This window comes from Collinsella sp. AM20-15AC (genome assembly GCF_003471405.1).
Lineage (GTDB): Bacteria > Actinomycetota > Coriobacteriia > Coriobacteriales > Coriobacteriaceae > Collinsella.
The window spans coordinates 1-57,260 of record NZ_QRJA01000002.1 but is presented as its reverse complement, the minus strand read 5'-3'; the positions used below and the strand labels follow the sequence as shown (position 1 = coordinate 57,260).

The 57,260-nt window shown below is 61.3% G+C and carries 55 protein-coding genes, 1 pseudogene and 1 riboswitch (1 of these 57 running past the window's edge); of the genes and pseudogenes, 43 read left to right on the top strand and 13 right to left on the bottom strand.

What is annotated here, in order from left to right:
- The 3 genes and pseudogenes from DW233_RS01105 to DW233_RS01095 form a co-directional block, all read left to right on the top strand.
- Positions 1-551, top strand: partial view of a Gfo/Idh/MocA family protein gene (locus DW233_RS01105; protein ID WP_118266282.1) — the 3' portion only. 529 nt of this gene lie to the left of the window's left edge; 551 of the gene's 1,080 nt are visible here — the last part of the coding sequence; its start codon lies off the left edge, out of view; its stop codon occupies positions 549-551.
- A 3-nt stretch (positions 552-554) separates the two neighbouring features.
- Positions 555-1,301 carry a DeoR/GlpR family DNA-binding transcription regulator gene (locus tag DW233_RS01100; RefSeq protein WP_118266280.1) on the top strand — a complete coding sequence of 249 codons (747 nt, stop codon included), beginning with the start codon at positions 555-557 and terminating at the stop codon, positions 1,299-1,301.
- Positions 1,302-1,853: 552 nt separating this feature from the next.
- A pseudogene (locus tag DW233_RS01095) lies at positions 1,854-2,834 on the top strand (IS110 family transposase); the annotation flags it as partial.
- A gap of 177 nt (positions 2,835-3,011) precedes the next feature.
- Here DW233_RS01095 and istB read toward each other — a convergent pair.
- Together istB and istA are read right to left on the bottom strand one after the other, a co-directional pair.
- Positions 3,012-3,683, bottom strand: coding sequence for an IS21-like element helper ATPase IstB (gene istB, locus DW233_RS01090; RefSeq protein WP_233547896.1), 672 nt, complete (start codon positions 3,681-3,683; stop codon positions 3,012-3,014).
- A gap of 101 nt (positions 3,684-3,784) precedes the next feature.
- Positions 3,785-5,017: an IS21 family transposase gene (istA, locus tag DW233_RS01085; RefSeq protein WP_118266279.1), complete on the bottom strand. Its 1,233-nt coding sequence runs from the start codon at positions 5,015-5,017 to the stop codon at positions 3,785-3,787.
- A gap of 827 nt (positions 5,018-5,844) precedes the next feature.
- Between istA and DW233_RS10410 the strand changes: the two genes are divergently transcribed.
- Positions 5,845-6,090 (top strand): helix-turn-helix domain-containing protein, encoded by a 246-nt coding sequence (locus tag DW233_RS10410; RefSeq protein WP_233547894.1) that lies wholly within the window; start codon positions 5,845-5,847, stop codon positions 6,088-6,090.
- Positions 6,033-6,938, top strand: coding sequence for an IS3 family transposase (locus DW233_RS01075; RefSeq protein WP_118266336.1), 906 nt, complete (start codon positions 6,033-6,035; stop codon positions 6,936-6,938). The genes DW233_RS10410 and DW233_RS01075 overlap by 58 nt, the downstream gene beginning before the upstream one ends.
- 71 nt (positions 6,939-7,009) lie before the next feature.
- On the opposite strand, the gene DW233_RS01070 is transcribed toward DW233_RS01075, so the two are convergent.
- A complete protein-coding gene (locus DW233_RS01070) occupies positions 7,010-7,669 on the bottom strand; it encodes an RluA family pseudouridine synthase (RefSeq protein ID WP_231501551.1) in 660 nt (219 codons plus the stop codon).
- 15 nt (positions 7,670-7,684) lie between these two features.
- The gene (locus DW233_RS01065) at positions 7,685-10,180 is read right to left on the bottom strand and encodes a U32 family peptidase (protein WP_118266277.1); all 2,496 of its coding nucleotides are present in this window, start codon (positions 10,178-10,180) and stop codon (positions 7,685-7,687) included.
- Between the two features lie 298 nt (positions 10,181-10,478).
- Between DW233_RS01065 and DW233_RS01060 the strand changes: the two genes are divergently transcribed.
- Positions 10,479-10,856 (top strand): RidA family protein, encoded by a 378-nt coding sequence (locus DW233_RS01060; RefSeq protein WP_117583058.1) that lies wholly within the window; start codon positions 10,479-10,481, stop codon positions 10,854-10,856.
- A 112-nt stretch (positions 10,857-10,968) separates the two neighbouring features.
- On the opposite strand, the gene DW233_RS01055 is transcribed toward DW233_RS01060, so the two are convergent.
- Positions 10,969-11,625: a transcriptional regulator gene (locus DW233_RS01055; RefSeq protein WP_233547893.1), complete on the bottom strand. Its 657-nt coding sequence runs from the start codon at positions 11,623-11,625 to the stop codon at positions 10,969-10,971.
- Positions 11,626-11,977: 352 nt separating this feature from the next.
- On the opposite strand from DW233_RS01055, the gene DW233_RS01050 reads away from it, so the two are divergent.
- From DW233_RS01050 to xdh, 5 genes are all read left to right on the top strand, one after another.
- Positions 11,978-13,372, top strand: a complete 1,395-nt coding sequence (locus DW233_RS01050) for a uracil-xanthine permease family protein (RefSeq protein ID WP_118266275.1) — start codon at positions 11,978-11,980, stop codon at positions 13,370-13,372.
- A 196-nt stretch (positions 13,373-13,568) separates the two neighbouring features.
- A complete protein-coding gene (gene ssnA / locus DW233_RS01045; RefSeq protein ID WP_118266273.1) occupies positions 13,569-14,924 on the top strand; it encodes a putative aminohydrolase SsnA in 1,356 nt (451 codons plus the stop codon).
- 149 nt (positions 14,925-15,073) lie between these two features.
- A complete protein-coding gene (ygfK, locus tag DW233_RS01040) occupies positions 15,074-18,073 on the top strand; it encodes a putative selenate reductase subunit YgfK (protein ID WP_118266271.1) in 3,000 nt (999 codons plus the stop codon).
- Between the two features lie 11 nt (positions 18,074-18,084).
- On the top strand, positions 18,085-18,564 hold the full coding sequence (locus tag DW233_RS01035) for a 4Fe-4S binding protein (RefSeq protein ID WP_055252516.1): 480 nt from the start codon (positions 18,085-18,087) through the stop codon (positions 18,562-18,564).
- Positions 18,565-18,576: 12 nt separating this feature from the next.
- Complete coding sequence (gene xdh / locus DW233_RS01030) at positions 18,577-21,354, top strand: selenium-dependent xanthine dehydrogenase (RefSeq protein WP_118266269.1); 2,778 nt, start codon at positions 18,577-18,579, stop codon at positions 21,352-21,354.
- Positions 21,355-21,890: 536 nt separating this feature from the next.
- On the opposite strand, the gene DW233_RS01025 is transcribed toward xdh, so the two are convergent.
- The 4 genes from DW233_RS01025 to DW233_RS01010 form a co-directional block, all read right to left on the bottom strand.
- Positions 21,891-22,109 (bottom strand): hypothetical protein, encoded by a 219-nt coding sequence (locus DW233_RS01025; protein WP_117564167.1) that lies wholly within the window; start codon positions 22,107-22,109, stop codon positions 21,891-21,893.
- Between the two features lie 51 nt (positions 22,110-22,160).
- Positions 22,161-22,643, bottom strand: a complete 483-nt coding sequence (locus DW233_RS01020; RefSeq protein WP_117635331.1) for a hypothetical protein — start codon at positions 22,641-22,643, stop codon at positions 22,161-22,163.
- Positions 22,644-22,700: 57 nt separating this feature from the next.
- The gene (locus DW233_RS01015; RefSeq protein WP_118266267.1) at positions 22,701-23,156 is read right to left on the bottom strand and encodes a helix-turn-helix transcriptional regulator; all 456 of its coding nucleotides are present in this window, start codon (positions 23,154-23,156) and stop codon (positions 22,701-22,703) included.
- 572 nt (positions 23,157-23,728) lie between these two features.
- Positions 23,729-24,151 carry a hypothetical protein gene (locus tag DW233_RS01010; RefSeq protein WP_117564170.1) on the bottom strand — a complete coding sequence of 141 codons (423 nt, stop codon included), beginning with the start codon at positions 24,149-24,151 and terminating at the stop codon, positions 23,729-23,731.
- Between the two features lie 8 nt (positions 24,152-24,159).
- Positions 24,160-24,250: riboswitch (SAM riboswitch) on the bottom strand.
- A gap of 269 nt (positions 24,251-24,519) precedes the next feature.
- Here DW233_RS01010 and DW233_RS01005 point away from each other — a divergent pair.
- A complete protein-coding gene (locus DW233_RS01005) occupies positions 24,520-25,842 on the top strand; it encodes an ATP-binding protein (protein ID WP_118266265.1) in 1,323 nt (440 codons plus the stop codon).
- A gap of 37 nt (positions 25,843-25,879) precedes the next feature.
- Here the strand turns inward: DW233_RS01005 and DW233_RS10565 are convergent, their stop codons facing one another.
- Together DW233_RS10565 and DW233_RS00995 are read right to left on the bottom strand one after the other, a co-directional pair.
- A complete protein-coding gene (locus tag DW233_RS10565; protein ID WP_118266264.1) occupies positions 25,880-26,866 on the bottom strand; it encodes a hypothetical protein in 987 nt (328 codons plus the stop codon).
- A gap of 123 nt (positions 26,867-26,989) precedes the next feature.
- The gene (locus DW233_RS00995; RefSeq protein ID WP_118266262.1) at positions 26,990-27,643 is read right to left on the bottom strand and encodes a transcriptional regulator; all 654 of its coding nucleotides are present in this window, start codon (positions 27,641-27,643) and stop codon (positions 26,990-26,992) included.
- A gap of 277 nt (positions 27,644-27,920) precedes the next feature.
- On the opposite strand from DW233_RS00995, the gene dpaL reads away from it, so the two are divergent.
- From dpaL to hydA, 5 genes are all read left to right on the top strand, one after another.
- Positions 27,921-29,135: a diaminopropionate ammonia-lyase gene (dpaL, locus tag DW233_RS00990; RefSeq protein ID WP_118266260.1), complete on the top strand. Its 1,215-nt coding sequence runs from the start codon at positions 27,921-27,923 to the stop codon at positions 29,133-29,135.
- 232 nt (positions 29,136-29,367) lie between these two features.
- Positions 29,368-30,753 carry a YgeY family selenium metabolism-linked hydrolase gene (locus DW233_RS00985; RefSeq protein ID WP_055252228.1) on the top strand — a complete coding sequence of 462 codons (1,386 nt, stop codon included), beginning with the start codon at positions 29,368-29,370 and terminating at the stop codon, positions 30,751-30,753.
- 201 nt (positions 30,754-30,954) lie between these two features.
- A complete protein-coding gene (gene ygeW, locus DW233_RS00980; RefSeq protein WP_118266258.1) occupies positions 30,955-32,157 on the top strand; it encodes a knotted carbamoyltransferase YgeW in 1,203 nt (400 codons plus the stop codon).
- A 149-nt stretch (positions 32,158-32,306) separates the two neighbouring features.
- The gene (locus DW233_RS00975) at positions 32,307-32,918 is read left to right on the top strand and encodes a nucleotidyltransferase family protein (RefSeq protein ID WP_118266256.1); all 612 of its coding nucleotides are present in this window, start codon (positions 32,307-32,309) and stop codon (positions 32,916-32,918) included.
- Positions 32,919-32,930: 12 nt separating this feature from the next.
- Positions 32,931-34,298 (top strand): dihydropyrimidinase, encoded by a 1,368-nt coding sequence (gene hydA, locus DW233_RS00970; protein WP_118266254.1) that lies wholly within the window; start codon positions 32,931-32,933, stop codon positions 34,296-34,298.
- A gap of 79 nt (positions 34,299-34,377) precedes the next feature.
- Here hydA and yqeC read toward each other — a convergent pair whose 3' ends face one another.
- On the bottom strand, positions 34,378-35,115 hold the full coding sequence (gene yqeC / locus DW233_RS00965) for a selenium cofactor biosynthesis protein YqeC (protein ID WP_118266252.1): 738 nt from the start codon (positions 35,113-35,115) through the stop codon (positions 34,378-34,380).
- A gap of 102 nt (positions 35,116-35,217) precedes the next feature.
- Between yqeC and yqeB the strand changes: the two genes are divergently transcribed.
- The 24 genes from yqeB to DW233_RS00845 all read left to right on the top strand — a co-directional run bounded on the left by yqeB (position 35,218) and on the right by DW233_RS00845 (position 51,324).
- The gene (gene yqeB / locus DW233_RS00960) at positions 35,218-36,012 is read left to right on the top strand and encodes a selenium-dependent molybdenum cofactor biosynthesis protein YqeB (RefSeq protein ID WP_089573559.1); all 795 of its coding nucleotides are present in this window, start codon (positions 35,218-35,220) and stop codon (positions 36,010-36,012) included.
- Positions 36,013-36,021: 9 nt separating this feature from the next.
- Entirely contained in the window at positions 36,022-37,065 is a 1,044-nt protein-coding gene (locus DW233_RS00955; RefSeq protein WP_118266250.1) for an XdhC family protein, read from the top strand.
- A 201-nt stretch (positions 37,066-37,266) separates the two neighbouring features.
- Positions 37,267-38,580 (top strand): uracil-xanthine permease family protein, encoded by a 1,314-nt coding sequence (locus DW233_RS00950; protein WP_158567776.1) that lies wholly within the window; start codon positions 37,267-37,269, stop codon positions 38,578-38,580.
- A gap of 330 nt (positions 38,581-38,910) precedes the next feature.
- Complete coding sequence (gene rplE, locus DW233_RS00945; RefSeq protein WP_006235260.1) at positions 38,911-39,468, top strand: 50S ribosomal protein L5; 558 nt, start codon at positions 38,911-38,913, stop codon at positions 39,466-39,468.
- A gap of 79 nt (positions 39,469-39,547) precedes the next feature.
- Positions 39,548-39,733: a type Z 30S ribosomal protein S14 gene (locus tag DW233_RS00940; RefSeq protein WP_022094280.1), complete on the top strand. Its 186-nt coding sequence runs from the start codon at positions 39,548-39,550 to the stop codon at positions 39,731-39,733.
- 119 nt (positions 39,734-39,852) lie between these two features.
- The gene (gene rpsH / locus DW233_RS00935) at positions 39,853-40,251 is read left to right on the top strand and encodes a 30S ribosomal protein S8 (protein WP_118266247.1); all 399 of its coding nucleotides are present in this window, start codon (positions 39,853-39,855) and stop codon (positions 40,249-40,251) included.
- A 33-nt stretch (positions 40,252-40,284) separates the two neighbouring features.
- Positions 40,285-40,821 carry a 50S ribosomal protein L6 gene (rplF, locus tag DW233_RS00930; protein ID WP_118266245.1) on the top strand — a complete coding sequence of 179 codons (537 nt, stop codon included), beginning with the start codon at positions 40,285-40,287 and terminating at the stop codon, positions 40,819-40,821.
- 75 nt (positions 40,822-40,896) lie between these two features.
- Positions 40,897-41,265 carry a 50S ribosomal protein L18 gene (gene rplR, locus DW233_RS00925; protein WP_006235264.1) on the top strand — a complete coding sequence of 123 codons (369 nt, stop codon included), beginning with the start codon at positions 40,897-40,899 and terminating at the stop codon, positions 41,263-41,265.
- Between the two features lie 14 nt (positions 41,266-41,279).
- Positions 41,280-41,804 (top strand): 30S ribosomal protein S5, encoded by a 525-nt coding sequence (rpsE, locus tag DW233_RS00920; RefSeq protein ID WP_055252236.1) that lies wholly within the window; start codon positions 41,280-41,282, stop codon positions 41,802-41,804.
- A 2-nt stretch (positions 41,805-41,806) separates the two neighbouring features.
- Positions 41,807-41,989, top strand: coding sequence for a 50S ribosomal protein L30 (rpmD, locus tag DW233_RS00915; protein WP_006235266.1), 183 nt, complete (start codon positions 41,807-41,809; stop codon positions 41,987-41,989).
- Between the two features lie 3 nt (positions 41,990-41,992).
- A complete protein-coding gene (gene rplO / locus DW233_RS00910; protein ID WP_006235267.1) occupies positions 41,993-42,442 on the top strand; it encodes a 50S ribosomal protein L15 in 450 nt (149 codons plus the stop codon).
- Positions 42,436-43,722, top strand: coding sequence for a preprotein translocase subunit SecY (secY, locus tag DW233_RS00905; protein WP_089573561.1), 1,287 nt, complete (start codon positions 42,436-42,438; stop codon positions 43,720-43,722). Before rplO ends, secY begins: the two co-directional genes overlap by 7 nt.
- A gap of 18 nt (positions 43,723-43,740) precedes the next feature.
- Positions 43,741-44,367 (top strand): adenylate kinase, encoded by a 627-nt coding sequence (locus DW233_RS00900; protein WP_055252238.1) that lies wholly within the window; start codon positions 43,741-43,743, stop codon positions 44,365-44,367.
- Positions 44,364-45,152, top strand: coding sequence for a type I methionyl aminopeptidase (gene map / locus DW233_RS00895; RefSeq protein WP_117564184.1), 789 nt, complete (start codon positions 44,364-44,366; stop codon positions 45,150-45,152). Before DW233_RS00900 ends, map begins: the two co-directional genes overlap by 4 nt.
- A gap of 104 nt (positions 45,153-45,256) precedes the next feature.
- On the top strand, positions 45,257-45,475 hold the full coding sequence (gene infA / locus DW233_RS00890) for a translation initiation factor IF-1 (protein ID WP_035137443.1): 219 nt from the start codon (positions 45,257-45,259) through the stop codon (positions 45,473-45,475).
- A gap of 150 nt (positions 45,476-45,625) precedes the next feature.
- On the top strand, positions 45,626-45,739 hold the full coding sequence (gene rpmJ, locus DW233_RS00885; protein ID WP_006363204.1) for a 50S ribosomal protein L36: 114 nt from the start codon (positions 45,626-45,628) through the stop codon (positions 45,737-45,739).
- A gap of 14 nt (positions 45,740-45,753) precedes the next feature.
- Positions 45,754-46,128, top strand: coding sequence for a 30S ribosomal protein S13 (gene rpsM, locus DW233_RS00880; protein ID WP_022094275.1), 375 nt, complete (start codon positions 45,754-45,756; stop codon positions 46,126-46,128).
- A gap of 14 nt (positions 46,129-46,142) precedes the next feature.
- A complete protein-coding gene (rpsK, locus tag DW233_RS00875) occupies positions 46,143-46,547 on the top strand; it encodes a 30S ribosomal protein S11 (protein WP_006235274.1) in 405 nt (134 codons plus the stop codon).
- Positions 46,548-46,566: 19 nt separating this feature from the next.
- Positions 46,567-47,163, top strand: coding sequence for a 30S ribosomal protein S4 (gene rpsD / locus DW233_RS00870; protein WP_006235275.1), 597 nt, complete (start codon positions 46,567-46,569; stop codon positions 47,161-47,163).
- Between the two features lie 32 nt (positions 47,164-47,195).
- Complete coding sequence (locus tag DW233_RS00865; protein ID WP_118266243.1) at positions 47,196-48,137, top strand: DNA-directed RNA polymerase subunit alpha; 942 nt, start codon at positions 47,196-47,198, stop codon at positions 48,135-48,137.
- A gap of 30 nt (positions 48,138-48,167) precedes the next feature.
- On the top strand, positions 48,168-48,635 hold the full coding sequence (rplQ, locus tag DW233_RS00860) for a 50S ribosomal protein L17 (protein WP_006235277.1): 468 nt from the start codon (positions 48,168-48,170) through the stop codon (positions 48,633-48,635).
- A gap of 92 nt (positions 48,636-48,727) precedes the next feature.
- Entirely contained in the window at positions 48,728-49,552 is an 825-nt protein-coding gene (gene truA / locus DW233_RS00855; protein ID WP_118266241.1) for a tRNA pseudouridine(38-40) synthase TruA, read from the top strand.
- A 203-nt stretch (positions 49,553-49,755) separates the two neighbouring features.
- A complete protein-coding gene (locus DW233_RS00850) occupies positions 49,756-50,754 on the top strand; it encodes a glycosyltransferase (RefSeq protein WP_147357107.1) in 999 nt (332 codons plus the stop codon).
- A 132-nt stretch (positions 50,755-50,886) separates the two neighbouring features.
- A complete protein-coding gene (locus tag DW233_RS00845) occupies positions 50,887-51,324 on the top strand; it encodes an arginine repressor (RefSeq protein WP_006235280.1) in 438 nt (145 codons plus the stop codon).
- Positions 51,325-51,508: 184 nt separating this feature from the next.
- Here the strand turns inward: DW233_RS00845 and DW233_RS00840 are convergent, their stop codons facing one another.
- Positions 51,509-53,719: a transglycosylase domain-containing protein gene (locus tag DW233_RS00840; RefSeq protein WP_117839676.1), complete on the bottom strand. Its 2,211-nt coding sequence runs from the start codon at positions 53,717-53,719 to the stop codon at positions 51,509-51,511.
- A 162-nt stretch (positions 53,720-53,881) separates the two neighbouring features.
- On the opposite strand from DW233_RS00840, the gene DW233_RS00835 reads away from it, so the two are divergent.
- Positions 53,882-55,840 (top strand): U32 family peptidase, encoded by a 1,959-nt coding sequence (locus DW233_RS00835; protein WP_158567775.1) that lies wholly within the window; start codon positions 53,882-53,884, stop codon positions 55,838-55,840.
- A gap of 96 nt (positions 55,841-55,936) precedes the next feature.
- Complete coding sequence (gene tyrS / locus DW233_RS00830; protein ID WP_089573569.1) at positions 55,937-57,148, top strand: tyrosine--tRNA ligase; 1,212 nt, start codon at positions 55,937-55,939, stop codon at positions 57,146-57,148.
- Positions 57,149-57,260: the final 112 nt, after the last annotated feature.

Genomic DNA, 57,260 nt, shown 5'->3' with positions numbered 1-57,260 from the left:
ACATGAACCTCGTCCAGCTCAACTTTGGCAGCTATAAGGAGTACGGCGACCTGACTAACCGCTTCTACAACCGTAGTCTTGCCGGCGGCGCCATGCTCGATATCGGCGTGTATGCCCTGTCCGTCATGCGCCTGTTTATGGCCAGCCAACCCGCCGAGGTCGTGTCTCTGGGCAATACCTGCGAGACTGGCGTTGACGTCGCGGGTGGCATTGTCTGCCGTAATGCCGAGCAACAGCTGGGCGTCGTGAGCCTTACGCTCCACTCCAAGCAGCCCAAACGCTCGGTCATCAGCTTCGATAAGTGCTATATCGAGGTCAACGAGTATCCGCGTGCAGACCATGCGACCGTCGTGTGGACTGCGGACGGTCACCGTGAGGAGGTCCACGCTGGCACCGAGGCCTACGCGCTGTGCTACGAGATGGCCGACCTGGAGAAGGCCGTTGCTGGCGATGATTCGAAGCGCGAACTTCTGGGCTATGCTTCTGATGTTATGGAGCTGATGACCAAGCTCCGCGTCGATTGGGGAGTCGTGTACCCCGAGGAGGAGTAAGCGATGCTTGCGGAAGATAGGCTCAACGCGATCGTGTCGATGGTGCAGCAGACCGGCTCGGTTACCGTGCCGGAGCTTGCCGAGGCCCTGGGCGTGACACCGTCCACCATTCGCCGTGATCTGCAGACGCTCGACCGCGCGCACCGTATCGCCAAGGTGCACGGAGGCGCGACGAGTCTGGAGCGCGCGCACGTGACGCGCGACCTGACGATCAGCGAGCGCAGTGATCTCCATAACGATGACAAGGAGCGCATCTGCGCCCGCGCCGCGGCCCTGGTGGAGCCCGATAGCTTTGTGTATATCGATTCGGGCTCCACGACCCTCAAGCTCATCGAGCATCTTCCGCATCTCGACGGCGTCACCTATGTGACCGATTCTGTGCTCCATGCCCAGCATCTCGCCCTGCGCGGTATGCGCACCGTTGTGCTGGGTGGCGAGCTCAAGCCCGAGACTGAGGCGCTCGTTGGCCCCGATGCCTTGGCAACTCTAGACCGCTACAACTTCAACTGCGGCTTTTGGGGTTCCAACGGCATTGCTGCCGAGCAGGGCTTTACGACGCCCGATATCGAGGAGGCACAGGTCAAGCGCATCTCGATGCGCCATACGGCCAAACGCTTCGTAATCTCGGATGCCAGCAAATTTGGCATGGTGGCGCCCGTCAAGTTCGCGGACTTCCGTGACGCAACGATTATTACCGCAGGCGATGTCCCTGCCAAGTACCGGGCAATGGACAACGTCATCACGGTCTAGCGGCGGGGCAAGGCCAAAACCACCACAAAGGTGCCTGTCCCCATTGTGGTGGTTAGTAACGAAAACCGAGTAGTTTTCTCAATAGAAAAGCGGCAACGTCCATCACGGGCGTCGCCGCTTTCGTTGTCTGCCGGTTTGTCTAAGTCTGTAACAACTGGACCGTTAAAAGTGGGCTAGGTGTTACAGATCGAGATACTTACGAACCGCGCCGTCCCTTTGTCTCAATCTGTAACATCTGGGACTGATTTTGCCGAGTTACTGTTACAGATTGAGATTATTCCCTTGAGGGGATTCGAATGTCTCGATCTGTAACAGATAGACCGCAAAATGGGCTTTAGCTGTTACAGATCGAGATGTTTGGGAATCCGGCAGAGCCATCGCGGCAAAACCACCACAAATGAACTGCATCCCATTTCTTGGACTTTGAAATTAAGGTTCGAGAGACGATATGAGCAGGACATAAAACATTGAGAGCCCCTGCTGCATGAAGGACCGCGGATTAGGCCGACAATGGTGAGTGTCTAATTCAGCCGCGGCGGCCACGCCGCATTCATGGAAGGGGCTCCCATGCTCGATACTACCACCTTCGTCGGCCTCGACGTCCACGCCCGCTCGATAAAGGCCGTCTCCCTCGACGTCATGACCGGGGAGGTGCGCGCCGCGACCTTCGGCTACGACGCCGGCGCCGTCGCGGAGTGGGTCCGCTCCGTGGACCCCGGGGCCAGGTGCGTGTACGAGTCCGGGGTCACGGGCTTCGACCTGCAGAAGAGGCTCTCCGGCCTGGGGGTCGACTGCGTGGTCGGCGCCGTCTCGAAGATGATCAAGCCCAGCGCGGACAGGCGCAGGAAGAACGACCGCAACGACGCCGAGTTCCTCGCCCGCATGCTGTCGGTCGGCAACGTGGTCGAGGTGTGGGTCCCCGACGACGAGTGCGAGGCCGCCCGCGACCTGACCAGGGCGCTCGAGGACGCGAGGGACGACCTCTCGCGCTCGAAGCAGCGGCTCTCCAAGTTCCTGCTAAGGCACGGGCTCGTCTTCGACGAGAGGACGCCCACCGGCCGCAGGAAGGGCAACTGGACCCGGGCGCACTGGTCCTGGATCGAGTCGATTAGGTTCGCGGAGGGGGCCGACGAGGAGGTGCTCGCCTACTACGTCGACGCGGTCAGGCGGGCGGCGGAGGAGAAGGCGAGGCTCGAGGGGCTCGTCGAGGGCGAGGCCCGCAAGCCCAGGTGGAGGAGGAGGGTCGACTCCCTGCGCTGCCTCAAGGGCGTCGACACCGCTTCCGCCGCCGACCTCGTGTTCGAGGCCGGCGAGTTCTCCAGGTTCAGGAACGCCCGCTCGTTCGCCGCGTGGGTCGGCCTGACGCCCTCCGAGCACTCCAGCGGGGAGAGCGACCGCAGGGGCGCGATCACCAAGGCCGGCAACAAGCACCTGAGGAAGACGCTGGTCGAGGCCGCGTGGCACTACCTGACGTGCTCGGGGCGGCCGAAGGACCTCGCCAAGGGCCAGGCCCCGGACCGGGGCGCCCGGAGGCATGCCGCCAAGGGCGTGCGGAGGCTGGTCGAGAGGCGGGAGGCGCTGCTCGCGCGCGGGGTCCACGGCAGCAAGGTGTTAGCGTCAATCTATTTTTCACCAGTTTTGCTAATCAAACGCGCCGTTCGCGCAAAGGCGGATTCACCGCTTGCGCTAACGTATTTTCACCGATTCCGGTCACGCCTTGACGGGTCCGTCCCTCGGCAGGTCCTTCAGCCTGTAGGACCTGCCCGTTATCTTGACCAGGTGGCAGTGGTGGCACACCCTGTCCGCGATCGCGCTCGCCGCCACGTCGTCCCCGAACACCCGGCCCCAGCCGCTTATCCCCACGTTGGTGGTGATGATCGTCGAGCGCTGCTCGTAGCGCGTCGATATCAGCTGGAACAGCAGGTCCGCGCCCGCGCTGCCGACGTCGAGGTAGCCGAGCTCGTCGATGATCAGCAGCCTCGAGTGGGCGTAGTACTTGAGCCTCTTCTTGAGGATGCCGCGCGACGAGGCGTCCTCGAGGTCCTCCACGAGCCGGGCGCAGTCCACGAACCTGACCTCGCGCCCCGCCCTGACCGCCTCGATGCCCAGCGCGACGGCGAGGTGCGTCTTGCCCACGCCGGGGCTCCCCACGAGCAGGACGTTCTCGGCCCGCTCGACGAACCTGAGGGTCGCGAGCTCCTCGATCTCGGCGCGCGGGACCGACGGCTGGAAGTCCCAGTCGAAGTCGGCCAGCCCCTTGACGTAGGGGAACCCCGACGACCGTATGCGCTGGTTGGTGATCCTGACCTCCCGGGCGGCGACCTCGACGCGCGTCATCTCCTCGAGGGCGGAGGCGAAGCCCCGCTCGCCCGCGGCGACCATCCTCACGTAGTCGGGCAGGGACGCCGCCATCTCGTGCAGCCCGAGCGCCGACAGGTTCGCCTGCGCCCTGATCGAGGGGCTGCCCTCCGCGACGGCACCCATCACGCCCCTCCGAGCGAGTCGAGCAGCGCGAGGTTGGCGCGCGCGGCCTCGGCGATGTCCGCGTCGGCCAGGCCCCGCTTCCCCTCGAGGGCCTGCCCATAGTGGTCGGGGTCGTAGTTGATCGGCCTCGCCGGCCCGGAGGCGGCGTCGTGGACGGCGACCTCCTCGCCGGCCATCCTCACCACGACCTGACCGCCGGGCATCGCTATGACGCTCACGCGCCGGCCGATGCAGCGCCTGGGCACGGACCACTCCCTGCCGGCGGCCCTGACGAGCATGGTCGGCGGGACGGTCTGGACGCTCACGTCGCCCACCATCGACTCGAGGAGCCGGAGGTTCCCGATGGGACGCAGGCTCTCCTTCTCCCGCATGAACAGCGCGTCGGGCGGCAGGCCGGTGGTGCGGTTCGGCTCCGAGTTGGCCTGGGCCTCGACCCGGGCAACCGCCTCGGCGAGGCCGCCCCACCCGGTGAACTCGCCGCCGTAGGCGAGCAGGCGGTTCAGAAAGCGGTTGGCCGACTCGTCCTTGCCCTTGGTCTGCGGCGGGCGCGGCGCGCAGAGCCTGAGCTCGAAGCCGGCCTCCCGCGCGAACCGCCACGCCCTCTCCTGCCTGGTTCTCCTGCGGCCCGAGACGGTCACCAGGCACGACATGTTGTCCGTGATGCATTCCTCCGGGACGCCGCCGAGGCGGGTGAAGGTGGCGAGCAGGCAGGACAGCAGGTCGTCGAGCGTGCGGCTCCTGACCGGGATGAACCGGTGCTTCCTGGAGTAGCCGAGCGTGGCGGTGAACACGCTGAACTCGAAGACCTCGCCCTCCGAGTCGACGAGCCTCATGCCCTCCTTCCAGTCGAACTGCAGCTGCCTGCCCGGGGGCGTCTCGAACCGCGGGTGCGGCTCGCGGCCGCCCCCGCCCCCGAAGGGCACGTCGCGCGCCCGGCACCACGCCGTGAAGGCGCCGTACCCGGGCAGCCCCTCCCCGCGGCCCTCGCGCAGGAACGCGTAGACGGCCATCTTGGTCATCCCTGGCAGCTGGGCCTTCGCGCGGATCTCCTCCTCGAGCGGATCGAAGGCGCTGCCCCTCGCGGACCTCCCGTCGACGGCGGCCTCGCCCTCCCTCCAGTACTTGGCGACCGTGTGCCGGTCCATGCCGTGCCTCCTCGCGATCTCGCTGAAGTTCGGCTTGGCGCCGGACTCCCTGTAGACGTTGAGCTCTCCCATTACGTTTCGCTCCATATCCCGCTCCTCCCGGGTCGGATACCCGATCGGAGCATAGTTCCGTTTGCGCAGTTGGTGAAAGTACGTTAGCGGGGTTGGCGAAAGCGCGTTGGCGCATTCGGCGGGATACGTTTGCGAAAGTGGTTGGTTTTAGATTAGCGCTAACACAAGGCGAACGTCGCCACGGCGCGCGAGCTCGCCTGCTGGGTGTGGGCGGTCGGCCTCATGGCCGAGGAGGCGTAGGGGGGCGGTCCCCCGCACATAAGCCAGTCACCCCGGAAGCGGTTCGATCCGAAGCCGTTGAGGCGAACCTCAGGTCCCTTTTCTGCGAGCGCCCAGGGCGCCACACGCGTGCACAGACTGTCGGTTCGACGTAGAAGCCTCAGCCGTAGCAACGGATTGCCCAGCGAGAGATCGCCACGGGCGGATATTAAACTGCAAAGACGAGCGTCGGTAAGACACGCCGAGGTCGCCGCGGACGGGTTGATATAGGGAGAGGGCCTGACCCCATATCGTTGGGGCCAGGCCCGATTTTGCCTCTTGACAATGTCCTGCTCATATTAAAAGGGAGGCATCGGAAATGCCCCGCAGGAAGAAGGCAAGATACGGTCGCGAGATGAGGGCACGCGCCGCCGACCTGTTCGAGGCCGGCCTCGGCTTCGAACTCGCGGCCAAGAAGCTCGACGTTCCCGCCCCGGCGGTGAGAAAATGGCTCTACGCGTACCGGGCAACCGGGAGGAAGGGGCTGATCGGGATGGGCGAGAGCCGCAGGACCTACGACATGGAGACCAAGCTAGCCGTCGCGAGGGCCGTCGTGGACGAGGGGATGCCGCGGTCTGGAGGCGATGGCCCGCTTCGGCATCGCCGCCGCCACATCGCTCGACCGCTGGTGCAGGCTGTACCGCGAGGGCGGGCCGGAGGCGCTCGAGCCGGGACGCCGCGGCAGGCCGGAGGGCCCCGGGGGGCGGACGCGCGAGCGGGAGCTCGAGGAGCGCGTGCGCAAACTCGAGGCCCAGGTGGCGTATCTAAAAAAATCGATAGCCCTGAAAGCGGAGAAGAGCTCTCAAACTGGGAGAAAGCCCAGGTCGTAGCCTCCCTTTCAGGGCACCACCGCCTATGCGACCTGCTCGCGGCCGCGCGGCTCGCGCCGTCGAGCTACCACTATGCCGTAGCGCACCCGCCGAGAGCGACCCGGCCAGAGCTCCGGGAGGCCGTGCGCGAGATCTTCTCGAGGACGGCGAACGGGTGCGGCCACCGCCAGATAGCGATGTGCCTGAGGGCCGAGCTGGGCGCGAGGATAGCGGACAAGACGGTCCTCAAGATGATGCGGGAGCTCGGCATCCGCTGCGGCATCCGCCGGGAGACCGACTACCATCGCTACAACTCCTACCGCGGCCCGGTCGGCGAGAGATTCGACAACCTGATAGCGCGTGACTTTCGCGCGGGCGCCCCGTGGGAGAAGCTCGGGACCGACGTCACGGAATTCAGGCAGCCCTGGGGCAAGGCGTACTTCGCCCCGGCCTACGACTTCTGCACGAAGGAGATCGTCTCCTGGTCGGTGTCGACGAGCCCGGACATGGCCCAGCAGGAGGAGGTGCTCAGGCGCCTGTTCGCGAGGATGCCGGCCGGGGCCTCGCCGATCGTCCACAGCGACATGGGATGGCAGTACCAGCACCCCAGGTGGACCGGCGAGCTCAGGAGGCACGGCGCCAGGCAGAGCATGTCGAGAAAGGGCAACTGCCTAGACAACGGGGCGACGGAGCAGGTGTTCGGGCATCTCAAGGACGAGTTCTTCAGGGGCGTCGAGTGGGCCGACTTCGAGTCCTTCAAGAGGGACCTCGACGCCTACGTCGTGCATTGGAACACGAGGCGTCGCCAGGTGGCGCTCGGCGGCCTCACCCCGGTGGAGTTTCGGAAACGGCTATTGAAAGCGTCCTAGTGTTCGCTTCTAATAAAGAAGGCCAAGATTCGGGACGCAGTTCAAAAGGTGCTTGTCCCCTTTGTGGTGGTTTAGGGCTCCCAGGGGCAGGGGGCTTCGATGTGGATGTGCTCGCCGGTTACGGGATGCGTAAAGGACACGCTGTGGGCGTGGAGCATCAGGCCACAAGGACGCGGCGTCCCGTACAGGTCGTCGCCCACCAGGGGATGGCGCTCGCTCGCCAGGTGCACGCGAATCTGGTGCTTGCGGCCGGTGAGCAGCTCGACATCGATATACGAGCGCGTGGGCAGGCCGCGGCGGCTCTTAAGACGCTTGAGCACCTTCACGCGCGTTTGAGACGGCTTGCCGCTGGCGCCGACGCGCATCTTTCGGCTGTCGTGACGGTCGCGGGCGATGGGCTTGTCGATGAGCTTTTCGTTCCAGTCGATCTTGCCCTCGGCGAGCGCCAGGTAGTGCTTTTCGAACGCGTGGTCGATGATCATCTGGTCAAAGGCGGGCTGCGTCTGCTTGTCGAGTGAGAACAGCACCACGCCGGTGGTGTCACGGTCCAGGCGATTGAGCGGCTGCATGTCGGTCGCGGCAAAGCCGTCGCCCATCGCCAGCAGCAGGTCGCTGGCGTAGTCGGTAAGTGTGCGCTCGCCGGTGCCGTCACCGTGGACGATCATGCCGGCGGGCTTGTCGATGGCCATGAGCCAGGCGTCGCAGTAGAGGACTTGAGGTTCTTCGTTCACGTGTAAGCCTTTCGGTTAGCTAATTCCCACAAACATGCAGCCCGAGGTGGCGCCGCGCAGGCGGGCGGCCGGCTTGCGGCCGGCTTGAGCCGCCTCGACAGCGCGACGGACGCGAGCGACGGCACGGCCAATCTCATCGGCCTCGAGCAAGGTTCCGTCGACCATAAGACGGCGCACGCCGGCATCGAGCAGCTGCGGAACTTGCGGCGTGAGGTCGATGGGGTAGGCGTCGTACAGGCGTGAGCGGCCGTGGATGTCGGTACGCACCGGCATGACCTTGCCGTCGATATTCTTGAGCGAGAGCTTGCGGGCACGCAGGCGGCAGTTGGCACAATCGTGGATGCAGCCGTTGGCAACCTGCAGAATGCAATGCTCGCTTGTCATGACGCGCGGGCGGCCAAAGACGGTGATGCCCAGAGCCGCGGGCGCGGCGGTGCCGAGCGAGATAATCTCGTCGAGCGTGATCTCGGGCGAGAGCCAAAACGCACCGGCTCCGCGCTCGGCAAGCGCCTCCATGCAGGGCGTGTTGTGCACCGGCAGGCAAGAGCGAATCTCGGCCGTGGCGCCAACCTGGGCGGCCAGGGCAAGCTCAGAGATGTTGCCAATAGCGACCGTGGCGCCGGCAACAACCCATGGGTCAACGCGGACGTGGTCAACGGCGCGGCAGACCTCATCGAGCACGGGTACGATGCCCTGCTCAAACGTATCGGCGGGGGAGAGCTTGGCCGCATCGAGCGCGTCGGTGGTCATGTAGATGCGCGTTGCACCCTCCGCCCGCGATGCCTCGGCGGCCTCGAGCGAGGTGACGGTGGCGCAGATCTGCGGCTCGTCGCGGTAGTGCTCGGGCGCGGGGCGGGAATCACTGGTGACAATCGCCGGCAGCTCGAGCGTTTTCGCGCGCTCCGCGTACGGCGCCAGAATGGCCTCTTCCAGCGCCTTGCAAGCGGCGGCGCGCACCTTATGTACGGCGGAGAAACCCATGCCACAGCCCTCATCGAGCGCCACCTCAAAGCTCGCAGCCTCAAAGGGAGAGGAACCCATGCGGCCGACGTGCTCAACCAGATCGGACGCCTCGACCGCACGGGTCTTGGCGGCTTCGACGGTAAAGCCCGTGGCCGTGGCCGTAAGCGAAGGGTCGTCGCAGCAGGTGAGCGTAACGGTAAACGGCTTGCCCAGGCGCGCCACGACGGATACATCAACAGCTCGGCGGCGCAGCACATCGCGCTTGAGCGCGGCGCTGGCAGCGTCAATAGCGCGCTGGCTTCGAATCACGCGCACGCGGCAGCCCTCGGGCATGCTACGGGGCACGCGACACTCGATAACATCGCCGGCAGCGGCATCATCGGCGGCGATGGTGGTCAGGAACTGGTCGAACTCATCGTCGTGGCGAAGCTCCAGCAGGTCGCCCTTGCCCACGGGCTCAAACAACTCAATGCGGGCGATGGCGGCGCGGCGACGGCGGTCGTCGGGCTTGAGCCCGCGCACATCGCGGTTGGCCAGGCGGCTGCCGAGCACCGTGCCCACGATCTGGCCGCGGTTGTTGGAGCGCTCGTAACTCATCATCTCGTCACCCGAGGTACCGTCCTGATAGGCGTGCGTAAAGTCGCGGTTAAAGCAGCGCTTGAGCTGGCGCTGGCGGGCGGCTTCCTCGTCCTTGGCAACGGTGGCTCCGGATAGCATGTCGTCAATTTCGTGACGATACACATCAACGATGGAGTACACGTAATCGGGCGCCTTCATGCGGCCCTCGAGCTTGAGCGACGCGGCGCCGGCGTCATACAGACGGCGAACAAGCTGCGAGGTGTTGGTGTCACGCGGGCACAGCGCGCGCTCGCGACCGGCAGGGGAGAGCGAGCGACCGTTCTCGTCGATCAGCTCGTAGGGCAAGCGGCAGGGCTGGGCGCACATGCCACGGTTGGCCGATCGTCCCGCCATGGCAAAGCTCGAAAGCAGGCACAGGCCCGAGTAGCAAAAGCAGATGGCGCCATGGCTAAAGACCTCAAGGTCCACATCGGGCGCGGCATCGTGGATGGTGGCGATCTCGTCAATGGAGAGCTCGCGCGAGAGGGTCACGCGGTCGGCACCCTGCTCGCGGCACCAGATGGTTCCGCGGTCGTCATGGATGTTCGCCTGGGTCGAGATGTGTGTCTCGATGCCGGGCATCGCGCGCTTGACCTCAAAGAACAGGCCCCAGTCTTGGATGATAAAGGCGTCGGCGCCCAGCGTGGAGCAGCGATGGATGAGTTGCAGTGCATCGCTCATTTCGGATTCCTTGATGACGATGTTGACCGTGACGTAGACGCGCGAGCCGGCCAGGTGTGCAGCGCGGCAGGCCTGCTCAAAGGCCTCGTCGGTAAAGTTCGTTGCCTTGCGGCGTGCGTTGAAGCTGCCCATGCCGCAGTAGATGGCGTCTGCCCCGGCGGCGAGTGCGGCGGCAAAGGGCTCGGGCCCTCCGGCGGGCGCCAAAAGCTCGGGTCTGCGGTTGGTGGTTCGACTGGCGGTTGCGGTCATATCCTGCCTTTCAAAATGCTCAGATAATCAAAAGTATAGTGGTGCCGTCGCGGCAGGCGATGCCCGTGCTCTAAGCGGGATAAAGTCTTCAGCAGCTTGGACTGGCTGCTTCACATGAGAACCGTTCAGCGGTCCGGGGAAACCGTTGGGCGATAAAATATTCTCGCAACGTGATAATAATCTTGCATCGCGCGGACACCTTGAGTACTATCCCAATCAAGCGCGGTGTTCAGACCGAACTGTGCCTCCCGGTGTGAACGCCGCGCTCCCGTTCCCTTTTACTTGTAAGGAGAAAAACATGAGCAAGACCGTCGTGTCTTCCGATAACGCACCCGCAGCCATCGGCCCGTATTCCCCCGGCATCCAGACCGGCAACATGGTGTTCCTGTCCGGCCAGCTGGGCATCGATCCCGCAACTGGCAAGATGCCCGAGGGCGTCGAGGCCCAGGCCAAGCAGTCCCTTGCTAACGTCGAGGCCCTGCTGACCGCTGCCGGCGCCACCTTTGCCGATGTCGTCAAGACCACAGTCTACCTGGCTGACATTGCCGACTTCGCCGCCGTGAACGAGATCTACGCCTCCAAGTTCGAGGCCCCGTTCCCCGCGCGCAGCGCTTTCCAGGTTGCCTCTCTTCCGGCTGGCGGTCTGGTCGAGATCGAGGTCGTCGCCGCTCTCTAAGGCGTTGACCACAACTAAACATGACATGCAAAAAGACCCTGCAGCGCGTGTGAGCTGCAGGGTCTTTTGTCAGGTGACGAATCGCTTGTGGAGCCGCGCTCCATTTTGCTCGTTAGCCCTCCTTGCGGACTTTTTGCAGGTAGCGGTAGACGCTGGGCTCCGAGATGCCCAGCGAGGTGGCGGCGCAGGCAACAGCGCCCTTGAGCATAAAAACGCCGTTGCCGTTAAGGTGGCGAATAACGTCCACACGATCGGCCTGCCCGAGCGAGGCGACATCCTGCCCGCGGCTTTCGAGCAGCTCGGAAATACTGCGGTCGATGAGCTCCTGTGTAGACTCCGAAAGACTTTCAACCTCGATAGACGCGGGCTCCGCCTGCCTTGGCACAGCGTCGAAGCATGCCATGAGCTGCTGCGCCATAGCGTTGATGGAGCGCACGGTCGAGAGGTCGGTGTTGACGCAGAGCATACCGACGATCTCGTTATCCTCGCGGATAAAGTACGTCGCGGACTCCAGTGTCTTGCCACCGGCACCGCGCCCCTCGTAGCCCGTAATAAACGGCAGGTCGCGATACTTGGGGTCGTGCATGATCTTGAGCGCCAGATCGGTGGCGGGACCGCCGACCTTACGGCCGCTTACGATGCCGTTGCGAATATCGACGATGGCATGGTCGGGATCCGAGAAATCGTGCAGCACGATTTCGCTGTTTTTGCCGAGTATCTGCTCAAGGAAATCGACCATCGGCAAAAAGCGACGTACGGTCTCGTTCACGGGCAACTCCTTGGGATGAAATCGGAAATGTTCATAACAATTTTTTCTCATGGTAACACGGTGTCTATTGACTCGCATATTCGCAGGTACATTGCGTAATACGGACGAGCGGTAGGAATTTGGCGGTAAACGGTCGACCAAAAGAAAAGTTAGATGTTATTTTGACCAGGCACTTTCCTGACCTGCGGAAATGCATAATCCCAGCTCAAGAACAGTCTGATAACAAAAAATTATTATTGAGAATGAGAAAAATCTTTAATACGATATGCAACGAAGGCACAACCTCAACCCCGCACTGCGTCACAATAGAGCATTAGATGCGAAAACAACTACTTCGAGGATTGGTGGTCAAATGACCCAGGAGATGGTTACGAACGGCACTGAAGCCCTGTTCACTCGCGAAGGCATGCCTCCCGTTAAGGAAATGATCCCGTGTGCCCTTCAGCACGTACTGGCATCGTTTGCCGGCATCATTACCCCGGCGGTCATCATGGCCGGCGTCTACGGCTTTAATAGCCAGCAGAGTACCGACATCATCCAGGTCGCGCTCATTCTTTCAGCGATCGACACGGCCCTTCAGGCCTTCGCTCCCTTCCGTCGCATCGGCGGCGGCCTGCCCATTGTCATGGGCGTTTCGTTCGCGTTCCTGCCGGCCCTGCAGGCCATGGGCGCCTCGGGCTTTAGCTTTGGTGCGCTGCTGGGCGGCGAGATTGTCGGCGGCGCCGTCGCGGTCCTTTTTGGTCTGGCCTACAGCAAGATCAAGTGGCTATTCCCGCCCGTCGTGACCGGTACGGTCATCTTCTCCATCGGCGTCTCTCTCTATCCCACGGCCGTCAAGTATATGGCCGGCGGTATGGGTACGCCGCTGTGGGGCACCCCGCAGGCCTGGTGCGTCGCTCTTATCACCTTCGCCGTGGTCTTTGCGCTCGCCAACTTTGGCAAGGGCACGCTCAAGCTGGGATCCGTGTTCTTTGGCATGATCGTTGGCATGATTGTCTCCATCCCCTTTGGCATGATCGACTTTTCCAGCGTCGCCACCGCTCAGGTCTTCGCCCTTCCCAAGCTTATGCCCTACGCGCTCGAGTTTGATCCCGAGGTCTGCATTACCCTCGCCGTCGTGTTCCCCATGGTTGCCATCCAGGTTATCGGCGACGTCTCCGCCGCCTGCCTGGGCTCCATCGACCGTATGCCCACCGAGCGCGAGCTCTCCGGCGCCATCGTGTCCCAGGGCCTCACTTCTATGGTCGGCGGCCTGCTGGGCGGTCTTCCCACCAGCGCCCTTGGCCAGAACGTGGGCATCATCTGCTCCAACAAGGTCGTCAACAAGTGGGTCTTTGTGATCATCGCGGCCGTCTTTGCCATCGCCGGTCTGTTCCCGCAGCTCTCTGCTGTCCTTTCCGCTATCCCGCAGCCCGTCATCGGCGGCGCGACCGTCGGCGTCTTTGGCACCATCACCATGAACGGCGTGCGCATGTTCACCCGCGAGGGCCTCACGCAGCGCACTACCACCATCGTCGGTACCTCCGTCGTCTTTGGCCTGGGTATCTGGATGGCCAGCGGTTGCCTTGCCGGCGAGGGTATGCCCGCCTGGGTGTCCACCGTCATCGGCTCCAATGCCGTAACCCCCACCGCCATCATGGCCATTGTCCTTAACCTGATCCTTCCGCAGACGCCGGTCGTGGCTCAGCACATCGATGCTGCCAAGGACGCTGCCGTTGATCTGGTCTTGCCCGAGAGCAAGAAGTAACCAATTCGGTGCTATTCGTCGGCGGACGCATCGCCTCGTCCGCCGACGTCATGCGGCGCCAAGCCGCACTTCAAAGGGTTCGTCCCTTTGGTGAAGCGTTGACGGGAGAGGGCCCGTTTCCGGTGTAGGCCGGCGCTTCGCACTTCCGCTATGTCAGAGGTGTCAAACCCCGCCCCTGATGTTGAAGGGAGCATTCATGCTTCTGGTCGCTAACGGTTCCGTCTTTACTCGCAACGCTCAGACCCCGTTCATCCCCAACGGTGCGGTCGCCATTGACGGAGACACGATCGTCGAAGTGGGCCCCGAGTGCGAGCTCAAGGTCAAGTACCCGGATGCCGAGTACGTCGACGCCCAGGGCAACCTCATCATGCCCGGACTCATTAACTGCCACACCCACATCTACTCGGGTCTGGCCCGCGGCCTTGCCATTAAGGGCTGCAACCCCACCAACTTCCTGGAGAATCTTGAGCAGCAGTGGTGGAAGATCGACGACAACCTGACGCTCGACGGCACCAAGGCCAGCGCCTATGCCACGATTCTTGACTCCATCCGCGATGGCGTCACCACGATCTTCGATCACCACGCGAGCTTCTGCGAGATTCCGGGGAGCCTCTTTACCATTAAGGATGCAGCTCAGGAGCTGGGCATGCGTTCGTGCCTGTGCTACGAGGTCTCCGATCGCCGCGGCCAGGAAAAATGCGACCAGGCCATTGCCGAGAACGCCGAATTTGCCCAGTGGGCCGCCAAGGAGCGTCGCGATAACGACAACCACATGATCGCCGCCATGTTTGGCGGTCACGCCACCTTTACGCTGTCGGACGAGACCATGGACAAGATGGCCGAGGCCAACAACGGCCTGACCGGCTTCCACATCCATGTGTGCGAGGGCATGAATGACGTGTGGGACTCCCGCCTCAACCGCGGTGGCATCAGTCCCGTCGAGCGCCTGCTGCAGCACAACCTGCTGGGTCCCGACACCATGCTCGGCCACTGCATCCACGTGACGCCCGCCGAGATGGATATCGTCAAGGAGTCTGGCGCCTGGCTCGTCAACAACCCCGAATCCAATATGGGCAACGCCGTGGGCTGCGCCCCCGTGCTCGAATTCTTCCGCCGCGGCATCCCCGTGTGCATGGGCACCGACGCCTACACCCACGATATGCTCGAGAGCCTTAAGGTTTTCCTGATCATTCAGCGCCACAACGCCGCTATGCCCAACGTGGGCTGGTGCGAGGCCATGACGATGCTGTTCGAGAACAACGCCAAGATGGCGAGCAAGTACTTCGATCGCAAGCTCGGCGTGCTTGAGCCCGGCGCCGCCGCCGACGTCATCGTCATGGACTACAAGCCCTTTACGCCGCTGAGCGAGGAGAATATCGACGGCCATATGCTCTTTGGCATGATGGGCAAAAACTGCCGCACTACCATCATCAACGGCCGCGTCCTGTACAAGGATCGCGAGTTCGTTGGCATTGATGAGGACAAGATCAACGCGTGGACCATGGCTGAGTCCAAGAAGCTCTGGAGCACGCTCAACGATCGCGCCTACTAATTCACAAGTAGTTTCGCGCGCGTCGGATGTTTCGCCGCATCCGACGCGCGTATAGGCGGCCTCCGCGGGGTCGCCGGCGCTGTGCTAGCGCTACACCGTATTTGCGCCCGCCGCGCGGTCTCGCCGGGCGTTACAGAGAGGAGCTCACTATGAGCGACATCATGAGGCCGATCCCGTTTTCGCAGCTGATGAACTGGATCATCGAGGAGCATAAGACCCAGGACGCCATCTTTGGCGTGCGCAAGATGGTCACGACCAACCAGGAGGGTGCGCTTCCCATTTTTGACGAGCGCATCGAGACTCCGTTTGGCCCGGCCGCCGGTCCCAATACGCAGCTGGCCCAGAACATCGTGGCCTCCTACGTTGCTGGTTCCCGCTTCTTTGAGCTCAAGACCGTCCAGGTTATGGACGGCGAGGAGCTCTCCAAGTGTGTGAACAAGCCCTGCATCGTGGCGCAGGACGAGTGCTACAACTGCGAATGGTCGACCGAGCTCGAGGTTCCGCAGGCCTTTGCCGAGTACGTGAAGGCATGGTTCGCCTGCCACCTGATCGCTCGCGAGTACGGCCTGGGTAGCCCGGACGGCTTTGTCTTCAACATGTCCGTGGGCTATGACCTCGAGGGCATCAAGAGCCCCAAGGTCGACGCCTACATCGAGGGCATGAAGGACGCCAGCGGCTCCGACGTCTGGAACGAGTGCCGCGCATGGGCACTCGCCAACCTGGACAAGTTTGAGCATGTCGACGCTGCGTTTGTCGAGTCCATTCCGGCGCGCGTGTCCAACTCCATCACCGAGTCCACGCTGCATGGCTGCCCGCCCGCCGAGATCGAGCGCATCGCGACCTACCTCATCACCGAGAAGGGCCTCAACACCTACATCAAGTGCAACCCCACGCTGCTGGGCTATGAGTTTGCCCGCCAGCGTCTGAACGAGCTGGGCTTTGACTACATCGTCTTTGATGATACGCACTTCCGCGAGGACCTGCAGTGGGCCGACGCCGTGCCCATGTTCGAGCGCCTGATTGCCCTGTGCGCCGAGCGCGGCCTGGAGTTTGGCGTCAAGCTGACCAACACGTTCCCCGTCGACGTGACGAGGAACGAGCTGCCTTCCACCGAGATGTACATGTCCGGCCGTTCGCTGTTCTCACTGACCATCGAGGCCGCCCGCCGCATTACCGAGCAGTTCGATGGCAAGCTGCGCATCAGCTACTCCGGCGGTGCCACGGTCTACAACATCCGCGCTCTGTACGATGCCGGTATTTGGCCTGTTACCCTGGCGACCGACGTGCTCAAGCCCGGTGGCTACGAGCGCTTTAGCCAGATGGCCGGCGAGTTTACCGACCTGGATGGCAAGCCGTTCGCGGGCGTCTCTCTCGAGGCCGTGACCGCGATCCAGACCGACTCGCTCACCAACCCGCTCTATAAGAAGCCGCTGCGCCCGCTGCCCGACCGCAAGGTCGCCGGCAAGAGTCCGCTTTCCGACTGCTTTACCACGCCGTGCCGCACGAGCTGTCCCATCCAGCAGGATATTCCTGCCTACCTGGCGGCTGTTGACGAGGGCCGCTACGAGGACGCACTCAACATCATCATCGAACGCAACGCCCTGCCGTTCATTACCGGCACCATCTGCCCGCATCCCTGCGGCCGTGCCTGCGAGCGTGCATTTTACGAGCCCGAGGGTGCCCAGATTCGCGCCAGCAAGCTCAAGGCCGCCCGCGAGGCCATGACCGCCGTGCTGCCCAAGCTGCGCGCCCAGGCCATCGCCAACGACGGCGAGCGCAACGTTGCCGTTATCGGCGGCGGCCCGGCCGGCCTGGCGACGGCGTTCTTCCTGACGCGTGCCGGCGTGCCCGTCACCATCTTTGAGGCCCGCGATTCGCTCGGCGGCGTGGTCCGTCACGTGATCCCCGAGTTCCGCATCTCGAGCGACGATATCTCCCACGATGCCGAGCTCTGCCTGGCCTTTGGCGCCAAGGTTCAGCTTAACGCCCGCGTGGAGTCCATTGACGAGCTCAAGGCCCAGGGCTTTACCGACGTGGTCGTGGCCACCGGTGCCTGGATGCCCGGCTCTGCGGGCCTGGGCGAGGGTGCCGAGCTCGACGTGCTGGAGTTCCTCGAGGCCGCCAAGAAGGGCGAGAAGCTCGAGCTGGGCGAGGACGTCGTGGTCATTGGCGCTGGCAACACCGCCATGGACGCGGCCCGCGTGGCCAAGCGCCTGGCTGGCGTGAAGAACGTGCGCCTGGTGTATCGCCGTACCAAGAAGCAGATGCCCGCCGACGAGGAAGAGCTCGATCTTGCTCTTGCCGACGGCGTTGAGTTCTGCGAGCTGCTGGCGCCCAAGGCGCTCAACGGCGCCGTGCTGACCTGCGACGTCATGGAGCTTGGCGAGCCGGATGCAAGCGGCCGTCGCAGCCCCGTCGCCACGGGCGAGACCGTCGAGCTTTCCGCCACCACGGTGATCTGCGCCGTGGGCGAGGGCATCGATGCCAGCCTGTACGATGCCGCGGGCGTCGAGCACGACCGTCGCGGTCGCCTTGCCGCCACCTCCACCGGCGTCGAGGGCGTCTGGGCTGCGGGCGACTGCCGCCGCGGTCCTGCCACCGTGGTCGAGGCTATTGCCGACGCCGCCGAGGTCGCCCGTGCCATCGCCGGCGTGGACTTTAACAAGTACGCCGACTGCAACGAGCAGGCCGGCCGCGAGGACACCTGCTACGAGCGCAAGGGGTCGCTGTGCCGCGACAAGCGCAACTGCACCAAGACCCGCTGCCTGGGCTGCGGTTCGGTGTGCGAGGTTTGCTGCGACGTGTGCCCCAACCGCGCCAACGTTGCCATTAAGGTGCCGGGCCTGGCCAAGCATCAGGTGGTACATGTCGATGGCATGTGCAACGAGTGCGGCAACTGCGCCGTGTTCTGCCCCTACCAGGAGGGTCGTCCCTACAAGGACAAGCTCACCCTGTTCTGGAGCGAGCAGGACATGGAGAACTCCGAGAACGAGGGCTTCCTGGCCGTGGACGAGGATCACTTTAAGGTCCGTGTTGCCGGCACGGTCCGTACCGTCTCGGTCGATGCCGTCAACACCGGTCTGCCCGAGGCCGTTCGCCTGACCATCAAGGCCGTGCGCGACAGCTATCCGTACCTTCTTAAGAAATAGGCGAGTCTCTTATGGCCAAATCCATTCAACATAACGTGGCCTACGTTGCCTGCGGAAGCGGTTGCGCCTCCGCAGGCGGCGATGCCCGCTGCAGCGAAGGCTGCATTGGCTGTGGCGCCTGCGTCACGGCCTGCCCCCACGGCGCCATTGCGCTGGTCGATGGCATCGCCCGCGTGGATCGCTCAAAGTGCACGGGCTGTGGCCTGTGCGGCATGGCGTGCCCGCAGCGCGTGATTGCCTTTGTTCCCGGCTACCAGAACATCCTGGTGCGCTGCAACAACACCGATAAGGGCGCCATTGCGCGCAAGATCTGCGACACGAGCTGCATCGGTTGCGGCATGTGCGCCAAAAAGTGCCCTGCCGGCGCTATCCGCATCGAGGACAACTGCGCCCATATCGACGGCGCGGACTGCCTGTCGTGCGGCATGTGCGCCGTTGTCTGCCCGCATGGCGCCATTCACGACCGCACCGGCATCGCCGCCGGCGTGTAGAAGGGAATCACCATGGCACAGGAATTCACTTTTACCGTTAACGGCGTGGAGCGCACAACGACTCAGAACAAGCCGCTGCTGCGCTACCTGCGCGACGACCTGCACATCCATTCCGCCAAGGACGGCTGCTCCGAGGGCGCCTGCGGCACCTGCACCATCCATGTGGACGGTGCCGCCGTCAAGGCGTGCGTGCTGACCACTGCCCTTGCCGCCGGCCGCAACATCGTGACTGTCGAGGGCCTGCCCGAGGACGTGCGCGAGGCCTTTGTGTACGCCTTTGGCGCCGTGGGCGCCGTGCAGTGCGGTTTTTGCATCCCCGGTATGGTCATGGCAGGCGCGGCGCTGATCGCCGAGGACCCCGAGCCCACCGAGGAGCAGATCAAGTACGCCATCCGTGGCAACGTCTGCCGCTGCACCGGCTACAAGAAGATTATTGAGGGCATTTCGCTGGCCGCTGCGGTGCTTCGCGGCGAAAAGCAGATTGACGAGGGCCTGGAGCGCGGCGACGACTACGGTGTGGGCAAGCGCGCCTTCCGTATCGACGTGCGCAAGAAGGTGCTCGGCGAGGGCAAGTACCCCGATGATATCGACGAGCTCGATCAGCCGGGCCTGACCTATGCCAGCGCCGTGCGCTCCAAATATCCGCGCGCCCGCGTGCTCTCCATCGACACCTCCAAGGCCGAGGCCCTGCCCGGTGTGGTGGGCATCCTGCGCGCCGAGGACGTGCCGGTCAACCAGGTCGGCCACCTTATCCAGGACTGGGACGTCATGATTGCGGCGGGCGATATCACCCGCTGCGTGGGCGACGCCATCGTGCTGGTGGTTGCCGAGGACGAGGCGACGCTCGAGAAGGCCAAGAAGCTCGTAAAGATCGATTACGAGCCGCTGGAGCCCGTGCGTAACATTGTCGAGGCCAGGGCTGCCGACGCCCCGCGCCTGCACGACAGTTTCTTTGCCTTTGGCAACACGGTGGAGCTCAAGGACAACGTGTGCCAGAGCCGTCACGTGACGCGCGGCGACGCCGCCAAGGCGCTGGCAGAGAGCGCGTTTACCGTGACGCAGCGCTTTACCACGCCCTTTACCGAGCATGCCTTCTTGGAGCCCGAGTGTGCCGTCGCCTTCCCGTACAAGAACGGCGTCAAGGTGCAGTCGACCGACCAGGGTGCCTACGACACACGCAAAGAGTGCGTCCACATGTTTGGCTGGGACAACGAGCCCGAGCGCGTGGTCGTCGAGACCATGCTCGTGGGTGGCGGCTTTGGCGGCAAGGAGGACGTGTCCATCCAGCACTTGGCCGCGCTCGCCGCCTATAAGTTCCAGCGTCCTGTGAAGTGCAAGCTCACACGTGCCGAGTCGCTCGCTTTCCATCCCAAGCGCCACGCCATGGACGGCACCTTTACGCTGGGCTGCGACGCCGAGGGCAACTTTACCGGCCTGGACTGCGAGATCAACTTTGACACCGGCGCCTACGCGTCGCTGTGCGGCCCGGTGCTCGAGCGCGCCTGCACGCATGCCGTCGGCCCCTACAAGTACCAGAACACCGACATTCGCGGCTTTGGCTACTACACCAACAACCCGCCCGCCGGCGCGTACCGCGGCTTTGGCGTTTGCCAGTCCGAGTTTGCGCTCGAGAGCTTGATCGACTTGCTGGCAGAGAAGGTCGGCCTGGACCCGTGGGAGATTCGTTACAGAAACGCCATCGAGCCGGGCGAGGTTTTGCCCAACGGCCAGATTGCCGATTGCTCCACGGCGCTTAAGGAGACGCTGCTCGAGGTCAAGGATGCCTACTATGCGCATCCCGGACACGCCGGTATCGCCTGCGCCATGAAGAACGCCGGCGTGGGCGTGGGCCTGCCCGATGCCGGCCGCTGCAAGATTCGCGTCGAGGATGGCGTGGCCGTGGTCTATGCCGCCACGTCCGACATCGGCCAGGGCTGCAACACCGTCTTTTTGCAGGACGTTGCCGAGGCCTGCGGTCTGCCGCTGAGCTGCATCGCCAACGGCGAGTGCTCTACCGAGAACGCTCCCGACTCCGGCACCACGTCTGGCTCGCGTCAGACGGTCGTGACCGGCGAGGCTGTGCGCGGCGCCGCTTTCCTGCTGCGCGATGCCATGGTTGGCATCGAGGCCGGCAAGCCTGCGCCCGCCGCTCCCGTGAGCGCGCATGGCGACGGCGTCAAGATCGAGTACGACGACGGTCGCGCCTATCAGCTGCGCGCGCAGGAGCTCGTCGCTGGTCAGGGTATGCATCCTCAGGACCCCGCGACCGCCATCAAGGCGCTCGAGGGATGCGAGTTTGGCTACGTGTATCTGGAGCCGACCGACAAACTGGGCGCCGACGTCCCCAACCCCAAGAGCCACATCTGCTACGGCTTTGCCACGCATGTGGTCATTCTGGATGATGACGGCCGCGTGAGCGAGGTCTATGCCGCGCACGATTCCGGCAAGGTGGTCAACCCCATCTCCATCCAGGGTCAGATCGAAGGCGGCGTGCTCATGGGTATGGGCTATGCGCTTACCGAGGATTGGCCGCTCAAGGACTGCGTGCCCCAGGCAAGGTACGGCACGCTCGGGCTGTTCCGTGCGCCCGAGATTCCGGATATCCACGCCATCTACGTGGAGAAGGACGAGCTACTGCCCGTGGCATACGGCGGCAAGGGCATCGGCGAGATCGCAACGATCCCCACAGCGCCCGCCGTACAGAATGCCTATCGCGCATTTGACGGCAAGCTGCGTCCGGATCTGCCCATGGTGGATACGCCGTACAGCCGCGCCCGTCACCGCGGGTAGGGTAGAGCGCGGATGGCATTTCTGACGGGCTGTTCGCGCTCACCATCAACTGCATATGCTGTGCCTTTGGCCCCGGCTCCATCGCGAGCCGGGGCCTTTTGTTTGGAGCGGAAACTGTGTCCCGGAATAGGCGCTCAGAATGGGATGCGCTTTCCCCTTGGAGCCCTCGGCGGAGATTGCATCCCAGAATCCGCGCCTGGAATGGGACACACGATTGTCCGTGCCCGCATCCCACCATATTCGGGATGCGGGTTTCTGCGCTTTTGTGCATCAGGCAAGCAGCTGCTTTTGGCGGCTCTCCCGGGCTGCGCATCGCTTGTGATGTCGATGCGACCGACCAGAGAGTCGGCGCATTGGTCAATCGCATTACAAAAGACAGGTTTATTGAGATTGGTGAACTGACGGCCATGGCCCATACCATTGTGGTTGCCTAGATTGAAAGCTGAGATGGAAAGTGCTTTCGGACAGGAGGGCAATATCAAGCCCCACGTTCCCTGTGGGAAGTGGGGCTTTCAAGGGCTGCTAGTTAATAGTTATTAGAGGTAGCCGTTCAGCCAATCGGGCATATTGGGATCGTCAATGCTCCACGAATCTTCTTCATGCTCGCTTTCTTCCCAGTTGCTTTCGTCCCCATCGAAGAACTTGCGCCTATTACACTTGTATTTGACAACCGTGTCGCCCTCACGGCGGTATTCATTCCAGTAGTAGTTTTGCTTTCCGTATCCGTTCCATTCTTGAGTTCTGTATATGACCATGGTGTCTCCTTTTCGTTTGCGTACGCGGGGCGCACGGTGTATCAGATTTGACTACTGGGCTATGACTTGCGCAATGTGAGTTTTTTTGGCGTTAATGCTCGCAAGTTCGTCGGAAGTAAAAACAAACGGGACAACCGCTTCATCCCATTCGATATTTGAGAAGGTATAACCGGCGCGCGTTACTTTGACTGTTTCTTTCCCAAAGAGTTTGCCGACTTCTGTGAGCTTGTAACCCCAGGGCTCTTTTGTCATCATTCCGCTGGAGACGAGACGCTTGTTAACTGCCTGATTCGAAAGAAGCAAGTCATGTCCGAGTCCCGTTGCAGTCTTCTTGACTCCGGTAAGGTTGACCACTGGCAAGGAGGCCTTTTCTGCTGCCTTAGCAATCGTGGCAACACCTTTGTCTGCGCCGTTGCAAATAGTTTTGAATTTAGGCGTATGGCCCGTTTTCGCGGCAATCGTAATGCTAACGATTGAACTGATTGCCACAAATACACCGATGCCAATCTGGACTTTGTGCTGCTCGAGCCACACGAGGCCTTTGTTCTTTGCGGGCAGATCAGTGTTTTCCGACTCCAATTTCTGTACACCTCATTTCTTGATTGATTTTGCAAGTTGATATGCAAGAGAGCCCAATGCCGGAATCAATGCCGATGAAGCGGGGATTAGGGCGGCGGTGAGAGCGGTTGCTCCAACTATGGCGCTCTGCTTAGTAGCTGCCTCTTGTTGTGTCCCCTTCTCATCCCCTTCTTTAAGGGCATTTTGCATCTTCTCTAGTTTGGGTGCTACTGGTTGGTCAACGAATAGCTGAATTATTTTTGCCAGATCCTCGTTTCCGCTGACGGCGATTTCGTTGTTGAATACCGCCCTGATGGCGAGATAGTGCATCTTCGTCATCTGCGTTTTACCCGTCTCAAGGCTGCTGACGGTTTGCTTTGTTATGCCTAGTTCGTTCGCAAGCCGTTCGCCACTCCAGCCCGCCGCCTTGCGAATGGTTGACAGGTGAACTTGGAGCCTGCTGACTAGTTCATCATCCGTTGAAGTCATTTCTGCCTCACATATAGTAAAGAATCCTTATTACTGTCAGATATTATATACCCAGTCAGAAATTTAGCAATTACTAAGTGAGTCTTAGTTTATTCGGCTGGCTCCTGAATCTCCTCAGTTTTAAACTGAATTGAAAACGATACCGACGCCGGCGTCTTGTTCTCATGTTTTAAAGGTATGGGCAGGTATTGTTCGACAGACGATGGCCTCGATGCCGATTTCATGCATCCCCTCAGGGGTCATCCGTCCAGGAACCTGTTTTCCATCGTTGCGTGGTCAGCGAGACGTGCAAGGAGCACATCGACCGTATGGGCGGCTGTTATTTCTGCACAGTTGAGAGGGCATCTTGGAAGACGTGTCCATGGCGATTTTGGGAGACGCTAACCGCTTGGATTATAGTGGACGGTCGGTCTTAGAGGCCTATGGGTGGGAGATGTTGTTTCACTTGCCAACGACCGGCCGGGGTCTGGCTTAACCGACGTGGAACGTGATTGCACCATCTGGTAGCAAGTCGAGTTGCAGATGAGTACACCCGATCGTGTGGAATAAGGCTTCAGGAGCGCTCCACCTGTTTACACCCCCGCAATCCCGCGCGCGGCACTCAGCAGCTCATACTCCCTCTGGCTCCACTGGTGCAGCTTGGCAGCCTCGACGGCATCACGACACAAGTCCAAAAACACCTCGGCGCCCTCGCAGAAGCACTCACGGGCAAAGTCACCCGAGCCGCTTGCGACGCACGAGCCGTCGGCAAAGAGCTTCCAGCTGGACGACTCGCGCGAGTCGTCTCCGAGCAGCTTAATCTGTAGCACGTGCGGGTCGCCGGCAACGCAGAGCTCTTCCTCGAGCACCTGCACGGTAAAGCGCATCTGGTGGGAGAGGCTGCTCTTGACCATGGCCGAGGCATAGCCGTTCGGCTTGTCCAGAAGATGCATTCGTTTTGGCTTGGCTACCAGGTTGTGGAAGTTGCGCTCACTGCGCACGGAGAAATTGTCCATACGGACTCCTTTCATCGATGTTGGCAGGGCCACCGTGCCTCTTGGCCGGTTGGCGTCGGGATCGTGGAGCCAACTCTCTACCCCGACTCTGGATAAAACGCGCCCGCTCCTTGCTGGCACGATGGAGTCTATCAGCGCGCGCGGACACAAATCAAGCGCCGCCTGCGAAATGATGTGCAGACGGCGCTTGATTTCGCCGGCTGCTGTTAGGCTTAAATCCGAAAAAGTGTCGAAATATCCCGTATAAAAGTACGGAAAAGTGTCGTAATACACACTTCAAAACCTCGAAAAAGTGTCGATTTGAGCACATAACAATCACGGAAAAGTGTATCCTAGTGCTAAAACAGCACGTAATAAGGGGTACGCTTATGCTACAGAGAAAAGCGAAAGCAAAGTTTGAATCTTGGCTTGCCTCGTCGCCTAACAAGGCTCTTTTGGTCAAGGGCGCCCGACAGGTAGGAAAGTCATATTTGGTCAACGTCTTTGCAAGCGAATCGTTCGAAAATGTCGTGACGTTCGACCTTATCGCCGACGCGTCCGTGCGCGATTCGTTTTTGGCGGCAAAAAGCGCGGATGACCTGCTTATGCGCATGTCTATTGCTGCAACGCAGCCGATGGTTGCGAACAAGACCGTTGTGGTTATCGACGAGGTACAGCGATGCCCCAACGTAGTGACGTTTATCAAATACCTGGTCCAGCGCGGCGACTTTCGATACATCCTTACCGGATCGCTCCTTGGTGTTGAGCTCGAGGGCATCGATTCCCTGCCGGTGGGGTATGTCGAGCAGGTCCAGATGTACCCGCTCGACTTTGAGGAGTTCTGCTGGGCAAGCGGCGTTGCTGCCGGAGCGTTTGACATGCTCAGGGGTTGTCTAAAGGACGAAAAGGAGCTCCCCGGCTATCTGTATGACCGCTTGCTCAATCTGTTCCATCAGTATGTGGTGGTGGGGGGCATGCCCGACGCGGTCAATTCCTTCTTGGCGACGCGCAATGTCGACGAGGTTCGAAACATCCATCGCGATCTTCACGCCCTGTATCGCGATGACATCGCAAAGTACGCTCCGCCTGAGCTACGCTTGGTTATTCGCGATATCTATGATCTGATTCCCAGCGAGGCCGGCTCCAAAAACAAGCGATTCAAACTGTCATCGATTAACGGTGTCAAACGTTTTTCGCAGGTGACAGATCATTTTCTCTGGCTATCGGAGGCGGGTGTCGCGCTTCCCGTGTATAACGTAACGGCGCCCGTGGCACCCCTTTTATTGGGGGAGCAACGAAATTTGTTCAAGCTGTTTTACTTGGACACCGGAATGCTCATGTCGTCGTATTCCAAAAGGGTCGCCCAAGGCGTTTTTGATGGGGGGGCGGAAGACGCCTTTGGCATGAACATGGGGGCGGCGTTTGAGGGCTTCGTTGCCCAAGAGCTCAAAGCCCACGGATTCAGATTGCGCTACTTTACGTCTAAAAAAGTCGGCGAGCTCGATTTTGTGGAGGAGACGCTCGATGGGGAGGTCCTTGCCATCGAGGTCAAGTCGGGCAAGAGCTTTAAGTCCCATGCGGCGCTCGACAACGCGCTCGCGACGAAGGGCTACGGAATCGATCGCGCCCTGGTACTTGCGGAATGTAATCTTCACCGCGATGGTGACGTGCTGTATCTGCCCATCTTTATGGCAGGGCTTTTGGAGCCGTAACATGCCGCCGGCTCTTCCGGCCCTCCCTTAACCCTCGCTACTCGTCGTCTCCGTCGTTGGGGTCGCCCTTGAGGGTGTTGATGTCCAGGTACTCGTCATCGTTCTCTTTTTGCTGGGTCTCCGACTCCGCTTGGGTGGGGCCGCGGAACAGCTGGAATCCCTCAAACGCAATGACGCCGAGCAGGGCAATGACAATGGCGATAAAGGCAACCTTGACTGCCTGCGGAAATTCCGAGAAACGCGGCGCCTTTTCCTCGGCGTAATAATCGGCGAATCGCTCTTCGCCCGTGCTTTTGGTATACGCCGGCGCGGACGCGGCCTCCGGGTCATATTCCGGTGCAGGCGTGGCAGCGTACGGATCGTTGAGATAATCGCTCGATGCGGTGCCGTAATCCTCGGTCTCGATGCGACCGGCGTCAGCATAGCCATCGGAATAATCGGAATATGCCGCACCGCCCTCATAGCCCGCGGCGCTCGTGTTGGCGGCAAAAAGCGGGTTAACTGGAACGTCGAGCGCCGGCATGCCGGTAGAGGTCTCATCCAGATCGGCTGCAGCCCAGGAATCGTAGGCAACCTGATGGGCAACGGGCTCATCGAGCCTTGTGACCGGAGGCTTGCGTGCCACAGGAACAGGCAACTGCTGGGCGCTGTACATAACGGTGCTGTCGGCCGATTTGCCCTGCGTCGCTGCAGCGAGAAATGCCGCCGTCTCGGACGGGTCGCTTGCGGGGCGGGGAGCGGGTGTGGGCGCCGAAGTGGGTGTGGGTGTAGGCGCGGGCGTCGAAACGGGCGACTGCGCAGGAGTCGGCGCAGATGCGGGCTTAGGCGCAAGTGCGGGATTGGGGCTTGACGGGCGAGCCCCGCCGCCCATGAGTTCGTCGGCGGTCCACGGGCGATCATCCATCACGTCGTCAAGGCTCAGCGAAAACAAGTCGTCTTCACCCTCATCGAACATGCGGTGCACATGTCCACCAATTGCCGGAATCAATCCGCGACCGGTGCATGATGCCTTGCTCAACGCCATTCTGTTCCACCCTTTCGAAATACTAATGACATCGATTATATGGAACTTTCCAAGCGGCTCGGTCTTGGATTCATGCTTTCCAGAACTCGCGCCCAAAAGGGGAGGGGCAATCCAGGTGAGTGCCTACTTGTCGCCTGCTGCCGCCTTGGCCTCATTGAGGTAGCTATAGAAGCTGTATTTGGAGATACCAAAGAACTCGCAGGCGCGCTCGCTCGACTTGGAAATGAGGAAGGCGCCGCGACGGTCGAGGTAGCCGATGGCACGAATGCGCTCGTCTTTGGTCATGAGCGCCGCGGGCTTGCCCACAAACTGCTCGCACTCGTGCAGCAGGTCCTCGAGCAGGTCGCCGATGTTCTTGGTAATGGGCTCGGGCTCGGTGTAGCCCGTGCCGCCGGCGCCGGTAAAGGCATCGAGCGAGCGCTCAAAAGCCTTCATGAGCGTAATGTCAAAGTTAATGCCCAAAATGCCGACGGGCTTGCCCTCGTCGTTGCGGATAAAGATGGTCGAGGACTTGAGCAGCTTGCCGTCGGTGGTCTTGGTGAGGTATGGCTCGCGGTCGTGCACGTCGGTGGTGCCCTCGTGCATGGACTCAAACACAATATGGCTGGGGCCGTCACCCAGTTTGCGCCCGCTGACGTGGCCGTTTTCGATCACTACGATGGAGTGGTCCACGTCCTCGGTCTCCAGGTCGTGGACGACGACTTCGCAGTTGGGGCCAAATTGGAGCGCCAGGCTGCGCGCAAGACGCTTGTAAAACTCAATCTGTGCGGGGGTCATAGGTGCCTTCCTAAAAATTAGTTTGGGCTCACTGTGCCATAAACCACACCTGTTCGCAAATAACGAAAGCATCGCTGCGTTATGCGACCGTTCGGCGGCGAAAAGGTACCGATTACGGCAACAAACAATTTGTTAGGTTTTCCATTCAAAAAGTGTGATAGAACAGTGCTAACAAACTTTTTGTTTGGCATCCACATAAAAGTTCAGCCGCATGAATGGGAATGGGCTGAAACGCGTATGCGGGGGCCGGCAAGAGAGAACTTAAGGAGTTCACCGTATGGCCGATAAGATCCAGTGGGCGGGCAACACGATGCCCAAGAGCGATGACAAGCACTTGGGAATCATGAGCCTCGACCACGTGAAGAAGGCCCGCGCCTTCCACCAGTCGTTCCCCCAGTACACCGTCACTCCGCTTGCCCGCCTGGACGGCCAGGCCGCACGCCTGGGCCTGTCCAACCTGTGCGTTAAGGACGAGAGCTATCGCTTTGGCCTCAATGCCTTTAAGGTTCTGGGCGGTTCGTTTGCCATGGCCAACTACATTGCCGACGAGACCGGCAAGGACGTTGCCGAGTGCACCTTCGATTACCTGACCTCCGATCAGCTTGCCAAGGACTTTGGCCAGGCTACCTTCTTTACCGCCACCGACGGCAACCATGGCCGCGGCGTGGCATGGGCTGCCAACAAGCTGGGCCAGAAGGCCGTCGTGCACATGCCCAAGGGTTCCACCAAGCCCCGCTTCGATAACATCGCCGCCGAGGGCGCCACGGTGACCATCGAAGAGGTCAACTACGACGAGTGCGTGCGCATGGCCGCCGCCGAGGCCGATGCCTGCGAGCGCGGCGTCATCGTTCAGGACACCGCCTGGGAGGGCTACGAGAAGATCCCGTCCTGGATCATGGAGGGCTACGGCACCATGGCTTCCGAGGCTGCCGAGCAGCTGCGCGAGATGGCCATCAACCGCCCGACGCACGTCTTTGTCCAGGCTGGCGTAGGCTCGCTCGCCGGCGCCGTGGTGGGCTACTTCACCAACCTGTATCCCGATAACCCGCCCACCTTCGTCGTGGTTGAGTGCGCGCCTGCCGCCTGCCTGTACAAGGGTGCTGCCGCCGGCGACGGCGATCCGCGCATCGTGGACGGTGACATGCCCTCCATCATGGCCGGTCTGTGCTGCGGCGAGCCCAACATCCTGGGCTGGGATATCCTGCGCAACCACGCCACCGCCTTCGTGTCCTGCCCCGACTGGGTCACCGCTCGCGGCATGCGCACCCTGGGCGCTCCCGAGAAGGGCGACCCGCGCGTCATCTCCGGCGAGTCCGGCGCGGTGACCACCGGCCTGGTCGAGACCCTCATGCTCGATCCCGAGTACGCTGAGCTCAAGGAGCTCATCGGCCTGGACAAGACGAGCTCCGTGCTCTGCTTCTCCACGGAAGGCGACACGGACCCCGACCAGTATCGCCGCATTGTTTGGGAAGGCGAATATCCGACCTGCTAATCGTTGGGCGGCGCAACGCGCCGCGCCAAATTCCTATTAGACCCCCTATGTCCTGCAGATGCATGAACCCGGGAGGCGGAGCGATACCTATTTGCTCCGTCGCGAGTTCCGCACGCAAAGGAAAGCACTTAATGTGCTTTCCGTCTTGCGCAGGACTGTCCGAGCAGCGGAGCAAATAGGTATCGCTCCGCCACCTCACAGGTAGATTCCTTCGTTTGAAAGGTTATGAACAATGGCTAAAGAACTCGATTTCGACGCTATCAAGGCTGCTGCTGAGTCTCATCGTGCTGATATGACTCGCTTCCTGCGCGCCATGATCTCGCACCCCTCTGAGTCTTGCGAGGAGGGCGAGGTCGTCGCTTGCATCAAGGCCGAGATGGAGAGCCTTGGCTATGACGAGGTCAAGGTCGACGGCCTGGGCAACGTCATGGGCTTTATGGGCGAGGGCGACAAGATCATCGCCATCGACTCTCACATCGACACCGTCGGCATCGGCAACATCGAGAACTGGGATGCCGATCCCTATGAGGGCTACGAGACCGACGAGATCATCTACGGCCGCGGCGGCTCCGACCAGGAGGGCGGCATGGCTTCTGCTACCTACGCTGCCAAGATGATGAAGGACATGGGCCTCATCCCCGAGGGCTACAAGATCATGGTCGTCGGCACCGTCCAGGAAGAGGACTGCGACGGCATGTGCTGGCAGTACATCTACAACAAGGACGGCATTAAGCCCGAGTTCGTCATTTCCACTGAGCCCACCGACGGCGGCATCTATCGCGGTCACCGCGGCCGCATGGAGATCCGCGTCGACGTTCACGGCACCTCCTGCCACGGTTCCGCTCCCGACCGCGGCGACAACGCCATCTACAAGATGGCCGACATCATCGCCGACGTCCGCGCCCTCAACAACAACGGCTGCGACGAGTCGACCGACATCAAGGGCCTCGTCAAGATGCTCGACCCCAAGTACAACCCCGAGCACTTTGAGGACGCCCGCTTCCTGGGCCGCGGCACCTGCACCGTCAGCCAGATCTTCTACACCAGCCCCAGCCGCTGCGCTGTCGCTGACTCTTGCGCCATCTCCATTGACCGTCGCATGACCGCCGGCGAGACCTGGGAGTCCTGCCTGGACGAGATCCGCAACCTGCCGGCCGCCAAGAAGTACGGCGACGACGTGAAGGTCTCCATGTACATGTACGACCGTCCGTCCTGGACCGGCGAGGTCTACGAGACCGAGGCTTACTTCCCCACGTGGATCAACAAGGAGACCGCTCCGCACGTCAAGGCCCTCGTCGACGCCCACAAGGCCATGTTCGGTGACGAGCGCATCGGCTGCGAGCCCAGCATGGACAAGCGCACCGGTCGTCCGCTGTGCGACAAGTGGACCTTCTCCACGAACTGCGTTTCCATCCAGGGCCGCTATGGCATCCCCTGCGTCGGCTTTGGCCCGGGTGCCGAGTCTCAGGCTCACGCTCCCAACGAGGTCACCTACAAGGACGACCTGGTCACCGCTGCCGCCATGTATGTTGCTGCTTTGAACCTCTACGATCCGAGCCAGGCCGATGGCGACGCTACCGTGTTCCGCGCCGGTCTGACCAACAACAAGATCGACTAGTCCCATTCCTTGATCTTGTTGAGCCGGGGGCCGCTCGTGTCCCCGGCACCCCCTGTTGACTTGGGGCCCGCGGTCGTTATCTCCCATGCTTCCTCAACGGTAGCGGGTCCTCGTCATAGCGCTCTGCATGTTCTAGCCACACGCGCATGCCGGAGCACATCTACTCATTGCGATCGTTTCATCTATGGAAAGGATATTTACATGGACGCCAAGTTTACCGAGCCCGTCGAGCAGCTGAACGGCCTCGATTTTAAGGGCATGTACGGCAGCGACTTCCTGCACACCTGGGATAAGACCACCGATGAGCTCAAGGCTCTCTACATCGTTGCCGACGCCCTGCGCGAGCTGCGTGAGAACAACGTTTCGTCCAAGATCTTCGACTCGGGCCTGGCCGTCTCCCTGTTCCGCGACAACTCCACCCGTACGCGCTTCTCCTTCTCTAAGGCCGCCAACCTGCTCGGCCTCGAGCTACAGGACCTGGACGAGAAGAAGTCCCAGATCGCTCACGGCGAGACCGTCCGCGAGACCGCTACCATGATCTCCTTCATGGCCGACGTCATCGGCATCCGCGACGACATGTACATCGGCAAGGGCGACGCCTACATGGCCGAGGTCTCCGAGTCTGTCCAGCAGGCCTACGAGGACGGCGTTCTGGATCACCGTCCCACGCTCATCTCCCTGCAGTCCGATTCCGATCACCCCACGCAGTCCTCTGCCGACATGCTCTACCTCATCAACGAGTTTGGCGGTCTTGAGAACCTCAAGGGCAAGAAGGTTGCCGTCACCTGGGCCTATTCGCCCTCTTACGGCAAGCCGCTGTCCTGCCCGCAGTCGCTGATCAGCCTGCTGCCCCGCTTTGGCATGGACGTCACCCTGGCCCACCCCGAGGGCTACGACCTCATGCCCGAGGTCGTCGAGCGTGCCAAGGGCTATGCCGCCGAGTCCGGCACCACCTTTAAGCAGGTCAACACCATGGCTGAGGCCTTCGAGGGCGCCGACATCGTGATCCCCAAGAGCTGGGCTCCGTTTGCCGCCATGGAGAAGCGTACCAACCTGTACGCCGAGGGCGACGACGCCGGCATCGCTGCGCTCGAGAAGGAGCTGCTCGCTCAGAACGCTACGCATCAGGATTGGTGCTCCACGACCGAGCTCATGGAGAAGACCGCCAACGGCCAGGACACCATCTTTATGCATCCGCTGCCCGCCGACATCTCCGGTGTCTCCTGCGAGCACGGCGAGGTCAACGCCGACGTCTTTGACATGCATCGTGTGGGCATGTACAAGGAGGCCAGCTACAAGCCGTACGCCATCGCAGCCATGATGTTCCTGCAGAAGGTTGCCGATCCCGCCGCTACCCTTAAGGCCCTCGACGAGCGCAACACCGCCCGTTGGTTCCAGGCCTAAAGCTGGGCTGAGGTAAGCCATGTAAAGGGGGCGCTCTGCCAACCGGCGGGGTGCCCCTTTTTGCATCGTGGGCGTGCGGGATAAGCGCTTTCGATGTGGATGCCCGCGACGCGAGTTATGGGTACGATGGTTTCAGGGGAGGTATCGCCATGAAACTTGGTTGCGTCATTATGGCTTCGGGCGAGGGCAAGCGGTTTGGCTCTAACAAGATGCTTGCCGATATCTATGGCAAGCCGCTGATTGCCCGGACCATCGATTCGGTTCCCCGGGGCTTTGACGTCGTGGTTTCGACGCGTTGGCCCGAGGTCGCCCAGATTTGCGAGGACAAGCATTGCCCGTGTGTGCTGCACGATGGCAAGCTCAGAAGCGAAAGCGTCCGTGCGGGCCTTTCGTGGGGGGCGAGCCGCGGCTGGAAGGGTTGCCTCTTTTTGCCGGGCGACCAGCCGCTCGTGAGTTCGGATTCTTTTGAGGCCATGGTTCGCGCGTTTGATGAGCGTGGCCGCAAGTATCCGGTGCGTCTTGCGTGCAACGGTGAGCCTTCGAGCCCGGTGCTCTTTCCGGCGGAACTGTTCGATGCACTTATGTGTCTTGAGGGTAAGGACGGCGGCGGTTCGATCCTCAAGGACCGTACCGACGTGGTGCTGGTCGAGGCGCGTGCCTACGAGCTGTGGGACGTCGATACCGTCAAGGGACAGCGACGCATAACGGAGCATATCGCCGCCTGCTCGTATTTTGATCGCGTGGCCAACTGCATCAATTAATAAGGAGCAATTATGATCATCATCAAAAACGGCGCGCTCGTGACGCCCCAGGGGCTTCGCCGCGCCGATCTTGCCATGGATGGCGATAAGATCGTGCGGATTGCCGCGGCGATTGAGCCGGCCGAGGGCGATACCGTCGAGGATGCTGCGGGCTGCTGGGTGTTCCCGGGCTTTATCGACGGCCACACGCACATGCAGTGCTGGACCGGCATGGATTGGACGGCCGATAGCTTTGAGACCGGTACGCGTGCGGCTGCCTGCGGCGGTACGACGACCATCGTGGACTACGCGACGGCCGATCGCGGCGTGACCATGCCCGATGCCTTGGCCGAGTGGCATCGCCGCGCCGACGGAACCTGCACGGCCAACTACGCCTTTCATATGGCACTCGCCGAGTGGAACGAGCGCAACCGCGCCGACCTCTCGGCCATGCGCGAGGCGGGCGTATCGTCGTTCAAGACCTACTTTGCCTACGATCATCTGCGCCTGGACGATGCCGAGACGCTCGAGGTGCTGGAGGAACTCAAGCGTATTGGCGGCATACTGTGCGTGCATTGCGAGAACGGTACGCTGGTGAATGAGCTGCAGAAGCGCGTGTTTGAGCAGGGTATCCACGGGCCCGAGGGCCATGCGCTCAGCCGTCCGGATGTGTGCGAGGCCGAGGCCGTGAGCCGTCTGCTGTATCTGGCACACCTGGCCGGGGATGCTCCGGTCAACGTGGTACACCTTTCGACCAAGCTGGGGCTCGAGGCCATTCGCGCTGCCAAAGCGCACGGGCAGAAGAACATCTATGTCGAGACCTGCCCTCAGTATCTGATGCTCGACGACACCTGCTATCTGGAGCAGGGCGAGGACGGCTTTGCGGGCGCCAAGTACGTGATGAGCCCGCCGCTGCGCCATGCCGGTGACCGTGCCGCGCTGCGCGAGGCGCTTGTGGCTGGCGAGATCGATACTATTGCGACCGATCATTGCAGCTTTAACCTGCACGGGCAAAAGGACCGAGGACGCGATGATTTCCGCGCGATTCCCAACGGCGGGCCCGGCGTGGAGCATCGTCCCGTTGCGATTGCCACGAGCTTTGAGGGACAGCTGGGTCCCGAGGATCTGTGCCGCTTGATGAGCGAGAATCCGGCGCGCGTTTTTGGCATGTATCCGCGCAAGGGCTGTCTTGCCGAGGGCGCCGATGCCGACGTGTGCGTGTGGGATCCGTGCGCGCGTTGGACGATCAGCGCCGCGACGCAGCATCAGGCCGTGGACTACACGCCGCTCGAGGGCTTTGAGGCACATGGCCGCGCCAAGGCCGTGTTTGTGAACGGCGTGCTGGCGGCACGCGACGGCGAGCCCACCGGAGCCCAACCCGGCCGCTACGTGCCCCGCTAACGGGAAGACCGCCGGGGTAGCTAATTTGGGAGATGATTTTTTGGGACGGGGTAGCAAAAAGAGCCCCGTCCCAAATTTGCTACCCCTGGAGGCTGGTGGCGATGAGGGGGCGGTTGAGGGCTGCCTCGAAGCGATCTGCCATTGTTGGGTCGGCAAGCGTGTCGGCTTGGTTGGGCATGATACGGGCATTGCTGAGGTTCAGCATCTGCAGCTCGGCATTGAGCACCTGGGCGACGCGCTCTGGGGTGGCAGCGTCGGTGGGCTCGCAGCCGCAGCGCTCGCAGAAGAGCTCGGGGCGGTGGACAACCTCGGCGACGGGCTTGCCCAGCCCCGAGGCGCCGACGACCCAGACAACGTTTGTCGCGGCGGCGGGAATTACCGGCTCCCAGGCGGCATGTGCCTTGAGCGGGAGTCGCTTGCTGCCATCTGCCTCGGCCAACACATAGTCAAAGCGCTGCGCCAGCTCGTTGAGCGGCTCGGCGGGGGCGGAGAGCTTGCCTGTCTCCGGGTCCAAAACACCCGTCTGGCAGATGCTTCCGCGGACAAGTCCCGCGCATGCCTCGCAGGTGCAGCCGGGAACATGTAGGGTCCCCGGCTTCCAAGGCGCGGCGTCCAGGCGACGGCTCGACCCGTCCCATGGCACGCCGGCGACGGGAAACATGTGCGTGGTGGTACAGAGGAGCACGCGGCCGCCAGCGCGCATGAGCTCGAGACCCAGCGTCTTCAGCAGCGTCGACTTGCCGCCACTGCCGATAATCGCGGTAATGCCCGGCTCGATCCTGAGCGCGGAGGCAAGATTGCCGCTAACCGTTTCCATCTGTTCACCGCCGTATAATACTGTGATAATAAATAATCATCAGAGTAGCGGCCGAACCGCTTTTGCTCTGCTCAAACCGTAGCACAGGGAGGTACCCCGGGAATGCTCGTTTATGTTCGCGGCGCCGGCGATATCGCCACGGGCGTCGCCGCTCGCTTGGTGCGCGCCGGCGTTTCGGTCGTTATGGCCGATATCGCGGTTCCCACGTGCATCCGCCGCACAATCTGTTTTTGCGAGGCCATTCGCCTGGGCGAGGTCGAGGTCGAAGGCATTCGCGCTCGCTTGGCACGGACGCCGGCTGAGGCGCTTGAGATTACCGAGGCTGGAGACGTCGCCGTTGTGGTGGACCCTCAGGCCAAGATGCTCGGCGAGCTGAAACCCGCGGCTGTGGTCGACGCGATTTTGGCTAAGCGCAACTTGGGCACCACGCGCGACATGGCGCCTGCCGTCATCGCTGTGGGGCCGGGCTTTACCGCGCCGGTTGACTGCGACGCCGTGGTCGAGACCATGCGCGGGCATTTTCTCGGCCGTGTCATTACCCAAGGTTCGCCCCAGCCCAACACGGGCGTGCCGGGCATTATCGCCGGCTATGGCAAGGAACGTGTTATCCACAGCCCCGCCGCCGGCGTGTTTCGGTCCGACCGCGCAATCGGCGACATCGTGAGCGCCGGAGACGTGATTGGCTACGCGGGCGATACGCCCATGTGCACGCAGATCGATGGCTGTCTGCGCGGGCTTTTGGCGAACGGCGTGCAGGTGACTGAGGGCTTTAAATGCGCCGATGTCGACCCGCGCGGCGATGCCAGCTATATCAACTACATTTCGGACAAAGCGACGTCGGTCGGCGGCGGCGTGCTCGAGGCACTCGCTATGCTCACCGATGTCTTTAGAGGATAGAAGGCGGCAATGGAAAAGCTCGATGTTGTGAATGCGGCGCTTGCCGCCCTGCGTGCTGGCGAGACGTGCGAGCTGGTGGTCGTGGCCGGTACGGCGGGGTCGTCCCCGCGCGGTGTGGGCGCCTGGATGGCCGTCTTTGCCGATGGCAGCCAGGCGGGCACTATCGGCGGCGGCAAGATTGAGCTCTTTGCGCTGGATGAGGCGCGCGAGCTCCTGAGCGCGGGACAGTCGCGTCTGGTCCGCTACACCATGGGCGGCGAGAACTCCGATACCGGCATGATCTGCGGCGGAGCCATCTGCCTGTGCTACCTGCATTTGGATGCGACTCAGGCACCGTTGTTCCAGTCGGTTGCCGACGTCTTGGCCTATCGGCGCATCGGCGACTTCGTCATCGACTTTGAGCCGTTTATCGCGAGCGCGCTCGAGGGCGATGTGGTTGAGTACCATGGCGAGACATCGCGCCATACCATTGCGGGCTGCCCCGAGCTTTCGCTGGTGGAGGAGGGGAGTAAGGTCACCTACACCAACGCCGCCTCCGAGATTCCCCCGGCGCACATCGAGACGCTCTGCCCCGAGGGCCTGACCTACATCTTTGGCTGCGGACACGTGGGCGCTGCGACGGCGCGCGTACTCACGGCGGCGGGCTTTGCCGTTGTGGCGTGCGATGACCGCCCCGGCACGCTGACGCCCGAATGGGTGCCCGGTGTCTACGATCGTCGCCTGGTCGATTACAAGAACCTGAGCAAGCAGTGCCCCATCGGCCCGCGCGACTTGGTGGTCGTGGCCACGGCAGGCCACAAGTCCGATATCGACGTGGTGATTCAGGCCATGCGCGCTAAACCCGCCTATCTGGGCTGCTTGGGCTCGCGCCGCAAGACGGCCTTTGTGCGCGCCCGTTTGGAGCAGGAGGGCTTTACGCAGGACCAGATCGACGGGCTGCACCTGCCGATCGGCGTTGCCATCGAGGCCGAGGATCCCGAGGAGATTGCCATCTCCATCGCCGCCGAGATGATCCACCTGCGCCGCACCAAACTCGTCCCCCGCAAGCGATAGTCTTATCCCCATATATGAGTTGCGGTGGAATAGGGACTGTTTATGCCTGTTAAGCCATCAAACAGTCCGTATTTCACCGCAACTGCTGTTTGTCCCCGGGGGATGCAGGATAGCGGGTCAAAATGCTACCTGTGTCATATGCCCTATAATGTCCGACCGTTGAGCGGCATGGGACCGCTGCTTAGGGTATGGGAGGCGCAAATGGCAGAGTCGGCAGCAGGGGATGCCCTGTTCGAGCGTACGGGAAAAGTTTCGTTTGTGCAGGTATTACCCCATGCACTGCAGCATGTGCTGGCGGCATTCGCGGGTATCGTCACGCCCGCCATCATTATCGCGTCGGTCTGTGGCTTTACCCCTCAAGAGGAAGCCGCTGTCATCCAGGCGTCGCTTGTCCTCTCGGCGCTCGACATTTTCCTTCAACAGTTCCCCATAAAAGGTGTCGTCGGTTCGGGCCTGCCCATCGTGATGGGCGCGAGCTTCACCTTCGTGCCGGCGCTCAAGGCGGTCGGTCTCGAGCTCGGCTTTGAGGCCGTGCTGGGCGCCCAGGCAATCGGTGGCGCGCTCGTCGTGCTCTTCGGCCTGCTGTTTAGGCGCGTGAGCTTTCTGTTCCCGGCCCCGGTGCTCGGCACCGTCATCTTTGTCATTGGCCTGTCACTATGCCCAGTGGCGGTTGCCTCCATGGCGGGCGGGGAGGGCGCGGCCGATTTTGGCAGTGTCACCAACTGGGCCGTCGCGCTCGTGACGTTTGTCGTTACCTTTATGGCCGGCAACTACGGCAAGGGCGCGCTTAGACTGGGCAGCATCCTGGCCGGTATCTGCGCGGGCTTTGTTTTGGCTGCGGTGTTGGGCATGGTCGATTTCTCGGCCATCGCGACTGCCAGCTGGTTCGCCCCGCCGGCTCTGGGCGCCCATCGCCTGGTGTTCGACCCGGCCGCGTGCGCCGTCGTGGGCGTTGTCGCCATTGTCAACGCCGTGCAGGTCATGGGCGAGTTTGCCGCCGTGTCGTCCGCTGCGCTCGATATCCCTGCGACCGATAGCCAGATCTCGGGTGGCCTGATCGCCAACGGCCTGGTCGGTATGCTGTCAGGCTTTTTGGGCGGCGTCCCCACGGCAACCTTTGGCCAGAATGTGGGCATTATCGCCGAGAACAAGGTCGTCAACCGCATGGTCTTTACGCTTGCCGCCGTCATCTTGCTCATCGCGGGCCTGCTGCCCAAGTGTGCGGCGGTACTCACGTCCATTCCGCAGCCGGTCATCGGCGGCGCCACGATCGGCGTGTTCGCGACCATCGGTATGAACGGTGTGGTCATGTTTGCCCGCCACGGCCTGTCTCAGCGCGATACCACGCTCATGGGTCTCTCTATCGCCTTTGGCACGGGCATTGAGCGCACGGCCGGCGCGCTTGCCGGCGCTGGATTCCCCGCATGGGTTGGCACCGTCTTTGGCGGATCCTCCATTGCTGTCGCCGCGCTCGTTGCTGTGATCCTCAACCTGGTCCTCCCGCGCCAAAAATAACGCCCCATATATGAGTTGCGGTGGAATAGGGACTGTTTATGCCTGTTAAGCCATCAAACAGTCCGTATTTCACCGCAACTGCCTAGGGATCCGTTTTCCTCCGTCGCATGCGGACGCATTTGTGCGGGGGAGTTGTGGAGTTGTGCAGGCAGACGAGGTTTTTCTGGAAATACGCTCCCGATGCGCGTATAGTACCGATTGTTTTGTCGGCTCCTGCTGCGTCGAGTCCAAACCGCGAAATGCCATGAGCGGCGCGGATGCAGTCAGGAGGCACGAGGACAACCCATCGTGGCCACGCCCCGTGCTTAAAACCCCAAGAAGGAGTGAACAATGGCAGAAGAGAAGTATGTGCCGCGTCTGAAGACCAAGTACAACAACGAGGTCAAGCAGCAGCTTCAGGACAAGTTCCAGTACGAGAACGTCATGATGATCCCCAAGTTTGAGAAGATCGTCGTGAACATGGGTGTCGGCGAGGCCGCTACCGATTCCAAGGCCATCGACGGTGCCGTGCGCGACCTGCGCGCCATCACCGGCCAGCAGCCGATGATCACCCGTGCCCGCAAGTCCATCGCTACCTTCCGCCTGCGCGCTGGTATGCCGATCGGCTGCAAGGTTACCCTGCGTGGCGACCGTATGTGGGAGTTCTTCGATCGTCTGACCTCCGTCGCGATTCCCCGTATCCGCGACTTCCGCGGCATCTCCGCCAAGAGCTTCGACGGCCGTGGTAACTTCTCCATGGGCGTCACCGAGCAGCTCATCTTCCCCGAGATCGACTTCGACTCCGTCGATCACCAGCGTGGTATGGACATCACTTTCGTGACCACCGCCAACACCGATGAGGAGGCCAAGGCCCTTCTGGACGCCTTCGGTTTCCCGTTCAAGAAATAGGTTCACCTGCCCTATGAGCGCCGTTCCCAGAAGGGGGCGGCGCTTGGGGCGAACAATACTCTATGTGAGGAGGATATAAGTGGCTAAGACATCGATGATCGTCAAGTGCAATCGCAAGCAGAAGTTCTCTACTCGTGAGTACACGCGCTGCCAGCGCTGCGGCCGTCCGCACTCTGTGTACCGCAAGTTCGGCCTGTGCCGTGTCTGCTTCCGCGAGCTTGCACTCAAGGGCGAGCTTCCCGGCGTTAAGAAGGCCAGCTGGTAAGTCACTACCAGCGTTTCAAGCATCAGTTTGGAACAGGGAAAACGCGCTAAAAAGGCTTTGCCGTTAAGGGCGGCGAAGAACCAAGAGCACGTGTTCATCAAGAACGAAGGAGAATCTGTATGAACCTTACAGACCCGATCGCAGATATGCTTACGCGCATCCGTAACGCTAACTCTGTGAACAAGGCCACGGTCTCCATGCCGAGCAGCAAGAAGCTCGTCGAGATCGCTCGTGTTCTGCACGAGGAGGGCTACATCGAGGGCTACGATGTCGAGGACACCGTTCCCCAGAAGACTCTGCACATCACGCTTAAGTATGGTCCCAAGAAGGCTAAGGTCATCAACGGCATCCGCCGCATTTCCAAGCCGGCCCTGCGTAAGTACACCGGCGTTGCCGACATGCCCCGCGTCCGCGGTGGCCTTGGTACCGCCATTATTTCCACCAGCCATGGCGTCATGACCGACCGCGATGCTCGCAAGCACAACGTCGGCGGCGAGATCATCGCTTACGTCTGGTAATTCGCTCGGTAGGTAGAAGGAAAGGAGATCACCGTGTCTCGTATCGGTAATAAGCCTGTCCAGATTCCCGCCGGAGTCGAAGTGGCAGTCAACGGCAACAACGTTGTCGTCAAGGGCCCCAAGGGCCAGCTCGAGCTCGATGTCTTTGAGAAGCTCGCTATCAACGTCGAGGACAGCGTCCTCACCGTTTCCCGTCCCGACGACGAGCGTGAGACCCGTGCCCGCCACGGCCTCACCCGCGCCCTCATCCACAACATGGTGGTTGGCGTTTCCGAGGGCTTCGAGAAGAAGCTCGAGCTCGCCGGCGTCGGTTACCGCGTGCAGCAGAAGGGCAAGAACCTCGAGTTCTCCCTGGGCTTCTCGCACCCCGTGATCGTCGAGGCTCCCGAGGGCATCACCTTCGAGGTTCCCGACAACACCCACGTGAACGTCAAGGGTATCAACAAGCAGCAGGTCGGTCAGATCGCCGCTGAGATCCGCGGCCATCGTCCTCCCGAGCCTTACAAGGGCAAGGGTATCCACTACGTTGGCGAGCACATCCGCCGCAAGCTGGGTAAGGCCGCCAAGTAGTCGTAACCGACTCACTCGCATAAGACCAGCACCCCGTCAGGTGCTGGCAAGATCAACCTTTTTAGGAGTTTACGTATGAACAAGCATAAGGCGAAGCTGGAAGGCCTCAAGCGTCGTCAGCGTCGTGTTCGCGGCAAGGTCTCGGGTACCTCCGAGCGTCCGCGTCTTCGCGTGACCCGTACTAACGCCAACATCTATGCCCAGATCATCGACGACAGCAAGGGCTCCAGCCTGACGCTCGTCTCTGCCTCGACCCTCGAGGCCGAGTTCAAGGGCACCCACACCTCGAACAAGGAGGCTGCGGAGAAGGTCGGTCAGCTCGTTGGCAAGCGTGCCATCGAGGCCGGCATCACCAAGGTCGCCTTCGATCGCGGTGGCCGTATCTACCATGGCCGCGTCAAGGCCCTCGCCGACGGTGCTCGTGCCGCCGGTCTCGAGTTCTAGGAGGTATGTAGCACATGGCTCGTAATCAGAAGCAGCAGCGCGAGGCCTCCGAGTTCGAGGAGCGCGTCGTTTACATCAACCGCGTGTCGAAGACCGTCAAGGGTGGTCGTCGCATGAGCCTCGTCGCTCTCGTCGTCGTTGGCGACGGCAAGGGCAACGTCGGCGTTGGCATGGGCAAGTCCGCTGAGGTGCCCCTGGCCATCTCCAAGGCGTCTCTCGATGCCAAGAAGAACATGTTCCACGTGCCGGTGACCGAGCAGGGCACCATCCCGCACGAGGTTCTCGGCCACTTTGGTGCCGGCCGCATCATCATCAAGCCCGCTGTCGAGGGTACCGGCGTTATCGCCGGCGGCGCTGTGCGTCCCCTCTTCGAGCTTGCTGGCATCAAGAACGTCCTGTCCAAGTCCCTCGGTACCGACAACGGCCTCAACATCATCAAGGCTGCCGTCGAGGGCCTCAAGGAGCTCTCCAGCCCTGAGGACGTCGCGGCTCGCCGTGGCCTGACGGTCTCCGAGATGTTCGTCGGTAAGGAGAACTAAGCATGGCTGACACCATCAAGATCAAGCAGGTCCGCAGCACCAACGGTTGCAAGCAGGACCAGGTCCGTACTGTCCGTGCCCTCGGTCTCCACAGGATCCGCGAGGTTCGCGAGATTGCTGACAACGAGTCCGTCCGCGGCATGATCTTCAAGGTCAAGCACCTTGTCGAGATTGTAGAGGAGTAGCAAATGCAGCTTCACGATCTTACTCCCGCGCCCGGTTCCACCAAGAACCGCAAGCGCGTCGGCCGTGGCAATTCTTCGGGTCACGGCACCACTTCTGGCCGCGGTCAGAAGGGCCAGGGCTCTCGCTCTGGCGGCACCAAGGGTGCCGGCTTCGAGGGTGGCCAGACTCCGCTGGCCATGCGCCTGCCTAAGCTTCCGGGCTTCCGCAACCCCCGTCGTATCGAGTACACCGCTGTCAACGTTGAGCGTCTCGAGCGTAAGTTCGAGGACGGCGCTGTGATCGACGGTGCCGCTCTTAAGGCCGCTCGCATCACCAAGAGCGAGTTCGAGCCCGTCAAGGTGCTCGGCAATGGTGAGCTCACCAAGAAGTTCACGGTCAAGGTCGACAAGGTCAGTGCTTCTGCGCAGGCCAAGATCGAGGCCGCCGGCGGAAAGGTCGAGCTGCCGTGCTAAATGGTCTTAAGAATGCTTTCCGCATCAAAGAACTGCGCGAAAAGATTCTTTTTACCATAGCTATGCTCGTCGTGTACCGCATTGGTGCGCACGTTCCTGTGCCCGGCATTCCCTTCCAGGGGATGCTGGGCCTTTTCTCGACCGATAACAATTCGGTCGCCGCAGGTGCTATGGCCCTCCTGAATCTTTTCTCTGGCGGCGCGTTGAGCTATGTGTCGGTGTTTTCGCTGGGCATCATGCCTTACATCACCAGCTCGATCATCCTCCAGATGCTCCAGGCCGTCGTGCCTTCCCTGCACGAGCTTGCCCGCGAGGGCGAGGTCGGTCAGACCAAGATTACGCAGTATTCGCGTTATCTCACCCTGGCTCTGGCAATCCTCAACTCCGTGGGTTACCTCTTCCTCTTTAAGAGCTTCGGCATCAGCTTTAATGGCGCCGGCGCTCCCGAGATCATCTTCGACCTCATGGTCGTCGGCACGCTCACCGCGGGTGCCATGCTGATCATGTGGATTGGTGAGCTCATCACCCAGCGTGGTATCGGCAATGGCATGTCGCTGATCATCTTTGCGAACATCATGGCCGGCCTGCCGCAGGCGATCTTCTCCAGCACCGAGGGCAATGCCGGTGGCATCATCACCATGGTGATTATCTGCGCCATCATCCTGCTGGTTATCCCGCTGATTGTTTTCCTTGAGCGCGGCCAGCGCCGCATTCCGGTCTCCTACGCTAAGCGCGTTGTGGGTCGTCGCATGATGGGTGGCCAGACCACCTACCTGCCCATCAAGGTCAACACCGCGGGCGTCGTGCCGATCATCTTCGCTTCGGCGCTGCTGTACTTCCCGGCTCAGATTGCCGTGTTCTTCCCCGGCATCGGCTGGATTCAGGCAGTTGCCTCCGCGCTTTCGACCGGTTGGCTCAACTGGGTGCTTAATGTTGTCCTCATCGTGTTCTTCGCGTACTTCTACACCTCCATGGTGTTCAACCCCGATGACACGGCCGACAACCTTAAGAAGCAGGGTGGCTTTATTCCGGGCGTCCGTCCGGGTAGGGCTACCGCGGCCTACATCAAGAACGCGCTCAACAAGATCACGCTTCCCAGCGCTGTCTTTTTGGCGCTCATCGCCATCGTGCCTTCGATCATCTTCTCCTTCACGGGTAACCATCTGATCCAGGCATTTGGCGGCACGTCCATCCTCATCATGGTCGGCGTCGTGCTCGACACGGTCGATAAGCTCGAAGGCCAGATCAAGATGTATGATTACGATGGATTCTTTAAATAGGCTAGAGGAGGATTGCTCATGAACCTCGTATTGCTCGGAGCTCCGGGTGCCGGTAAGGGCACCGTCGCACAGGAGCTCGTCGCCGAGTTTGGCGTCGCTCACATTTCCACGGGCGACCTGCTGCGTGCTGCCGTCAAGGGTGGCACCGAGCTTGGTATTCAGGCTAAGAAGTACATGGACGCTGGCGAGCTCGTTCCCGACCAGCTCGTGATCGACCTTGTCAAGGAGCGCCTTGCTGCCGATGACGCCCAGCAGGGCTTCATCCTCGACGGCTTCCCGCGCAACACCGCCCAGGCTGTGACGCTCGATTCCGAGCTCTCCGCCATGGGTCGCGAGATCGACTGCGCCCTTCTGGTCGACGTGGCCCCCGAGGTCATCATCGATCGTCTGTCTTCGCGTCGCACTTGCCGCGCCTGCGGTTACACCGGCACCGCTGCCGATGCTACCTGCCCCAAGTGCGCCGGCGAGATGTATCAGCGCGACGACGACAAGCCCGAGACCATCAAGAACCGTCTCGACGTCTACGAGAAGTCCACGAGCCCGCTCGTCGACTACTATCGTGGCCAGGGTCTGCTCAAGTCGGTCAACGGTGACCAGGCTCGCGAGACCGTGTACGGGGATGTCAAAGAGGCTCTCGGTCTATGATCAAGATTAAGTCTGCAACGCAAATCGAGCAGATGAAGAAGGCAGGAGCGCTGTCTAAGATGGCGCTCCGCCACGTTGGAGCCATGGTGCGCCCTGGTGTTTCGACCTTTGAGCTCGATCAGCTCGCGGAGCAGATTATCCGTATGCATGGCGGCACCCCGGCCTTTAAGGGTTACGGCGGGTTCCCCGGTACCATTTGCGCATCGATTAACGATGCCGTGGTCCACGGTATTCCCAACCCCGACATGATCCTGCGCGATGGCGATATCATCTCCATCGATACGGGAGCCGTTGTCGACGGTTGGGTTGGCGATAACGCTTGGACGTTTTTTGTCGGCACACCCACGCCCGAGGCCAAGGCCCTGTGCGAGGTCACGCGCGATTGCCTTAAGGCTGCCATCGAGCAGGCTGTTCCCGGTAACCATATCGGGGATGTTGGTTACGCCGTTCAGTCCCTCGCCGAGTCTCACGGTTACGGCGTGCTTCGTGACTATGTGGGCCATGGCATTGGCCGCGTGATGCACGAGGACCCCAACGTTCCTAACTATGGAAAGAAGGGGAGGGGCGTTCGCCTCCAGGCCGGCATGGTCATTGCCATCGAGCCGATGGTTACGATGGGTTCCAACCATGTGAGCACGGGCTCCGACGGTTGGATTGTTACGACCAACGACCACCTGCCCGCCGCGCACTACGAGAACACCGTCGCCATTACCAATGACGGTCCGGTGATTATCACCACGGATGCCCAAGGTGCTTGGTGTTCGCTCCAAGGCGGAGAAATGTAACAAGTTCCACTTAGTTGTGGAGCCATTACGAAGATATTACGATACGTGCATGCGTATTGTAGAATACTCAATCGCTGTCGTTTTCTAGAGAAAGATGATTGCTTGTGAAGAAGGAAGACGCAATTGAGCTCGAGGGTACGGTAAAGGAACCGCTGCCCAACGCCATGTTTAAGGTCGAGCTCGAGAACGGTCATTCGGTTCTGTGCAACATTTCTGGCAAGATCCGAATGAATTACATCCGTATTCTCCCCGGTGACAGGGTTGTCGTGGAGCTTTCCCCGTACGACCTGACCCGCGGCCGCATCACCTATCGCTACAAATAGCGGCACGCATACACGCACTCCATTTCCGGCTGCAGGCTTAGCTCAACCTACGGTCGGATTGTGTGTGAAGACCAGCCATAGTTTTAAACGCCTGCGGCTGGGCGAGTAGATAGTAGGGAAGTAGTTTGAGCGCTACCGAAAGGAAGAACGATGAAGGTACGTCCTTCGGTCAAGAAGATGTGCGATAAGTGCAAAATCATTAGGCGCCATGGCAAGGTCCTCGTCATTTGCGAGAACCCCCGTCATAAGCAGCGTCAGGGTTAAGAGAGGAGACTACGTTGGCCCGTATTAATGGTGTCGACCTCCCGCGTGAGAAGCGCGTTGAGATCGGTCTGACCTACATTTACGGCATCGGCCGCACCACTGCGACGAAGATCTGCGTCGAGTGCAACGTTAACGTGGATACGCGCGTTAAGGACCTCACCGAGGATGAGGTTAACGCCATCCGTGATTATATCGATAAGAACCAGATCATGGTTGAGGGCGACCTCCGCCGTGAGCGCAACCAGAACGTCAAGCGCCTTATGGACATCGGCTGCAACCGCGGCCTTCGTCACCGCAAGGGCCTCCCGGTCCGCGGCCAGCGCACCCACACTAACGCTCGTACCCGCAAGGGCCCGAAGCGTCAGATCGGTGCTAAGAAGAAGAAATAAGGAGCGCTAGATAGATGGCTACTGCTAAGAAGAACGTTCGCGCTGCCCGTCTGAAGCGCGCGGACCGTAAGAACATTTCCGTGGGCCAGGCTCACATTCGTTCTACGTTCAACAACACGATCGTTTCGATCACCGATCCCCAGGGCAACGTCATTTCCTGGAAGTCGGCTGGCCAGGTGGGCTTCAAGGGCTCCCGTAAGTCCACGCCGTTCGCTGCCCAGATGGCTGCCGAGGCTGCTGCCAAGCAGGCCATGGAGCACGGTATGAAGAAGGTTTCCGTCTTCGTCAAGGGCCCCGGCTCCGGTCGTGAGACCGCCATTCGCTCCCTCCAGGCTGCTGGCCTCGAGGTCTCGAGCATCCAGGACAAGACCCCCATTCCGCACAACGGCTGCCGCCCCAAGAAGCGTCGCCGCGTGTAACTGAAAGGATCGTATCAATATGGCAATCGACAGGACTCCTGTTCTTAAGCGCTGCCGTCAGCTCGGGATCGATCCCGCTGAGCTCGGTTACAGCAGCAAGAAGGAATCTATCCGTCAGCCCAAGCGCCGTCGCAAGGAATCTGAGTACGGCATGCAGCTGCGCGAGAAGCAGAAGGTCAAGTTCATCTATGGCGTTCTGGAGAAGCAGTTCCACGGCTACTTCAACAAGGCCCGTAAGATGAACGGCGTCACCGGTGAGAACCTCATGATCATCCTTGAGTCTCGCCTTGACAACGTCGTCTTCCGTCTTGGCTTCGCCCGCACCCGCAAAGAGGCTCGTCAGTCCGTCCGTCACGGTCACTTCACCGTGAACGGCAAGCGCGTGGATATTCCGTCCTACCGCGTCAAGGCCGGCGACGTCGTCGCTGTCGGCGAGAAGTTCCGTGACCTCCTCCCCATCAAGGAGGCTCTGATTTCCTCCGAGCGCTTTGAGGTCCCTGGCTGGCTCGAGGTCGATATCGAGAAGCTGTCTGGTAACGTGCTCGCTCTGCCGACGCGTGAGCAGATCAGCGGTGATATCAACGAGCAGCTCATCGTCGAGCTCTACTCTAAGTAGTCCATCCGGGCTGCTGAGGCTGGAGGTAATACATGTCAGAATTCATTAGGCCTCAGGTTCAGGTCGAAGAGATCAACGAGACGTCTGCTCGTGTCTCCGTCGAGCCGCTCGAGCGTGGCTACGGCGATACGCTGGGTAACTCCCTTCGTCGCGTACTTCTGTCCTCGCTCGAGGGTGCCGCCGTCGAGGCTATTCAGATCGATGGTGCACAGCACGAGTTCATGACCATCCCTAACATGGTCGAGGATGTCACCGACATCGTCCTGAATGTCAAGGGTCTTGTCTTCAGGGCTCTCGGCACGACCGACGAGGCGACCGCCACCATTTCTGTTGACGGCCCCTGCGAGGTCACCGGTGCGGACTTCTTTATTCCGTCCGAGTTTGAGCTGGTCAACCCCGAGCAGCACATCGCTACGCTTACCGAGGGTGGCCATCTCACCATGAGCATGCGCATCGGCTATGGCCGCGGCTATGTCTCTGGCGAGGCTAACAAGCGCGACAACGATCCCATCGGTGTGATCCACGTCGACTCGCTGTACTCGCCGGTGTCCCGTTGCGCCAAGCTCGTTGAGGCTTGCCGTGTCGGTCAGCACACCGACTACGACCGCCTTGTCCTCGAGATCGAGACCAACGGCTCCATCGCTCCGCGCGACGCCATGGTCCAGGCTGCCAATATCATCAACCAGCATATGGCTGCCTTTATGAACCTTGCCGAGACCCCCGAGGTCGAGGAGGAGGCTTCGATCTTCGCTCCCGAGGTCACCAACGACAACGCCGAGCTGGACAAGCAGATCGAGGATCTGGACCTTTCCGTCCGTTCCTACAACTGCCTTAAGCGCGCCAGCATTCACTCGGTCCGTCAGCTCGTTGAGTTCTCGGAGAACGATCTGCTTAACATCCGTAACTTCGGTGTTAAGTCGATCGAGGAAGTGAAGGACAAGCTTGAGTCCATGGGCCTGAGCCTGAAGGCTTAATGCTTCGCATATTTGAGGAGAAACTAGACCATGCGTCACAACGTTAAGAAGGGCCTGAAGCTCGGCACCGATGCGAGCCACACCAAGGCCATGAAGAAGAGCCTTGCTAAGGCCCTCTTCGAGAACGACCGCATCAAGACCACCGAGACCCGCGCTAAGGCGCTGCGTTCGGTCGTCGATCCGATCATCACCTGGGCCAAGAAGGGCGACCTGCACTCTCGTCGTCTGGCTATCGCCAAACTCGGCGATAAGCAGCTCGTTGCCGAGATCTTCGACAAGGCTGCTCAGGGCATGTGGCAGGACCGCAACGGCGGTTACACCCGCATCATGAAGCTCGGTAACCGTAAGGGCGACAACGCTCCCATCGTTATCATGGAGCTCGTCACCGAGCCTTGCACGCCTAAGGCCAAGAAGGCTGCTCCGGCCCCCAAGAAGGCCGCTGCTCCCAAGAAGGTCGAGGCCGTCGAGGAGGCTCCTGCTGAGGAGACCGCTGAGTAGACAATCCGTCTGCATAGGCTATATTCGAGGGGTACGTTCGCGTACCCCTCTTTTTTTGTCGCGATACCGTTGATTGTTTGTTGGGAGCGCCCATGACCGCGCCGTCTGATTTCAATTCGATTCCTGAGCTCGATGCCACGCTTGTATTCCGTGTTGCCTATGATGGCTCGTCCTATAGCGGATTTGCCGAGCAGCCGGGCCAGACGACCGTTGCGGGCGAGTTACGCCGCGCTATCGAGACGCTGCTGCGCCGCCCGATCGATCTGACGTGTGCGGGTCGTACCGATGCCGGCGTGCATGCGGTGGCCCAGTACATTAGCGTGCCCGTAACGGACGCTGAGCTTGCTCTGACGCGCCGTAGGTGGCTGAGGGCTATGGATGCCCTCCTGCCCAAAGATATCGCCATAAACGAGGTCTACAAGGCCCGTAGGGGCTTTTCTGCCCGCTTTGACGCGCGGTCCCGTACGTATACGTACCGTATTGCCGATCGCGATGCGCGCCCCGTGCTCTCGCGCGGTGCGGTGTGGTGGCATCGCTATCCCCTCGACGTCGATGCGATGGCGGCCGCCTGCCCTGCGCTTTTGGGCGAGCAGGACTTTAAGAGCTTTTGCAAGGTTGCCTCTGCTGTGGGCAAGCCCACGCACCGCTGCGTGATGCGTGCGGAGTTTGGTCACGAGGTCGCTTTTGGCGAGGATATCCTGACCTTCACTATCGAGGGCAATGCGTTTTTGCACTCGATGGTGCGTACCATTGTAGGAACGCTCGTGGAGATTGGCATGCATCGTCGCGATCCTCAGTGGATGCGCGAGGTTATTGACGCCCGTGACCGAACCGCTGCGGGTCCCACGGCGCCTGCCTGCGGCCTTACGTTTATGGGTGTGGATTACGGCCCCGACGAGCTTGTCGTTCTCGACTAGGGGAGGGCTCGACGCGGCGTGCGTTGACACCTGTCATCTGTGGGCTGCACGTGTGCAACATCTGTTCTTGGCGTGCAATACAACCGGTGTCTCATTGCTTTTATTGCCGGGGTGTACCATGAACCACGATTTGATTCATTGCTGTCGAGAGGACGGATAACTTGGTTCGACGTGGCTCGCATCCGCGACTTTCGGTGATCCTTGTGGTAGAAGGTTCGCCCAGCTATGCGATGCGTGCGCTCGAGAGTATCCAGAACCAAGACCTCTACGATTTGCAGATTGTCGTTGTTTGCCGCGATGCTGCGCCCGGTGTGCGCCATTCGCTTCAAGTTGCTGCCGACAGGGACATCCATATTGATTTGATTGACGTCGAGGACGCGAAGCGTGGCGCTTGTCTTCGCGCCGGTTTTGATGCCTCGCGCGGCTCTCAAATCATCGCCATGAACGCCGATGAGTGGTTTGCTCCGCAGACCCTTTCCAAGATGGTCGATATCGCGTGCGATACTGCGGCAGACATTGTGCTCCCCTCGGTGTCGCTCGATCGATACGATGCGCACCGCGAGCGTCATTCGCGCGTCTTGGATGCTGCCTCTATTGCCATAGAAGACGAGTCTTCTATGGTGACTGGGCTGCCCCAGTTGATTTTAGGCGGCCTAGTCGCTCAGACCTCTGGCGTGATGTATAGCCGTCCGCTGTTTGAGGCATGCCTGTCGCGCGGCAAGGCGTACCGTACGGTTGAGTTTATGGCTTATGCGCTCTCGCAGGCACGATTCGTGTCCGGCTGCGGCGACGCTTGTTTCCACGCGGTGGCACCTAAGCTTACAGATGCCTTTGATCCCACCATGTATGCCAGGATATCCGATGACACTCGAGCGCTCGACGAGCTTGCGGACTCACTCTCGGAAGCAGATAGCGGTGGTCGGCTCAAGCTGGCAAGCCAAAAGTTCTACTTTGCCGGACTGGTCGCCTGCATCGAGAATTTGTGTCTGAGCCCGCATGGAGTGTCGTCAATCGAGCGTTCCGCCCGCATGCGTGATATGCTCGAGGCGCCTCGAACCCGTCAGATGGTCGCCGCGCTCAAGGACAACCATCGGGGACTCGGTCTGTTGTTTGGGCCGATCGCCAGCGCCAAGCCCGCGCGCTGCGTGATGTGTACGCATCTGGCAGCTTTTCTTAACCGGACGGGCGCAAAAACCGCCTAAACGGCTCATTACGAAACAAACTTGCATAGAATTGTTTCGAAATGCGTTCTTATACACAAAAGCCTTCAAATAGCGTTAAACTATTCAATCACTGATTGATTGTCTCCGCCATCTTTTGGAGAGAGGGTTTGTATGGCTAAAAAACGCAATGGGCGCCAGGATGCCATTAGAGATATTGTGCGCAATAAGGATGTCCGCACGCAGCGCGTGCTGGTCGATGAGCTCCGTGCTATGGGCTTTGATTGCACGCAGGCGACTGTCTCTCGCGATATTGCCGATATGGGGCTGCGTAAGCTCCCTGAGGGCATCTATGTTCTGGCAGAGGACCTGCACCTGCAGCGTATGGTTTCCGAGCTCGTAACGGGCGTTCTGCGTACTGATAATCTGGTTATGATCAAGGCTCAGCCTGGCACGGCTTCCGGCATCGCCGCCGCCGTTGATGCGGCAGAGTTACCCGATGTGCTTGGCTCGCTTGCCGGCAACGATACGATTTTGGTTATTGCCCAGACGGCCGAGGACGGCGAGCGTCTCGAGGCGCTGATCAATAAGTTGAGCAATTCTCGCAAGTAGGTGTGCGGGTCGTGCGCTCGGCATTGTGTGCGCTGACATAGTGGCTTGTAAGGGGCATCGACGTTGGTCGGTACCCCTTTTTGTTTGCCGGTATAAAGACCGCCCACCAGGTCGCTTCAAACTAAAAGGCCCCGAGCAGTTCAATAAGCTGCTCGGGGCCTTGTTGGCTTTAGTCGCGTACTTCTTAGCCGACCGTATCGTCAGGCGTGGGCGAGGGGTCGGGAGTGGGCGTAGGCGTAGGCGTAGGCGTAGGCGTAGGCGTGCCGCCATCGCCGCCGGTCGAACCACCAGTGGAGCCACCCGTCGAGCCACCGGTCGTACCGGTGCCGCCGGTGGTGTCGCCGCCCGTGGTCTCGGTGGTCGTGGTCGTCGTGGTAGTCGTTGTGGTGGTTTCCTCTTCCTCTTCGTCCTTGTCCTTGTCGTCGTTCTCCGACTTCTTGGTGTTGTTGGTGCCGTAGAACTTCCAGACGCTGTTGTTCTTGTAGGTGGGCGCCGTTCCGGTCGCAAACTCCTCGCGCTCGGTACCGGTCAGAACGGTGTTCATAAACCGCTTAAAGACAGGCAGGTTGGTGCTGTCGCCCAGCAGGTCCGTGCCGTACTTTTGGATGGGGATCTCGCCCGCGGAATAGCCGGTCCACAGGGCGCACGCCAGCTGCGGGGTATAGCCGCAGAACCACAGGTTGGTGGTGTTGTCGGTGGTGCCCGTCTTGCCGGCATAGGGCTGGTTGACACTCAGAGCGCCGGCAGCACCCGTACCGCTGCCCTTCATGACGCCGGACAGAACATCGGTGACCGCGGCGGCCTCGCCCTCGGTAAGCACCTGTGAGGGATTGTCGGTGTGCTGGTACAGCACCGAACCGGTACGAGAGTCAATCTCGGTGATGGCGATCGGCTGGCGATAGTAGCCGCCGTTGGCAAACGTCGCGTAGGCGGCGGCCATCTCGAGCGGCGAGATCGAGCCGGTGCCGAGGGTCATGACGGGAACGTCCTCGATGTTGTCCTTGGCGGGGTCGATGCCGAGCTTTTTGACGAGCGAGATGATCTTGCTGTTACCGACGGCTTCCGCCACCTGGATGTAGCCGGTGTTGGAGGAGTATGCCGTCGCCTGCTTAAGCGTGATGTTGCCATAGCTCTGGTTGGCGTAATTTTGGACCTCGGTCGTGGTGCCCTTGGCCTTGAGCGGCGAGTTGCAGTTGAGGGTGACGTTGGGGTTCATGCCGTTTTGGATGGCAGTTGCCAGCGTAAAGGCCTTAAAGGTGGAGCCGACGGGACGCTTGGCCGTGGCATGGTTTACGTGGTTCTCGTCGGCGTTGTAGTCGTAGCCGCCCACCATGCACTTGATGTAGCCGGTCTTGGGGTCGACGACGACCATGCCCATGTCCAGGCCGTCAAGCGAGAGCGTGTCGAGCTGCTCGCGGACGGCATTCTCTGCCACCTGCTGCATCGTGGGGTCGATGGTGGTCTTGACGGTCAGGCCGCCCTTAAAGAGCACGTCGGTCGAGAACTCCTGCTCCAGCAGCTGCTTGACGTAGGAGACAAAGTAGGGCTGCGAGTATACGTCGACGCCGCTGCCCGAGATTTCGGTCACATTGAGGGTGATGGGTTCGGCCTGTGCGGCATCGTGCTCCTCCTGGGTGATGTGGCCCAGGCGCAACATGTTGTCGAGGACCTTGTTGCGACGGGACAGCGCCAGGTCGGGGTTGACCGTGGGGTCGTACTGCGAGGGCGAGTTGGGAAGGCCGATCAACAGCGCGGCCTCGCTCAGGGTGAGGTCGGCGGCGCTCTTGGACAGATAGGTCTCGGCTGCGGCCTCGATGCCGTAGGCGCCGTGGCCGTAATAGATGGTGTTGAGGTACATCATGAGGATCTCGTCTTTGGAGTACATGTCCTCCATCTTGATGGCGATGTAGGCCTCGCGCACCTTACGCTCAATGGTCGAGTCGAATTGCTCCTCCTGCAGGATGGTGTTGCGCACAAGCTGCTGGGTGATCGTCGAGGCGCCTTCGTGCCCGCCGCCGAGGGTTGCCACCGCAGCACGCGCGATACCCCACAGGTCGATACCGCCGTGCTCGTAGAAGCGCTCGTCCTCGACGTCAACGGTGCCCTGCAGCACGTAGGGGGAGACCTCGTCCTTGGTGATGGACTTGCGGTTTTGCGTGTAGAAGCTCGCGATCTTGTTGCCGTTGCAGTCGACGATCTCGGTGGGCTCGCTCACCAGATACGCGTTGGCGTCGGTGTAGTCGGGCAGATCGGACAGCCAGCGGTTGACGTTACCGACCATGCCGATGCCAAACGCCACGCCCGCAATCAGCAGAAAGCCCAAAAACGAGAGCAGGATTATGGGCAGGGCGTGCGTCTTTGAACGGCTGTGTCCCTGTCGTTGGCGAGGACCCATATATTGACCTCCAGGTATGTCGTGCCAGACGGTGGATGTGCCGTCGGGGCAGGATGGACATAAGTTATTACACGATAAACCAAACGGGGCGCGCGAGGCCTCGTGTATGCTGGAAGACGGCATTTTTCAGAGTGAATGCATACCTTGGTAAGGAGTTTGTCGATGGCGATTCGGACGATGGGGCCGAGCGGACAATACGAGACTGGATTGGATGCTGCCGGTGCGGCGCTGCCCGAGCTGCTGGCGCCGGCGGGCGGGCTCGACCAGATGCTTGCGGCCATCGCCGCGGGCGCCGATGCCATCTATGCGGGGTTGGGCGGCTTTAACGCCCGTGTGAGCGCCCATGGCTTTACGGATAACGAGTTTGCGCGCGGCTGCGCCGTGGCGCATGCCCATGGCGTGCGTGTGTACGTAACGCTCAACGTGTTCGTGTTTGACGATGAGTTGTCCGACGCGGTGGCGTTGGGAGCTCATGCACTGGAGCTGGGCGCCGATGCTCTGATTGTCGCCGATGCCGGGTTGGCCTGCGCGCTGCGCGCGGCGATTCCCGGGGTCGAGATTCACCTGTCCACGCAGGCGGGCGCTCATAGCGAGGGTGCCGTGCGGCTTGCCGCCGATGAGCTGGGGGTCGAGCGCGTGACGACGGCACGCGAGCTGACGGTCGACGAGATTGCGGCGCTATGTGCCACGGGCGTGCCCATCGAGGTATTCTGCCACGGTGCGATTTGCATCGGCTATTCGGGGGCGTGCGAGTTCTCGGCCCTGCGGCGTGGACGATCGGCGATGCGCGGCGACTGCACGCAGCCGTGCCGTCTGGCGTACGACCTAGTGGACGAGGCGGGGCAGAGCGTTGTCGCCGTTGAGGGGGATCGTCTGCTGTGTCCGCATGACTATCTGGGTATTGCGCATCTGCCCGAGCTTGTAGATGCTGGCGTTGCGTCGCTCAAGATCGAGGGACGCATGAAGAACCCCGATTACGTATTCAACGTGGTGCGGGTTTGGCGCCGGGCGCTCGATATGCTGCGCGACGGCGCGTGGGACCCCGGTGCCGTGGAAGAGCTTGAGCGCGAGCTGGGAAGGTCGTTTAACCGTGGGTTTACCGATGCGTACCTGCGAGGGCGTTCGGGTGCCGAGCTGATGAGCTTTGAGCGTGCAATTAACCAGGGCGTGCGCGTGGGGCGCTTGGTCGCTGTGGGCCACGAAGAGGTGACCGTTGAGCTCGATGCCGCCGTGGCGGCGGGTGACACGCTCGAGATTCGGTTCTATCCGGGTGTCGACGCGCGTCCCGATGTGCCCAAGCGCTGGCCGCAGGTGCCCTGCCCGGTGGATGCCGCAGCGGGGAAGCGCGTCGTCGTGCATTGCAAGCGTAAGGTGGACGCGGGCTGCGAGGTATACCTGATTCGTAGCGCCGGCGTGTTGGATCAGACGGCGGCGGTGTTGGAGCGCATGCGGGCCGAGGCGGATGCGATTGCGCCCGTTGCGCGTGCCGTTGAGGTGCTGCCCTTTGAGGACGTTGCGGTGGATAGCGGTGCGTCGCCGGAGTTGGTGGAGTGCGCGGTTCCCGCTCGCATGGTTTTTGCTTGGCAGCTGATGGATACCGACCCGCGCAGAGAACTCGATTTGTCCGACACCGTTGTGGTGCTTGACGAGGTGTGCCGCACGGGTGACGCTGACCGGACCCGCTCGCTGATGCAGCGTGCCGGGCGCGTCGTCTGCCGCAACCTGGGACAGGTGGTGATTGCTCGCGAGCTGGGCGTGACGTTTGACGTGGCGGCGCCGGTGTTCTGCGCGAATCGGGCCACGCTTACCTGGCTGCGCGGACTCGGTGCGGGGCGGGTGTACTTGCCGGCCGAGTTGCTCGGCAATGATGCGGAGCGTATTGCCGAACTGACGGCCGAACCTGGTGTTCTGAGCCCTGTCGATGCCGATTGCCCCGAGCTCATGGTGTGCGAGCACTGCCTGCTGACCGCCGAGGGCGTCTGCGCCACCGATGCGACGGGACAGGTCCGTTGCCGCGACTGCTTGCGTCGTCGGCAGGTACGCTATCTGGTCGAGCGTGACGGTACACGTCTGCCAGTTGCCATTGACGCATGCGGCAGGACGAGGATTTTCCTGTCGTAAGTGCCGCGTCGCGTCAGTTTGTTATCATAAGAGAGTTTATGGACTTCCAGCACCGCCGTTTTCGGCGAGGGTGCTATAGCAAAAGGAGGATACCCAATGCTGTCTGTTGACGAGCAAATGCGTATCATCACCTCGGGTGCAGCGCAGATCGTCCCCGAGGCCGACCTTCGCAAGAAGCTTGAGAAGGGCGAGCCCCTCAACATCAAGCTCGGCGTCGATCCCACCAGCCCCGACCTGCACCTGGGCCATGCCGTGCCCCTGCGCAAGATGCGTCAGTTCCAGGACCTGGGCCACAACGTCACCCTCATCATCGGCAACGGCACCGCGCTGATCGGCGACCCCTCGGGCAAGAACTCCACGCGTCCGCAGCTTTCGCAGGAGCAGATCGAGGCCAACGCCGAGACCTACGTGAGCCAGGCCATGAAGATTCTGGACCCCGAGAAGACCACCATCGTGCATAACGGCGACTGGATCTTGTCGATGGACCTGGCCGGCCTGCTGCAGGTGTGCTCCAAGTTCACCGTCGCCCGCATCCTTGAGCGCGACGACTTTACCAAGCGCTACCAGTCCCAGACGCCGATTGCCCTGCACGAGTTTCTGTACCCCGTGATGCAGGCCTTCGACTCCGTTCAGATCAAGGCCGACGTGGAGATGGGCGGCACCGACCAGCTCTTCAACCTGCTCGCCGGTCGCGAGCTCATGGAGAAGATGGGCATGGAGCCGCAGATCGCGCTTACCATGCCGCTGCTCGAGGGCACCGATGGCGTGCGCAAGATGTCCAAGTCCTACGGCAACTACATCGGCCTGACCGATGCTCCCAAGGATATGTTCGGCAAGACCATGTCCATTCCCGACGAGATGATCGGCAAGTACTATCGTCTGGCCAGCTCGCTCACCCCGGCCGAGGTCGACAAGATCGATGCCGCCCTGGCCGATGGCTCCGCCGACCCCTACGAGCTCAAGCGCGCTCTAGGCCGCGACCTGTGCGACACCTACCACGGTGCTGGCGCCGGCGACGAGGCTCAGGCCGAGTTCGACCGTGTGTTCAAGGAGGGCCAGCTTGCCGACTTCCCCGAGAAGCACGTTGAGCTGACCGTCAACGACGAGGGCCAGATTTACCTCGCTGGCCTGCTCAAGGACCTGGGCCTTTCGGCCAGCGCCGGTCAGGCCCGCCGCGACATCGACGGCGGCGGCGTCAAGATCAACGGCAAGGCTGTGGCTTCCAAGAGCTACAACATCGATCCGAGCGCCCTCAAGCTGGGCGACACCCTCTCCGTGGGCAAGCGCAAGGGCTTTAAGTTAGTCTAACGAGCGAGTTGACCTCACAAGTGCAATAAGGCCGCAGCCGGGAATCCCGACTGCGGCCTTTTTGGTTAAAGGCTTTAGCCTGTGCGGGGCGCGCAGCGCGCCGCATCAGAAA

Bases quoted from the DNA above. Each gene is read 5' to 3' on its own strand.
- DW233_RS01100 (WP_118266280.1), top strand. From the start codon at position 555: ATGCTTGCGGAAGATAGGCTCAACGCGATCGTGTCGATGGTGCAGCAG.
- istB (WP_233547896.1), bottom strand. From the start codon at position 3,683: ATGGTCGCCGCGGGCGAGCGGGGCTTCGCCTCCGCCCTCGAGGAGATG.
- istA (WP_118266279.1), bottom strand. From the start codon at position 5,017: ATGGAGCGAAACGTAATGGGAGAGCTCAACGTCTACAGGGAGTCCGGC.
- DW233_RS10410 (WP_233547894.1), top strand. From the start codon at position 5,845: ATGGCCCGCTTCGGCATCGCCGCCGCCACATCGCTCGACCGCTGGTGC.
- DW233_RS01065 (WP_118266277.1), bottom strand. From the start codon at position 10,180: ATGACCGCAACCGCCAGTCGAACCACCAACCGCAGACCCGAGCTTTTG.
- DW233_RS01060 (WP_117583058.1), top strand. From the start codon at position 10,479: ATGAGCAAGACCGTCGTGTCTTCCGATAACGCACCCGCAGCCATCGGC.
- DW233_RS01050 (WP_118266275.1), top strand. From the start codon at position 11,978: ATGACCCAGGAGATGGTTACGAACGGCACTGAAGCCCTGTTCACTCGC.
- ssnA (WP_118266273.1), top strand. From the start codon at position 13,569: ATGCTTCTGGTCGCTAACGGTTCCGTCTTTACTCGCAACGCTCAGACC.
- ygfK (WP_118266271.1), top strand. From the start codon at position 15,074: ATGAGCGACATCATGAGGCCGATCCCGTTTTCGCAGCTGATGAACTGG.
- DW233_RS01035 (WP_055252516.1), top strand. From the start codon at position 18,085: ATGGCCAAATCCATTCAACATAACGTGGCCTACGTTGCCTGCGGAAGC.
- xdh (WP_118266269.1), top strand. From the start codon at position 18,577: ATGGCACAGGAATTCACTTTTACCGTTAACGGCGTGGAGCGCACAACG.
- DW233_RS01025 (WP_117564167.1), bottom strand. From the start codon at position 22,109: ATGGTCATATACAGAACTCAAGAATGGAACGGATACGGAAAGCAAAAC.
- DW233_RS01015 (WP_118266267.1), bottom strand. From the start codon at position 23,156: ATGACTTCAACGGATGATGAACTAGTCAGCAGGCTCCAAGTTCACCTG.
- DW233_RS01010 (WP_117564170.1), bottom strand. From the start codon at position 24,151: ATGGACAATTTCTCCGTGCGCAGTGAGCGCAACTTCCACAACCTGGTA.
- DW233_RS01005 (WP_118266265.1), top strand. From the start codon at position 24,520: ATGCTACAGAGAAAAGCGAAAGCAAAGTTTGAATCTTGGCTTGCCTCG.
- DW233_RS10565 (WP_118266264.1), bottom strand. From the start codon at position 26,866: ATGGCGTTGAGCAAGGCATCATGCACCGGTCGCGGATTGATTCCGGCA.
- DW233_RS00995 (WP_118266262.1), bottom strand. From the start codon at position 27,643: ATGACCCCCGCACAGATTGAGTTTTACAAGCGTCTTGCGCGCAGCCTG.
- dpaL (WP_118266260.1), top strand. From the start codon at position 27,921: ATGGCCGATAAGATCCAGTGGGCGGGCAACACGATGCCCAAGAGCGAT.
- DW233_RS00985 (WP_055252228.1), top strand. From the start codon at position 29,368: ATGGCTAAAGAACTCGATTTCGACGCTATCAAGGCTGCTGCTGAGTCT.
- ygeW (WP_118266258.1), top strand. From the start codon at position 30,955: ATGGACGCCAAGTTTACCGAGCCCGTCGAGCAGCTGAACGGCCTCGAT.
- DW233_RS00975 (WP_118266256.1), top strand. From the start codon at position 32,307: ATGAAACTTGGTTGCGTCATTATGGCTTCGGGCGAGGGCAAGCGGTTT.
- hydA (WP_118266254.1), top strand. From the start codon at position 32,931: ATGATCATCATCAAAAACGGCGCGCTCGTGACGCCCCAGGGGCTTCGC.
- yqeC (WP_118266252.1), bottom strand. From the start codon at position 35,115: ATGGAAACGGTTAGCGGCAATCTTGCCTCCGCGCTCAGGATCGAGCCG.
- yqeB (WP_089573559.1), top strand. From the start codon at position 35,218: ATGCTCGTTTATGTTCGCGGCGCCGGCGATATCGCCACGGGCGTCGCC.
- DW233_RS00955 (WP_118266250.1), top strand. From the start codon at position 36,022: ATGGAAAAGCTCGATGTTGTGAATGCGGCGCTTGCCGCCCTGCGTGCT.
- DW233_RS00950 (WP_158567776.1), top strand. From the start codon at position 37,267: ATGGCAGAGTCGGCAGCAGGGGATGCCCTGTTCGAGCGTACGGGAAAA.
- rplE (WP_006235260.1), top strand. From the start codon at position 38,911: ATGGCAGAAGAGAAGTATGTGCCGCGTCTGAAGACCAAGTACAACAAC.
- rpsH (WP_118266247.1), top strand. From the start codon at position 39,853: ATGAACCTTACAGACCCGATCGCAGATATGCTTACGCGCATCCGTAAC.
- rplR (WP_006235264.1), top strand. From the start codon at position 40,897: ATGAACAAGCATAAGGCGAAGCTGGAAGGCCTCAAGCGTCGTCAGCGT.
- rpsE (WP_055252236.1), top strand. From the start codon at position 41,280: ATGGCTCGTAATCAGAAGCAGCAGCGCGAGGCCTCCGAGTTCGAGGAG.
- rpmD (WP_006235266.1), top strand. From the start codon at position 41,807: ATGGCTGACACCATCAAGATCAAGCAGGTCCGCAGCACCAACGGTTGC.
- rplO (WP_006235267.1), top strand. From the start codon at position 41,993: ATGCAGCTTCACGATCTTACTCCCGCGCCCGGTTCCACCAAGAACCGC.
- DW233_RS00900 (WP_055252238.1), top strand. From the start codon at position 43,741: ATGAACCTCGTATTGCTCGGAGCTCCGGGTGCCGGTAAGGGCACCGTC.
- map (WP_117564184.1), top strand. From the start codon at position 44,364: ATGATCAAGATTAAGTCTGCAACGCAAATCGAGCAGATGAAGAAGGCA.
- rpmJ (WP_006363204.1), top strand. From the start codon at position 45,626: ATGAAGGTACGTCCTTCGGTCAAGAAGATGTGCGATAAGTGCAAAATC.
- rpsK (WP_006235274.1), top strand. From the start codon at position 46,143: ATGGCTACTGCTAAGAAGAACGTTCGCGCTGCCCGTCTGAAGCGCGCG.
- rpsD (WP_006235275.1), top strand. From the start codon at position 46,567: ATGGCAATCGACAGGACTCCTGTTCTTAAGCGCTGCCGTCAGCTCGGG.
- DW233_RS00865 (WP_118266243.1), top strand. From the start codon at position 47,196: ATGTCAGAATTCATTAGGCCTCAGGTTCAGGTCGAAGAGATCAACGAG.
- rplQ (WP_006235277.1), top strand. From the start codon at position 48,168: ATGCGTCACAACGTTAAGAAGGGCCTGAAGCTCGGCACCGATGCGAGC.
- truA (WP_118266241.1), top strand. From the start codon at position 48,728: ATGACCGCGCCGTCTGATTTCAATTCGATTCCTGAGCTCGATGCCACG.
- DW233_RS00845 (WP_006235280.1), top strand. From the start codon at position 50,887: ATGGCTAAAAAACGCAATGGGCGCCAGGATGCCATTAGAGATATTGTG.
- DW233_RS00840 (WP_117839676.1), bottom strand. From the start codon at position 53,719: ATGGGTCCTCGCCAACGACAGGGACACAGCCGTTCAAAGACGCACGCC.
- DW233_RS00835 (WP_158567775.1), top strand. From the start codon at position 53,882: ATGGCGATTCGGACGATGGGGCCGAGCGGACAATACGAGACTGGATTG.
- tyrS (WP_089573569.1), top strand. From the start codon at position 55,937: ATGCTGTCTGTTGACGAGCAAATGCGTATCATCACCTCGGGTGCAGCG.